Annotated in this window: 50 protein-coding genes and 1 tRNA gene (2 of these 51 running past the window's edge); 26 read left to right on the plus strand and 25 right to left on the minus strand. The window is 34.2% G+C overall.

Going from position 1 to position 57,671, the window contains the following annotated elements; all coding sequences use genetic code 11:
* The 7 genes from LG651_RS05305 to LG651_RS05335 all read right to left on the minus strand — a co-directional run.
* On the minus strand, window positions 1-1,002 hold the 5' portion of the coding sequence (locus LG651_RS05305; protein WP_226695116.1) for a sodium:solute symporter family transporter. 333 nt of this gene lie to the left of the window's left edge; only the first 1,002 of its 1,335 coding nucleotides appear in the window; its start codon is at window positions 1,000-1,002; its stop codon lies off the left edge, out of view.
* A 6-nt stretch (window positions 1,003-1,008) separates the two neighbouring features.
* Window positions 1,009-2,451: a SusD/RagB family nutrient-binding outer membrane lipoprotein gene (locus tag LG651_RS05310; RefSeq protein WP_226695117.1), complete on the minus strand. Its 1,443-nt coding sequence runs from the start codon at window positions 2,449-2,451 to the stop codon at window positions 1,009-1,011.
* Window positions 2,452-2,461: 10 nt separating this feature from the next.
* Window positions 2,462-5,656 (minus strand): SusC/RagA family TonB-linked outer membrane protein, encoded by a 3,195-nt coding sequence (locus LG651_RS05315; RefSeq protein WP_226695118.1) that lies wholly within the window; start codon window positions 5,654-5,656, stop codon window positions 2,462-2,464.
* Between the two features lie 78 nt (window positions 5,657-5,734).
* Complete coding sequence (locus LG651_RS05320) at window positions 5,735-6,415, minus strand: DUF2064 domain-containing protein (protein ID WP_226695119.1); 681 nt, start codon at window positions 6,413-6,415, stop codon at window positions 5,735-5,737.
* Between the two features lie 5 nt (window positions 6,416-6,420).
* Window positions 6,421-7,473, minus strand: coding sequence for an arsenosugar biosynthesis radical SAM (seleno)protein ArsS (gene arsS / locus LG651_RS05325; protein WP_226695120.1), 1,053 nt, complete (start codon window positions 7,471-7,473; stop codon window positions 6,421-6,423).
* A 52-nt stretch (window positions 7,474-7,525) separates the two neighbouring features.
* The gene (locus tag LG651_RS05330) at window positions 7,526-7,861 is read right to left on the minus strand and encodes an arsenosugar biosynthesis-associated peroxidase-like protein (RefSeq protein ID WP_044631025.1); all 336 of its coding nucleotides are present in this window, start codon (window positions 7,859-7,861) and stop codon (window positions 7,526-7,528) included.
* A gap of 136 nt (window positions 7,862-7,997) precedes the next feature.
* Entirely contained in the window at window positions 7,998-9,140 is a 1,143-nt protein-coding gene (locus LG651_RS05335; RefSeq protein ID WP_226695600.1) for an acyl-CoA dehydrogenase, read from the minus strand.
* A gap of 300 nt (window positions 9,141-9,440) precedes the next feature.
* Here LG651_RS05335 and LG651_RS05340 point away from each other — a divergent pair, with 300 nt between their 5' ends.
* The 8 genes from LG651_RS05340 to LG651_RS05375 all read left to right on the plus strand — a co-directional run bounded on the left by LG651_RS05340 (window position 9,441) and on the right by LG651_RS05375 (window position 16,391).
* The gene (locus LG651_RS05340; protein WP_226695121.1) at window positions 9,441-10,667 is read left to right on the plus strand and encodes a Glu/Leu/Phe/Val dehydrogenase dimerization domain-containing protein; all 1,227 of its coding nucleotides are present in this window, start codon (window positions 9,441-9,443) and stop codon (window positions 10,665-10,667) included.
* A 10-nt stretch (window positions 10,668-10,677) separates the two neighbouring features.
* Window positions 10,678-12,150, plus strand: a complete 1,473-nt coding sequence (nhaB, locus tag LG651_RS05345) for a sodium/proton antiporter NhaB (protein ID WP_226695122.1) — start codon at window positions 10,678-10,680, stop codon at window positions 12,148-12,150.
* A 45-nt stretch (window positions 12,151-12,195) separates the two neighbouring features.
* Window positions 12,196-12,888, plus strand: coding sequence for a MotA/TolQ/ExbB proton channel family protein (locus tag LG651_RS05350; RefSeq protein ID WP_226695123.1), 693 nt, complete (start codon window positions 12,196-12,198; stop codon window positions 12,886-12,888).
* A gap of 1 nt (window position 12,889) precedes the next feature.
* Window positions 12,890-13,282, plus strand: a complete 393-nt coding sequence (locus tag LG651_RS05355) for an ExbD/TolR family protein (protein ID WP_226695124.1) — start codon at window positions 12,890-12,892, stop codon at window positions 13,280-13,282.
* A 27-nt stretch (window positions 13,283-13,309) separates the two neighbouring features.
* Window positions 13,310-14,161, plus strand: a complete 852-nt coding sequence (locus tag LG651_RS05360; protein WP_226695125.1) for an energy transducer TonB — start codon at window positions 13,310-13,312, stop codon at window positions 14,159-14,161.
* 4 nt (window positions 14,162-14,165) lie between these two features.
* The gene (locus LG651_RS05365) at window positions 14,166-15,383 is read left to right on the plus strand and encodes a bifunctional folylpolyglutamate synthase/dihydrofolate synthase (RefSeq protein WP_226695126.1); all 1,218 of its coding nucleotides are present in this window, start codon (window positions 14,166-14,168) and stop codon (window positions 15,381-15,383) included.
* 64 nt (window positions 15,384-15,447) lie between these two features.
* A tRNA-Val gene (locus LG651_RS05370) sits at window positions 15,448-15,522 on the plus strand.
* Window positions 15,523-15,617: 95 nt separating this feature from the next.
* Window positions 15,618-16,391 carry a LuxR C-terminal-related transcriptional regulator gene (locus LG651_RS05375; RefSeq protein WP_226695127.1) on the plus strand — a complete coding sequence of 258 codons (774 nt, stop codon included), beginning with the start codon at window positions 15,618-15,620 and terminating at the stop codon, window positions 16,389-16,391.
* 140 nt (window positions 16,392-16,531) lie between these two features.
* On the opposite strand, the gene LG651_RS05380 is transcribed toward LG651_RS05375, so the two are convergent.
* Window positions 16,532-17,797 (minus strand): UDP-N-acetylmuramoyl-tripeptide--D-alanyl-D-alanine ligase, encoded by a 1,266-nt coding sequence (locus LG651_RS05380; protein ID WP_226695128.1) that lies wholly within the window; start codon window positions 17,795-17,797, stop codon window positions 16,532-16,534.
* A gap of 84 nt (window positions 17,798-17,881) precedes the next feature.
* A complete protein-coding gene (gene gldJ / locus LG651_RS05385) occupies window positions 17,882-19,549 on the minus strand; it encodes a gliding motility lipoprotein GldJ (RefSeq protein ID WP_226695129.1) in 1,668 nt (555 codons plus the stop codon).
* Between the two features lie 262 nt (window positions 19,550-19,811).
* Here gldJ and porU point away from each other — a divergent pair, with 262 nt between their 5' ends.
* The 11 genes from porU (at window position 19,812) to LG651_RS05440 (ending at window position 33,798) form a co-directional block, all read left to right on the plus strand.
* Window positions 19,812-23,675 carry a type IX secretion system sortase PorU gene (gene porU, locus LG651_RS05390; protein WP_226695130.1) on the plus strand — a complete coding sequence of 1,288 codons (3,864 nt, stop codon included), beginning with the start codon at window positions 19,812-19,814 and terminating at the stop codon, window positions 23,673-23,675.
* Window positions 23,676-23,709: 34 nt separating this feature from the next.
* Entirely contained in the window at window positions 23,710-24,957 is a 1,248-nt protein-coding gene (gene porV, locus LG651_RS05395) for a type IX secretion system outer membrane channel protein PorV (protein WP_226695131.1), read from the plus strand.
* Window positions 24,958-25,041: 84 nt separating this feature from the next.
* Complete coding sequence (gene cdd / locus LG651_RS05400) at window positions 25,042-25,524, plus strand: cytidine deaminase (protein WP_226695132.1); 483 nt, start codon at window positions 25,042-25,044, stop codon at window positions 25,522-25,524.
* A gap of 120 nt (window positions 25,525-25,644) precedes the next feature.
* A complete protein-coding gene (pdhA, locus tag LG651_RS05405; RefSeq protein ID WP_226695133.1) occupies window positions 25,645-26,643 on the plus strand; it encodes a pyruvate dehydrogenase (acetyl-transferring) E1 component subunit alpha in 999 nt (332 codons plus the stop codon).
* 3 nt (window positions 26,644-26,646) lie between these two features.
* A complete protein-coding gene (locus LG651_RS05410; RefSeq protein WP_226695134.1) occupies window positions 26,647-28,260 on the plus strand; it encodes a pyruvate dehydrogenase complex dihydrolipoamide acetyltransferase in 1,614 nt (537 codons plus the stop codon).
* A 93-nt stretch (window positions 28,261-28,353) separates the two neighbouring features.
* Window positions 28,354-29,289 (plus strand): M28 family metallopeptidase, encoded by a 936-nt coding sequence (locus LG651_RS05415; RefSeq protein WP_226695135.1) that lies wholly within the window; start codon window positions 28,354-28,356, stop codon window positions 29,287-29,289.
* Window positions 29,282-29,965: an SDR family NAD(P)-dependent oxidoreductase gene (locus LG651_RS05420; protein WP_226695136.1), complete on the plus strand. Its 684-nt coding sequence runs from the start codon at window positions 29,282-29,284 to the stop codon at window positions 29,963-29,965. The genes LG651_RS05415 and LG651_RS05420 overlap by 8 nt, the downstream gene beginning before the upstream one ends.
* 3 nt (window positions 29,966-29,968) lie before the next feature.
* Entirely contained in the window at window positions 29,969-30,607 is a 639-nt protein-coding gene (locus LG651_RS05425; protein ID WP_226695137.1) for an HAD family hydrolase, read from the plus strand.
* Between the two features lie 6 nt (window positions 30,608-30,613).
* Window positions 30,614-31,216 (plus strand): SprT-like domain-containing protein, encoded by a 603-nt coding sequence (locus LG651_RS05430; RefSeq protein WP_226695138.1) that lies wholly within the window; start codon window positions 30,614-30,616, stop codon window positions 31,214-31,216.
* A gap of 26 nt (window positions 31,217-31,242) precedes the next feature.
* The gene (locus LG651_RS05435; RefSeq protein WP_226695139.1) at window positions 31,243-32,322 is read left to right on the plus strand and encodes a mannose-1-phosphate guanylyltransferase; all 1,080 of its coding nucleotides are present in this window, start codon (window positions 31,243-31,245) and stop codon (window positions 32,320-32,322) included.
* A gap of 6 nt (window positions 32,323-32,328) precedes the next feature.
* The gene (locus LG651_RS05440; RefSeq protein WP_226695140.1) at window positions 32,329-33,798 is read left to right on the plus strand and encodes a DUF389 domain-containing protein; all 1,470 of its coding nucleotides are present in this window, start codon (window positions 32,329-32,331) and stop codon (window positions 33,796-33,798) included.
* 8 nt (window positions 33,799-33,806) lie between these two features.
* Here the strand turns inward: LG651_RS05440 and LG651_RS05445 are convergent, their stop codons facing one another.
* Window positions 33,807-34,574: an ABC transporter ATP-binding protein gene (locus LG651_RS05445; protein ID WP_226695141.1), complete on the minus strand. Its 768-nt coding sequence runs from the start codon at window positions 34,572-34,574 to the stop codon at window positions 33,807-33,809.
* Window positions 34,574-35,311, minus strand: coding sequence for an MlaE family ABC transporter permease (locus tag LG651_RS05450; protein WP_226695142.1), 738 nt, complete (start codon window positions 35,309-35,311; stop codon window positions 34,574-34,576). The genes LG651_RS05445 and LG651_RS05450 overlap by 1 nt, the downstream gene beginning before the upstream one ends.
* Before the next feature lie 104 nt (window positions 35,312-35,415).
* Between LG651_RS05450 and pafA the strand changes: the two genes are divergently transcribed.
* Both pafA and LG651_RS05460 read left to right on the plus strand, forming a co-directional pair.
* Entirely contained in the window at window positions 35,416-37,053 is a 1,638-nt protein-coding gene (gene pafA / locus LG651_RS05455; RefSeq protein WP_226695143.1) for an alkaline phosphatase PafA, read from the plus strand.
* Window positions 37,053-37,859 carry a DNA/RNA non-specific endonuclease gene (locus tag LG651_RS05460; RefSeq protein WP_226695144.1) on the plus strand — a complete coding sequence of 269 codons (807 nt, stop codon included), beginning with the start codon at window positions 37,053-37,055 and terminating at the stop codon, window positions 37,857-37,859. Before pafA ends, LG651_RS05460 begins: the two co-directional genes overlap by 1 nt.
* A 186-nt stretch (window positions 37,860-38,045) precedes the next feature.
* Here the strand turns inward: LG651_RS05460 and LG651_RS05465 are convergent, their stop codons facing one another.
* The 5 genes from LG651_RS05465 to gcvP form a co-directional block, all read right to left on the minus strand.
* Window positions 38,046-38,255 (minus strand): hypothetical protein, encoded by a 210-nt coding sequence (locus LG651_RS05465; protein ID WP_226695145.1) that lies wholly within the window; start codon window positions 38,253-38,255, stop codon window positions 38,046-38,048.
* Complete coding sequence (locus tag LG651_RS05470; protein WP_226695146.1) at window positions 38,256-39,104, minus strand: glycosyltransferase family 2 protein; 849 nt, start codon at window positions 39,102-39,104, stop codon at window positions 38,256-38,258.
* Window positions 39,105-39,120: 16 nt separating this feature from the next.
* The gene (locus tag LG651_RS05475) at window positions 39,121-39,642 is read right to left on the minus strand and encodes a class I SAM-dependent methyltransferase (protein WP_226695147.1); all 522 of its coding nucleotides are present in this window, start codon (window positions 39,640-39,642) and stop codon (window positions 39,121-39,123) included.
* A 26-nt stretch (window positions 39,643-39,668) separates the two neighbouring features.
* Window positions 39,669-40,727 carry a 3-oxoacyl-ACP synthase III family protein gene (locus LG651_RS05480; RefSeq protein WP_226695148.1) on the minus strand — a complete coding sequence of 353 codons (1,059 nt, stop codon included), beginning with the start codon at window positions 40,725-40,727 and terminating at the stop codon, window positions 39,669-39,671.
* Between the two features lie 101 nt (window positions 40,728-40,828).
* Window positions 40,829-43,678 carry an aminomethyl-transferring glycine dehydrogenase gene (gcvP, locus tag LG651_RS05485; protein WP_226695149.1) on the minus strand — a complete coding sequence of 950 codons (2,850 nt, stop codon included), beginning with the start codon at window positions 43,676-43,678 and terminating at the stop codon, window positions 40,829-40,831.
* 119 nt (window positions 43,679-43,797) lie between these two features.
* Between gcvP and LG651_RS05490 the strand changes: the two genes are divergently transcribed.
* On the plus strand, window positions 43,798-44,631 hold the full coding sequence (locus tag LG651_RS05490) for a hypothetical protein (RefSeq protein WP_226695150.1): 834 nt from the start codon (window positions 43,798-43,800) through the stop codon (window positions 44,629-44,631).
* On the opposite strand, the gene LG651_RS05495 is transcribed toward LG651_RS05490, so the two are convergent.
* From LG651_RS05495 to LG651_RS05530, 8 genes are all read right to left on the minus strand, one after another.
* Entirely contained in the window at window positions 44,617-44,871 is a 255-nt protein-coding gene (locus LG651_RS05495; RefSeq protein ID WP_226695151.1) for a hypothetical protein, read from the minus strand. The two genes, LG651_RS05490 and LG651_RS05495, sit on opposite strands and share 15 nt — an antisense overlap.
* Before the next feature lie 3 nt (window positions 44,872-44,874).
* Window positions 44,875-45,429, minus strand: coding sequence for a sigma-70 family RNA polymerase sigma factor (locus LG651_RS05500; RefSeq protein WP_226695152.1), 555 nt, complete (start codon window positions 45,427-45,429; stop codon window positions 44,875-44,877).
* Window positions 45,430-45,852: 423 nt separating this feature from the next.
* Window positions 45,853-46,221, minus strand: a complete 369-nt coding sequence (locus LG651_RS05505) for a hypothetical protein (protein ID WP_226695153.1) — start codon at window positions 46,219-46,221, stop codon at window positions 45,853-45,855.
* A 4-nt stretch (window positions 46,222-46,225) separates the two neighbouring features.
* A complete protein-coding gene (locus LG651_RS05510) occupies window positions 46,226-46,573 on the minus strand; it encodes a hypothetical protein (protein WP_226695154.1) in 348 nt (115 codons plus the stop codon).
* Between the two features lie 51 nt (window positions 46,574-46,624).
* Entirely contained in the window at window positions 46,625-47,128 is a 504-nt protein-coding gene (locus LG651_RS05515) for a GbsR/MarR family transcriptional regulator (protein WP_044631060.1), read from the minus strand.
* 96 nt (window positions 47,129-47,224) lie between these two features.
* Window positions 47,225-49,267 (minus strand): M3 family metallopeptidase, encoded by a 2,043-nt coding sequence (locus LG651_RS05520; protein ID WP_226695155.1) that lies wholly within the window; start codon window positions 49,265-49,267, stop codon window positions 47,225-47,227.
* A 152-nt stretch (window positions 49,268-49,419) separates the two neighbouring features.
* Entirely contained in the window at window positions 49,420-49,899 is a 480-nt protein-coding gene (purE, locus tag LG651_RS05525; RefSeq protein WP_226695156.1) for a 5-(carboxyamino)imidazole ribonucleotide mutase, read from the minus strand.
* Window positions 49,900-49,944: 45 nt separating this feature from the next.
* Window positions 49,945-51,102, minus strand: a complete 1,158-nt coding sequence (locus LG651_RS05530) for a 5-(carboxyamino)imidazole ribonucleotide synthase (protein WP_226695157.1) — start codon at window positions 51,100-51,102, stop codon at window positions 49,945-49,947.
* A 135-nt stretch (window positions 51,103-51,237) separates the two neighbouring features.
* Here LG651_RS05530 and LG651_RS05535 point away from each other — a divergent pair, with 135 nt between their 5' ends.
* The 3 genes from LG651_RS05535 (at window position 51,238) to LG651_RS05545 (ending at window position 55,870) form a co-directional block, all read left to right on the plus strand.
* On the plus strand, window positions 51,238-52,347 hold the full coding sequence (locus LG651_RS05535) for an adenylate kinase (RefSeq protein WP_226695158.1): 1,110 nt from the start codon (window positions 51,238-51,240) through the stop codon (window positions 52,345-52,347).
* 79 nt (window positions 52,348-52,426) lie between these two features.
* On the plus strand, window positions 52,427-53,425 hold the full coding sequence (gene obgE / locus LG651_RS05540) for a GTPase ObgE (protein ID WP_226695159.1): 999 nt from the start codon (window positions 52,427-52,429) through the stop codon (window positions 53,423-53,425).
* 144 nt (window positions 53,426-53,569) lie between these two features.
* Window positions 53,570-55,870, plus strand: coding sequence for a S9 family peptidase (locus tag LG651_RS05545; RefSeq protein WP_226695160.1), 2,301 nt, complete (start codon window positions 53,570-53,572; stop codon window positions 55,868-55,870).
* Window positions 55,871-55,987: 117 nt separating this feature from the next.
* On the opposite strand, the gene LG651_RS05550 is transcribed toward LG651_RS05545, so the two are convergent.
* A complete protein-coding gene (locus LG651_RS05550) occupies window positions 55,988-57,088 on the minus strand; it encodes an alpha/beta hydrolase family protein (protein ID WP_226695161.1) in 1,101 nt (366 codons plus the stop codon).
* 113 nt (window positions 57,089-57,201) lie between these two features.
* On the opposite strand from LG651_RS05550, the gene LG651_RS05555 reads away from it, so the two are divergent.
* Window positions 57,202-57,671: the 5' portion of a DUF4136 domain-containing protein gene (locus tag LG651_RS05555; RefSeq protein ID WP_226695162.1), read on the plus strand. Its footprint extends 52 nt past the window's final position; only the first 470 of its 522 coding nucleotides appear in the window; it begins with the start codon at window positions 57,202-57,204; its stop codon lies beyond the right edge, outside the window.

Raw genomic sequence — 57,671 nt, forward strand, 5'->3', positions numbered from 1 at the left:
TAAGCTGTTTTTTGCACCCAAATCTAAAACCAAGAGTTTAGAAAAGGATGAGAATGTAGAGTCTAAGGTTGATGCGGCCGAGGTAATCATTATAAAATTAATAACGAGTAATACTAATACTCCAAAAAATTTCCCAACCTGCACTGCAGCTTGCCCGCTTAAACCTTGTTGCTGCGCAAAAACACCTATTATGCTAAACAAAATAATACATAATGCGCCTAACACACTGGCCCATAAAAAACTTTTTCGAGTCACTTTTGGGGAGCTTATAAATGCACGATCGGTTAAGACTGGATCATGAAACGGATAGCTAAACGACTGAATTATAGCTGCAAAAAGTAAATTTAGTCCTAAGTCGAAACTCCAAGTGCCAGATTGTACTACATTGGAAACGTTAAAGTCTTCCACCGAAAAAATATTCCAAAGAATAACGCAGAGTAAAATGCTAAATAACACCATTTGAATGACATCGGTAAAAATAGAACTGCTTAATCCGCCCTTTACAGCGTACGATAAAGTTAAAAAGGTAAAAATAACTATGGCCCAATAATAATTGGAGCTTCCTGTTTCGCCAAAATAACTTCCAATAACCATGGTATTACTCCAAACTTCATTAAACAACCTAAAGGCTATTAAAAGCGAAAAAATAGTCATGGCACTTTTGCCAAATTTAGATGTTAAAAAATGATGGATGCTTTCGTATTTACCATCGACTCTAATTTTATAAAGCACCACTCCAGCAACTGCAAAAGACAGGTAGTATCCAGCATACGCAACGCCACCAACTAAACCGTAACTTAGTCCAAGGTTGGCTGCAATGGTTATACTTTTTGCAAAAATCCAGGAAATAATAAGGCTGCCCGTTAACATTAAGGTGTTTGGGGCTTTGTTTTTATGTGTTGCCTTAAAAAATTCATCTGTAGTTTTTGCTAAAGGCGATAAAAAAAAGAAAATAAGACTAGATGAAATTACCAGTAGCCATTGCCAATTAATTACACTCATATATTTTTAATTATTCCACCAAACTGGCACATTAATACTATTGTCGTTAGTTGCAGATGCGGCTTCTGCATAATTTTCAGAATTTAAAGCTTCTTCTTCAGCAGGATACGGCATTCTTACCGGAATAAGGTTGTTGTTTAAACTTGCAGAAATAGTTTTTAATTCTGGGAAACCTGTGCGTCTATATTCTATCCAACCTTCGTAACCGTTAATTACATTTGCTATCCATTTTTGAGTAATAATTTGTTCTAATGGACTAGAATCAATGGCATTGTAAGCTGCGGTTCCGGTAAGGTAAGTTGCCGGTAATTCGGTGTTCCAGTATTCAAAAGCTAAAGCAACACCAGTTTCGTAAAGCGTTTGAGCATCTGCAGAAATGAGTTCTTTTTCGGCAGCCTCGGCTAAAGCAAAGTGTACTTCCCATGCAGTAATAAAATTAGCATCAAGTGTTGAGGTGTCTTCTCTAAAAGCGGTGCTTGCTAAGGAGTAATCGGCTAAAGCAATAGAGGTTGAAGAAGCATCAATACCGTTTAAAAGTCCGTTGAAAGCATTGGAATCTGAATTCGAAAAAGGTCTAAATAAACTGCTTAATCTAGGGTCGTTAAGGTTGTTTAAAATGTCTTCCATGGTTTCAGATAATACAAAATTATTAAAATCACCAACTCTAAGTTGTGCCAACCTAAAGCTATTTGGATCGGTGTTTGTAAAGTTGAAAATAGCATTTTCGGCGTTTGTAATGATGTAATTAGCTTCATCAAAAATCGTTTGTAATTCTGCTGAAACATCTGTTTTTCCGGAAATACGAACCAGGTGTTTTATTTTTAGGGCATTTGCAAACTTTATCCAAGATTGAAGATTGCCGTTAAACAAAATATCGCCTTCCAGTGGAATAACATCGCTGTAAGCTTCAATAGCAGCAATGCCTTTGTTTAAATTATCTAAGATGCCGTTTTCGTTTAGGTAGATTGCTTCTTGCGTATCGTAGGCTGGGGTTACAGTGCCTTCAACGCCATTAAAAGCTTCAAAATAGGGCACATCGCCAAATAAATCGGTTAATCCTGCGGCCATATAAGCTTTTAATATAAGTGCAGGACCTTCGTAAACTGCATAGGTTTCTATGGCTCTCGATTGGTTTAAAATAATTTCGTTATCTCTTAAATTAGTGTAAAACACAGGCCATGGATTACCACCTAGTTGAGGTGATTTTAAATCGTGGCGATCAAAAAGATTAAAATCTAAAGCCGTTCTGTGTTGTGCTAACAAATCTCCGGCTACAAAACCTTCGTAGCTCATGTTTTCACCAAAGTTGTAAATTACTTGTCGTAATAGTAAACTTGGTTGAACTGTGCTTGGGGCGTTTGGGTTGGTGTTAATTTCCTCAAAGTTTTTAGTGCAACTGGTAATTACCAAAACACAAAACACGGAAAATATATATTGTAAAATTTTCATTGTTGATAATTTAAAAGTTAAATCCGGCTTTAAAACCAATACTTCTTGTAGTTGCATAACTCATATCTTCTACACCATTTACAAAGCCGTTACCTTGTACAGCAAGTTGCTCGGGATCGAAATGTGGGTTTTCGGTTATTGCAAAAAGGTTGTTGCCCACTAAGCTTAGTTTTATATCCATACCATCTTTTAGCCCAAAAAAGCCATTGTTTAAGTTAAACGTATAACCAACGGCAAATTGCCTCAATTTTAAAAATGAAGCGTCGTAAACATTGTTTTCTTCATGGTTACGATCGTAAAACTGGCGGTAATAACTTTCGGCGGTAATAGCAACTGTATTTGGTTCGCCAGTGTTTATATTTACACCTTCTGCTATAATGCCTTCTGTTGGCCTGTAGCTGGTTTCGGCAAGTTGACCGCCAACATTACCAAGAGCGCTTGTTCGCGATACTATTTCGCCACCTTGTCTCCAATCGAATAGAAAATTAAGGTTCCAATTTTTATAGGTGAAATTGTTATTCCAACCAAGTGTGAAATCAGGATTATAGTTGCCTAATTTCTTTAGGTTGTTATCGGCAATGTAATTACCGTTATCGTCTAGAACAAAATCGCCATCGTCGTTACGTTGGTAGCCTGTGCCGTAAAAATCGCCAATACGTCCGCCTTCTTCAACTTGAAACCAAACGGTTTGGTTTGCACTGTCGTAAATTCTACTGTATGCTAGGGTTAGTCTACCATCCGCTTGCGGTAAATCTTGAATTACAGATCGGTTCGATGCAAAATTTAGAGTGCTATTCCAACTAAAATTATCGTTTTGAATGGGTGAGAAGCCCAGAATAATTTCAACACCTTGTGTGTTTACTTTTCCGCCGTTAACCACTTGCTGATTGTAACCAGACGAGATAGCAATAGGTAATGAAATAATCTGGTCGGTAGTTGTGGCATTGTAATAGGTAAAATCGAATCGTAACTTATTATTTAAAAATCGTAAATCGGTACCTAATTCGTACGACGTAATTTGTTCCGGTTTTAAGTTAGAATTTGCAATAAAATCTTGGTTGCTAAATGTTGGTTGACTATCGAAAGGGGTTTGCGATACAAAGGCACTAGAGGTTTGGTATGCGCTAGTGTCGTTACCAACTTGAGCAATACTGGCTCTAAATTTAGCGAAAGAAATAGCTTCTGGAAACTCAAAAATATTCGATAAAATTAAACCTGAGGAAATAGAAGGATAGAAAAAGGAGCTATTATCGGCCGAAAATGGTGTTGCCAATGCACTCGACCAATCGTTTCGTGCTGTAATATCTAAAAATAGAAAATCTTTATATCCTAATTTTGCAATTCCGTAAAGCGAGTTTATTCGTTTTTCGCTTTTAAATTGAAAGACCTCAATAGGTGAAGCTGCGTTATTTAAGTTGAAAATTCCGGGTTGTGCTAAACTTACCGTTTGCGATTGTTTGTTAGATGCGGTTTGATTTAAACGATTACCACCAAAATAAACATCGACCGAAACATCACTAAAATTATTTTTATAGTTGAGTAAAAAATCGGTGTTTACTTCCCTAAACATGACATCGTGTTCGGCATAAGCACCATTTTGAAAACGATTACTACTATAGGCACGACGTAATGTTCTGGTTTCACTGCTATAATCTAAACCAGAACGAACGGTGAGGCTTAATTTTGGTGTGATATTTTGTTTTAAAGCTAGGTTACCAAAAACTCTATCGCGATTAAAAGCGTTGGTGTTTTCGTTAAGGATAAAATACGGATTATCGAAAAATGTATAGTTAAACGAATATTGTTGAACATCTTCCAGCCCCGGTTGCCAGTAATTTTTAAGGTTGTTAATATTTAACGATCGTGGTCCCCAAGCCACTAAAGAGTAATTGGCATTTTCGCTACCATAGCCATTCGATGGTCTGTTGTCGCTACTAGAATTAATATAACTTATTGCGGCGTTAACCTCGGTTTTTTCGGTTGGTTTAAAGTTGAGCTTTGTGTTAATAGTTTGTCTATCTAAATTAACACCAGGAATAATAGCTTCACTTCTTAAATCGGTGAAAGACAGTCTGTAATTGCCTGTTTCGAATCCATTAGCAATAGATAGATTATTTATAGTTGTAATTCCTGTTTGATAAAAATCTTTTAAATTATCGGGGTTAGAAACAAAGGGTGTTGCTGTAATATCTAAACCAGAATATAATGCGGTATCGCCACCACGCACAACCGAGCCGTTTGCAAGTTGCACAGGACTATCGAATTGCGGAATAAGCAAGCCGCTGTCTAAACGTGGTCCCCAAGAATAGGTAATGTTGTCGTTAATACCACCACCAAGACCATCAACATATTCAAATTGTCCAGAGTTTCCTTGTCCGTAACTATTTTGAAAATCGGGTAGTTTAAAAGCGGTGTCAACAAAAATGGACGTGTTGTAGCTAATGCCAAGTCCTTTAGCATTGCTTCCGTTTTTGGTTTCAATAACAATGACACCATTTGATGCTCTTGTGCCATAAAGCGCCGCAGCACTTGGTCCTTTTAATACGGTAACCGATGAAATATCGTCTGGATTTACCTCCATGGCGCCATTTCCAAAGTCAATTTCTTGAAAACCAGCGGCAGCTTCGTTAGTAAAGTTAAAAACAGTTTCGTTATTAATAGGGACGCCATCGACCACAAAAAGCGGATTGTTGTTTGAAAACGATGCCTCGCCTCGTATAGTAATTTTAGACGACGAACCCACGCCGGTTGCCCCTTGAGTAACGGTTACGCCAGCAAGTTTACCTTGTAAATTATCAAGAAAATTTACCGTTTTTACTGTGGTTAGTTTTTTAGAACTTATGGCTTGTACAGCGTAACCTAATTCTTTGGTGTCGCGCTCTAAACCTAAAGCAGTAACAACAACTTCGTCGAGAGCCGAAGAATCTTCTAAAAAAGATATATTAATTGTTGTTTGTTCGCCAACAATAACCGTTTCAGTTTTATATCCTAAAAACGAAAAAATAAGTTGGTCTTGTTTGTTAGAAACGATGATGCTGTACGTGCCATCATCATTAGTTGTTGTTCCTTTTCCGCTAGAACTTATAATATTCGCGAACGGAACTGGTTCTTTAGTGTTGGCATCTGTAACTATGCCAGAAACAGTAATTTGTGCATTGCCAAAAATACACAGCATCGTAATAATGCAAGTGTAAAAGTACTTCATATGTTGTTTCCACAAATGTGGATTATTGTTATTTTTTTAATTTGAATTTATGTGGTTTTTAATTGTTTTAGAAATCGTTTAGTTGGAAAGAATAATAGGAGAACCTTTGTTAAACAGTTTGCTTACACCGAATAAACTGTGGTGCATTTTGTTTGGTGAGAAGATATGTTTTGTAAGCGTTAAGAGCTTAGAAAATAATCGTTTTAAAGATTTTGGTAATGGTCTAGATGATTTTAAGGCAAGTATAATATCTTCTGAAGAATCAATATCAGATAATGGCTCTAAAAGTGAAAACTCCAGATTTCTCGATGTTAAATCACCAATAAAATTTTGCTTTAGTGTTTTAGTTTCCCAAGGTAAAGCCGCAAAGGATTCTTTGTTAAAATCGTTTTTATTAAAACTCATTAAATAAAAGCCACCATCTGTTGAGGGGCCTAAAACACAAGATTTATTTTGAAGACGACTTGAAGCTGTTTTAAGAATTCTGGTATTTATATGCGGAATATCGCTGCCAATGGTGATAATATTTTGAAAGCCTTTTTCAAAAACTGAAGCAATAGCATTCGAAAAGCGCTCTCCAAAACTTAAACCGTTTTGTAAACTTTCTGGAAAATGAAAATATGGCAGCCCGGTTTTTTGTACAGTTTTAAGTGTTTTGGCCTCAATAATATTAAAAAACTCCGCAGAAGTTATCACTTTATTGTGTAATATCTTTTTTGCAGAGTTAGTAAAAATTAATATGGCCGTTCCTTGTTTCATCTATATTAAGCTACGCTTCCTTGGCAACTGCTTCCTGCTCCAGCAGTACAACCGTAACAGTGTTGCGAAATTACAATATTTCTTCCTTCTAGTAGTTCTTCGTTATATTCTGATATATGTTTGACTTTACTATTTACTGGCAACGCTAACATTTGATTAAAATCGCAATCGTACAAATAACCATCCCAACTTATGGAAAGAGTATTAGTGCACATAACATTTGCAACAGCAGAAGGGTTGTAAGCTTCGACGAGTTGATACATGTATTCTTCGTAATTTTCGGAAGCAATAAGAAAGTCTAAAAATCGAGCTATTGGTAAATTGGTTATGGCAAACAAGTTATGAAATTGAATGCTAAAGTCTTCCATTAAAGCCTTTTTAAAATCTTTTTCCATTGAAGCTTGGTCGCCAGGTAAAAATGCACCCGACGGATTGTAAACCAAATCTAATCGTAAATCGCTACCAGGCATACCATAACCTACGGCATTAAGTTCTTGCAATGCTTTAATAGATTTGTCGAAAACGCCATTACCGCGTTGTTTGTCGGTTTTTCCACGAGTCCAGTGCGGCATAGAACTTACAACATGAACATTATGCTTCTTAAAAAACTCGGGTAAATCGTAATATTTTTTGTTAGCTCTTATTATGGTTAAGTTAGAACGCACAATAAAATCTTTAATTCCGGCTTTGGCAGCTTCTTCTACAAACCATCTAAAATCAGGATTCATTTCTGGGGCACCTCCTGTTAAATCTAAAGTATGCGCACCTGTATTTTTAATAACGTTTAGGCATTGCTGCATAGTTTCGCGCGTCATTATTTCCTTTCGGTCTGGACCAGCATCAACGTGGCAATGGTCGCAAACTTGGTTGCACATATAGCCAACATTAATTTGTAATATTTCTAGTTTTTTTGCTTTTAAAGGAAACTGATTGGTTTCGGCAATCTTTTTTTTAAATGTAGGTAGTTCACCACTTTTAAAAATGCCATTGGATAAAATTTCTAACTGCCTGTTGCTTTTTGCTAAGTCGCTTTCTCGTTTTTTTAAGGATTTTAACATCTTTTGTTTTTAAATACAATAGTTACGATAAATCGTTAGGGGCGGTTTTATTTTATCCGTCTAACTTATTTACCTTATTCATCATTTGTACACCATGAACAAGGGTTGCGCCACTTTTTATGGCAGCACCAACATGTATGGCTTCCATCATTTCTTCTTTGGTTACCCCGCGTTGTAAACCGTCTTTTGTGTAAGCATCAATACAATACGGGCATTGTTCGGTATGTGCAACAGCTAAAGCGATAAGCGATTTTTCGCGAGCTGTTAAAGCGCCTTCTTCGAATACTTTTCCGTAGTACTCGAAAAATTTGTTGCCAAGTTCCTCGCTCCAATCGGTAATTTTTCCAAATTTTCTTAAATCTGCAGGGTCGTAATAAGTTTTTGACATTTTCGAAATATTTTTTACTAAATATAAAAATGTATATGACAATAGGTCGTAATGTTTAAAAATTCTTAACAAAAAAGGTTCGATTTTATATCGAACCTTTTTTATTTTATTGTTGTTTAAGTATTTATGAGTTGAGTTAATTTCGTAATAAACTTCTGGAGATTACAATTTTTTGAATTTCGCTAGTGCCTTCGTAAATCTGGGTGATTTTAGCATCGCGCATTAATCGTTCTACATGGTATTCTTTTACAAAACCATTACCACCATGAATTTGCACAGCTTCAACTGTATGTTCCATAGCCACTTTGCTGGCGTATAATTTAGCCATGGCACTCGAGGTGTCGTAGTTTTCACCTTGGTCTTTATCGAAAGCCGATTTCATAACTAACATTCTTGCGGCTTCAATATCGGTATACATATCGGCCAATTTAAAAGCAATGGCTTGATGATTGCTTATTTCGGTGCCAAAAGCTTTACGTTCCTTGCTGTATTTTAATGCTAATTCGTAAGCCCCAGAAGCTATGCCTAAAGCTTGAGCCGCAATACCAATGCGCCCTCCAGATAATGTTTTCATGGCAAATTTAAATCCGAAACCATCATCTCCAATCCTATTTTCTTTAGGGACTTTTACATCGTTAAACTGTAGTGTGTGTGTATCGCTTCCGCGAATTCCTAGCTTGTCTTCTTTTGGACCAACATGGAAGCCTTCCATGCTTTTTTCAACAATAAACACATTAATTCCTTTGTGGCCTTTGTCTTTATCGGTTTGGGCAATAACTAAATAAATATCGGCTCTTCCGCCATTTGTAATCCAGTTTTTAGTGCCGTTTATTACGTAATGGTCACCATGATCTATGGCGGTTGTTTTTTGCGAAGTCGCATCGCTTCCAGCTTCTGGCTCGCTTAAACAAAAGGCGCCAACAAACTCTCCTGTAGCTAGTTTGGTTAAGTATTTTTGTTTTTGTGCCTCGGTGCCATAAGCTTCTAACCCGTAACAAACCAACGAGTTGTTTACCGAAACAATTACAGAAGCAGAAGCATCTATTTTAGATAATTCTTCCATAATTAATACGTACGAAATGGTGTCCATACCACTTCCGCCATATTTTGGGTCTACCATGATGCCCAAAAAACCTAGGTTGCCCATTTTTTTTACTAATTCGGTTGGGAACTCTTGTTTGTTGTCTCGTTCTATAACTCCTGGTAGTAACTCGGTTTGTGCAAAATCGCGAGCAGCATCGCGAATTAATTTATGTTCTTCGGTAAGTTCAAAATTCATTTTTCTTAATAATTCGTTTAGTTTAGTAAGGATTTTTTTCAAATATAGTTTTTTGGTGTGAATTTATCAATTGGAATGTTGTTTTAAATAGATTTTTAGCGAAGTGGAAAAACTGCGGATTTTTAAAAATTCACCTCTCTTAAAAATAACACAAAATTAATCTTAAAGATTTTTAGTTTTTTATATTTGTTACCTTACAATAAAATGGTTTTGTTATGACGCAACTTTAGCTATAATTTATTTTCACTTTAGTCTTCCCCGAATGTAAATTTTAGTTTAAACTAAGTCATAATTTTAACAATGAAAGCATTACTTAAAAAGTACGAGAATAAAGAACCTGAAATCGTTTTTAACTGGAAAGACGCCGAAACCGAAGCCGAAGGATGGGTGGTGATAAACTCTTTACGAGGTGGAGCAGCTGGTGGAGGAACGCGCATGCGGTTGGGGCTAGATGTTAATGAAGTTTTATCGTTAGCAAAAACCATGGAAATTAAATTTACGGTTTCAGGTCCTTCAATTGGAGGCGCAAAATCGGGCATAAATTTTAATCCGCAAGACCCAAGAAAAAAAGGTGTTTTAGAGCGCTGGTATAAAGTGGTGTCGCCATTGCTAAAAAGTTATTATGGAACAGGTGGCGATTTAAATGTAGATGAAATTCACGAAGTTATTCCAATAACCGAAGAAAGTGGTGTTTGGCATCCGCAAGAAGGTGTTTTTAACGGCCATTTTAAACCTACCGAAGCCGATAAAATTAATCGAATTGGTCAATTACGTCATGGTGTTATAAAAGTTATTGAAAATCCAGAATTCTCTCCAAATGTAACTAGAAAGTATACGGTAGCCGATATGATAACTGGTTATGGCGTTGCAGAAGCTGTAAAACAGTATTATAATATTTATGGCGGAAGTATATCTGGTAAACGAGCTGTAGTTCAGGGGTTTGGAAATGTGGGTTCGTCAGCGGCTTTTTATTTGTCGCAGATGGGAGCTAAAATTGTTGGTATTATTGATGTAGTTGGTGGTTTAATAAACGAAGATGGATTTTCCTTTGAAGAAATTACAAATCTATTTTTAAATAAATCGGGAAATACATTAAATGCTGAAAATTTAATACCTTTCGACGAAATTAATGAGAAAATTTGGGGATTAAATACTGAAATTTTTGCACCTTGTGCAGCATCTCGATTAATTACAAAAAAGCAAATAGATACAATGATAAATAGTGGGTTAGAAGTAGTTTCTTGTGGAGCAAATGTGCCGTTTGCCGATAAGGAAATTTTCTTTGGCCCTATTATGGAATATACCGACGATCGCGTAAGTTTAATTCCGGACTTTATTTCAAATTGCGGTATGGCTAGAGTTTTTGCCTATTTTATGGAGCGAAAAGTGCAAATGACCGACGAGGCTATTTTTAGCGATACTTCAAAAATTATTAATTCAGCTTTACAGAATATTCACAATAAAAATAAATTAAAATCAAAAATAAGTGCAACAGCTTTCGAAATTGCACTAAACCAACTTATTTAAATTTTTCACTATGTTAAAATATTTTTTAGGAAGTAGTCCAAAGTGGTTTAAGTTAACCATGATTAGTTTTTTAATTTTCAATGTATTTTCGTTTTATGTTTTGGGTAAAACGGTAACCTCTTGGTTATTCATTGCCGAGTTTATATTTACTTTGGCAATGGCGTTAAAATGTTATCCGTTGCAATCAGGTGGTTTATTAGCTATCGAGGTGGTAGCCCTTGGTTTAACCACGCCTCATAATGCTTATCATGAAGTGGATCAAAACCTTGAAGTTGTTTTACTTTTAGTGTTTATGGTAGCTGGTATTTACTTTATGAAACCGTTATTGATGTTTATTTTTAGTAAAGTTTTTACTAAAATAAAGTCAAAATTAGTATTGTCGCTATTATTTGTGTTTTTATCGGCTATACTTTCAGCCTTTTTAGATGCTTTAACTGTTACAGCTGTTTTAATTAGCGTAGCGGTTGGTTTTTATGCAGTTTATCATAAAATACATTCTGGAGAATCCGATTTCGATAAAAGTGGAGTAAAAGATAAAAAAGAGTTGAGCGGCGAAACCTTAGAGCAATTCCGTAGTTTTTTACGTAGTTTAATAATGCATGGTGTTGTTGGTACTGCTCTTGGAGGTGTGTGTACGCTTGTTGGCGAACCGCAAAACTTACTGATTGGTGAACGTATGGGATGGGATTTTATTCAGTTTTTCCTTCAAATGGCTCCAATAACAATCCCAGTGTTATTTGCAGGGTTATTAACCACCGTAGTTTTAGAGCTTACAGGAACCTTTGGGTTTGGTGCAAAATTACCTCCAGTAGTTGGAGATATTATTGAAAATTATACGAATGAGCAAGACGCTAATAGATCAGATAAACAAAAATATGCATTAATAGTTCAAGGGGTTGCGGCAGTATTGTTAATTATTGGATTAGCCTTACATATTGCGCCAGTAGGTTTTATTGGATTAGCATTAATTATTTTTCAAACGGCGTTTATTGGTATTATTGACGAGCATCAATTGGGACATGCGTTCGAAGAAGCATTACCATTTACAGGCTTACTAGTGGTTTTCTTTGTAATCGTAGCCATGATTCATGACCAACACTTGTTTAGTCCAATAATACATTGGGCTTTAGAGCAGGATCCGGCATCGCAACCAGGTTTATTTTACATTGCTAACGGTGTTTTATCGGCAATAAGTGATAACGTATTTGTTGCTACCGTTTATATTGGGGAAGTACAAGAAGCATTTAAAAGTGGAGCTATAGATAGAGCACATTTCGAGAAATTAGCTATTGCAATAAATACAGGTACAAATTTACCTAGTGTAGCAACGCCAAATGGACAAGCAGCGTTTTTATTTTTATTAACATCGGCTTTAGCGCCATTAATTAATTTATCGTATGGTAAAATGGTAAAAATGGCTTTGCCTTATACTATTGTTTTAGGCGGATTAGGATATTTAATGGTAAAATTTGTTCTAGTATAATTTTATTAATAATTTTCCGTTACCAAATTAAGTAATTTATAACCTATGATTATACAAGAAGTTCAAGAAGGTGCAGAAGCACTAACAGATGGTGAATCGGTAGAGAAAACCCTCTCGATTATAGAATTAATAAGTAGTGGAGGCGTTGGTGGCCAAATAATTATAGCTATTTTGTTTTTACTTTTAGTAGCGGCAATTTATATTTATTTTGAACGCATTTTCGCAATAAAGGCGGCATCAAATGTCGATGCTAATTTTATGAATCAAATTAAAGACCATGTAAGTAATGGTAAAATTGATTCTGCTCAAATGCTCTGTGCACAAGTAAACACTCCAGTTTCCCGTTTAATCGCAAAAGGAATTTCTAGAATCGGTAAACCCTTGGCCGATATTAATACGGCCATCGAAAATGCGGGAAGATTAGAGATTTACGGTCTCGAAAAGAATGTGAGTATCTTAGCAACCATTTCTGGTGCAGCTCCAATGATTGGGTTTTTAGGTACAGTAACGGGTATGATTCTTGCCATTTTTGAATTGGCTAACGCTGGAGGAACCATAGAAATGGACGTGCTTGCAGGTGGTTTGTATACAGCCATGACAACTACGGTTGCAGGTTTAATTGTGGGTATTGTAGCCTACATGGCTTACAACCATTTAGTGGTTAGAACAGATAAGGTTGTTTATCAAATGGAGGCAAATTCTTTAGAGTTTTTAGACCTGTTAAACGAACCAACATAGTATGAATTTTAGAAGTAGAAATAAAGTAACACCAGAATTCAATATGTCTTCTATGACAGATATTGTATTCTTGTTACTTATCTTTTTTATGATTGCTTCAACTTTGGTTACCACAAATGCTATTGATATCGTATTACCAAAAGCCAGTGGTAAAACAGAAAATAAACGATCTGTTGCTGTAAGTATTAAAAAAGATTTAACATACTACATAGATCAAAAACGTGTAGGCGAGAGCGTTCTTGAAAATCAGTTGTTATCTATATTGTCCAGTCAAGAACAACCAACAATTGTATTAAGAGCTGAAAAATCGGTACCTGTTGAAAATGTGGTTAAGGTGATGGATATTGCGAATCGAAATAAATTTAAAGTTATTTTAGCCGTACAACCTAATTAATGGGTTTTAAATACGATAGATAAAAGTATGAAGTACTTTAGAACAAAACATGAACGCAATTCTGCAAAATTAACAGCTTTAATTACTGTTATTTTGTTGTTATTATTGTTTGTTGTTGGTACTACTTATGAAGATCCGCCAGAAGAATATGGTGTAGCTGTAAATTTTGGAACAAGTAATTTTGGTAGTGGTACAGTACAGCCAAAAGAACCTATTAAATCGGTACCAAAAGAAATAAATGAGCCGCCACAACCCGATGTTTCAAAATCTGAACCAGCAGCAGCACCTTCGGAAGTTAAAGAAAATGTTTTAACGGCAGATAATGCTGAAGAAATTGCAATTAAAAAGCAAAAAGAAGCTCAGGCAAAAGCAAAGGCCGAGGCCGAAGCAAAAGCTAAAGCTGAGGCAGACCGTATAGCTAAAGAAAAGCGCGAGCAGGAAGAAAAGAAGAGAAAACTTGATGCTTTAATTGGAGGCGTTAGTAAATCGGAAGGAACCAGTTCTGGTAGTGAAGGGGACGATAACAAAGTTGGGGATAAAGGCCAGTTAGATGGTAACCCTTATGCTCCTAGTTATTTTGGCGGACAAGGTACTGGAAGCGGAGGTGTTGGGTATGGATTAAATGGACGCGGAAGAGCAACGTTTAAAACTCAAAAACAAGATTGTAATGAGTCGGGTAGAGTTGTTGTTAAAATAATAGTTAACCAAAATGGTAATGTAATTTCTGCTGAGCCTGGAGTAAAAGGAACTACAAATACGGCAGCTTGTTTATTAAAACCAGCCAAAGAAATTGCGCTATCTCACAAATGGCCTTCGGATTCTAAAGCACCAGCAAAACAAATAGGCTTTGTTACTGTAAACTTTAAATTAGGACAGTAATTACATGACGTATCAAGAAACCCTTAATTGGATGTTTGCGCAACTACCAATGTATCAAAAACAAGGGAAAACTGCTTTTAAAAAAGATTTAGGTAATACCATAAAACTAGCTAAACATTTAAATAATCCGCAAACAAGGTTTAAATCTATTCATGTCGCCGGAACCAATGGTAAAGGGTCTACAAGCCATATGTTGGCATCTATTTTACAAGAAGCAGGGTATAAAGTTGGATTGTACACTTCGCCTCATTTAAAGGATTTTCGCGAACGTATTAAAATTAATGGGCAAGTTGTTAGTAAACAATTTGTAATGGGCTTCATTAGGCGAAATAAGGCCTTTTTCGAAGCGCATAGACTTTCCTTTTTTGAAATGACGGTTGGTATGGCTTTCGACTATTTTGCGAAACAAAAAGTTGATATTGCGGTGGTTGAAGTTGGTATGGGCGGTCGATTAGATTCTACAAATATTATAACCCCAGAAGTTTCTGTAATTACCAATATTGGTCTCGATCACACCCAGTTTTTAGGAACTACCTTAAAAGAAATTGCAGGAGAAAAAGGCGGAATAATTAAGCCTAAAGTGCCAGTAGTTATTGGAGAAACACAAAGAGAAACGACTCCTGTTTTTAAGTTGTTGGGAGATAATAATAACGCCTCAATTGTGTTTGCCGATGCGGGTGAAACTAAAACTTTTGAATCTGACTTAAAAGGAAGTTATCAAGAAAAGAATAAAAAAACCGTAATTTCTACCGTGAAAGTCTTGCAAACTTTAGGGTATAAAATCATAGAAGAAAATATAAAATCAGGTTTTTTAAATACCATAAAAAATACGGGCTTGCTAGGGCGTTGGCAAATACTTCAAGAAAAGCCCAAGGTTATTTGCGATACAGGACACAACAAGGAAGGTTTAACTTATGTAATGAGCCAGCTAAAAAAGGAAGCGTTTAATAAGTTGCATATTGTTATTGGCGTTGTAAATGATAAAGATTTAACTCCAATTTTACCATTACTGCCAAAAAAAGCCACCTATTATTTTTGTAAACCAGAAATTTCTCGTGGTTTAAATGAAAAAGTTTTACAACAAATTTTTAATGATAACGATTTACAAGGAGAAATATATAGTTCTGTAAACGAGGCTTATAAAACAGCGCTAAAAGTGGCAGCAGAAAAGGATTTAATTTTTATTGGGGGTAGTACTTTTGTTGTGGCAGAAATAATTTAAAAATTTTATCAAAAAAGTTTTTGCAATATTAAAAACTAGTTTATATTTGCACACCTAATTACAAGGGCGCGTAGCTCAGTTGGTTCAGAGCACTTGGTTTACACCCAAGGGGTCAGGGGTTCGAATCCCTTCGCGCCCACAAAAAGCTTCCAGAGATGGAAGCTTTTTTTATGTTGTAATATTTCTTTTATAATTTAGTTGGGTTTTCTTAATTTAGTATAAATTATTGTTACTATGCCGACAAGTTTTATAAAAGCATCTTATAAAGAAATCTTTCAATCGTACGATAACAGACCATCTGTAGAGAAGCATATTGATAAGTTGATAGAGTTAGACCCTTACTTACCTTACAATTCAACCTTTTTTTGCATAACCAATACGCAGGAGCTTACTTTTGAATATGTGAGTAAAAATTTAACGGCTTGTTTAGGGCTGGATAGAGAAACACTTAAAGCGGGAGGTATGAATATGTTTTGGAAACGCATGCACCCAGACGATTTGGAACAGTGGTTAAGTGCATTAAATCATTTAATGGAGTTTACGCTTTCTGAAATAGCCACTGAAGATCGCGAGAAAATGAGTTACACTTGGAATTATAGATTAAAAAATGCTAAAGGTGAATATGTAAATATTATACAAAATACAACACCTTTAGAGTTTGATGCCTTTAATAAACCTATTATTGGCCTTGCGCATTACACTGTTTTAGATAGTAAAATTTACATGGAAATTTGTGCCTCTGCAAAAATGCTAAATGCAAATAATGAATACGAAACAAAATACTTTAGTAATTTTTCTAAAAAACTACTATCTGATGGAGTAAGTAATAGAGAACGTGATGTAATTAGGTTATTAATGTTAAAACACACCAGCAAGGAAATTGCTGCTAAACTCGGTATTAGCCATAATACTGTCGATACTCATAGAAGGAATATTATGAAAAAACTTAATGTTTCATCCACTGGAGAACTTATAGGTTTGTTAAAGGGAAATAAATATTTTATTTAAAATAATTGCATTAATACTCAAATTGAGTATTGTGTAGTTAAAATGTTTGATAGATATTTGTTTTGCTATTAATTATAGTTCTTAGGGAGAATTTTTTTTGAAGGGCCTGCTTAATTTTTTAATTAAGCAGGCTTTCATTTTTATAGTAAGTCTAAAATACGTTCTAAAGCCATTCCACGAGAGCCTTTAATAAGTATTGTAGATGCATTTAAGCTGCTCATGTTAAATGTATCTTTAAAATTGCTAAAAGATTTAAATTTTGAGGAGCTAGTTTGAGTGCGATAAAAGTTTTCTCCAATAAAAATAACCGTATCTATGTTTAGAGTAGAAGTTAAGTTTACAATATTTTGATGCTCAATTTCAGCTTCATGTCCGAGTTCAAACATATCGCCTAGAATAGCTATGGTATGTCCTTGTTGCTTTTCAAAATTAAGTAAGGCTGCTTGCATGCTACTGGGGTTTGCATTATAGGCGTCTAAAATTATTTTATGATTTCCCTTTTGTATAATTTGCGAGCGGTTATTTGATGGAACATAGTTTTCAATAGCTTGTTTTATGTTGCTGTTTGGTACATTAAAAAACTTACCAACGGCAATTGCTGCGGCAATATTATTGAAATTATAATCTCCTATTAATTTGCTGTTTATTTCAAGACTTTCGAAAGAGCAAGAAACAAAGGGTTCGGCTTCGATAAATTCAATTTTTACATCGGCATTATTTTTTCCAAAAGTTTTGGTCTGTGCCGTTTGGGTTTTTTCAACTTGAATAGAGTCATTGGAATTAACGAAAACAGTTTTATTATGTTTAATTAAATAATCATACATTTCGCTTTTTCCTTTTATAACGCCATCAACACCGCCAAAACCTTCTAAATGAGCCTTACCAAAGTTGGTTATGTAGCCATAGTCGGGTTGCGCAATATGGCATAAAAATTCTATTTCTTTTTGGTGATTGGCACCCATTTCTACAATGCCAATTTCTGTATTTTCTTTTATGGATAATAAGGTAAGGGGCACACCAATATGGTTATTTAAATTACCTAAGGTGGCGCTGGTGTGGTATTTTTGCTTTAACACAGCATTTATTAACTCTTTTGTGGTTGTTTTTCCGTTGCTTCCTGTTAAGGCTATTATAGGAGTCTTTAAATAGTTTCTGTGATATGTGGCAAGGGCTTGAAGCGTTTGTAATGTATTGTTTACTAAAATGTATTTATCGGAAATTTTATATTCCGCCTCATCTATAATTGCAAATTTTGCACCTAAATTTATGGCTTTGCTTGCATATATATTACCATTAAAATTGTCGCCTTTTAGGGCGAAAAACATATCGTTTACCTCTATTTTGCGAGTGTCTGTATTTGCAGAATTACAAGTTAAAAATAATTTATGAAGTTTATCTATTTCCAAATTTGTTAATCTTTTGTTGAATTAAAAGTATAAAAAAAGTCCTAACAAATTGTTAGGACTTTAAGTTTTTATTAAAACTAAAAATTAGTTTTTAGTTTTTTGTTTGCCTTTACTTTTGGAACCTACACGAGACATCGCACATCTAAATCCAATGTAGTCTGTAGCCATATCTTGCGGAAAGAAACGACGTTGAGCAGGATCTAACCAATACTCTCTGTCTTTCCAAGATCCACCTTTGTATACTCTAACTTCATCATTAATTAAAGAGTTACGTGTATTGGCTTCATCGTTTTCTCTAATTAATTCGCCATTTTCAATACGTGTTTTGTGTTGAGGTGCGTTGTACATTTCGCTCGTTTTTCCTTCATCTTCAAAATTACCAAATTCTCTAGAAGATCTTCTGTCACCATCTCTAAAGTTAATTTCATTACTTTTATCGAAGTTAGTACGTAAATAAGTTTCGTTTTCGTCTACTGGTACTTGTAAAATTTCACCAGGTAAGTTTCTAGCAATTATTTTACCGTTCGAAAGTGTATCGTAAATAATATCATCTGTTGTAATTACTTTCACTGTGCCATCTTCGTTTAAAGCATTTTTAGTATAAACGTTTCCACGATAGTAGTTAAAGTCATTAAATTCGTCATCTACAATAGGTCTGTAAACATCGGCAACCCATTCGGCAACGTTTCCGGCCATATCATATAATCCAAAATCGTTTGGTTCGTAGGACTTAACAGCATTTGTAATATCGGCGCCATCATCAGACCAACCTGCAATTCCGCCGTAATCACCTTTACCTTGTTTAAAGTTTGCCATTTGGTCACCACGCACTTTACGTTTTCCTGAGCGAGTGTATTGGCCATCCCAAGGATATTTTTTACGACCACGGTACATATTATAACTTCTTAATTCACTTAATCCAAGAGCAGCGTATTCCCATTCGGTTTCGGTTGGTAGTCTGTACTTTGGTGAAAATAAGCCTGTTTCGCGAGTAGCGTAAATGTTAGATTCGTTACCATCTAAATCGGTACGAACATAACGTTTGTTTTTGCGTTCGTCGTTAATTATTTCTTCGTTACCACCATAAGTCATGGTAGGAGCATTAATATAAGTATCTGTACTAAACGTTTGATCCGAATTAACATCGGTTATTTTGGCATCGCGCTTTAAAAAACCAGCTTTTTCTAGGTTGTATTCGTTAACACGGTCTGAGCGCCAGTTAGCGAACTCAACGGCTTGAATCCAGCTTACACCAACTACTGGATACTCGCCATAACCTGGGTGGCGTAAGTAGTTTTCTGTCATTACCTCGTTAAATCCTAAACGGTTTCTCCAAACTAATGTATCTGGTAAGGCACCTTCGTAAATGGCTTTAAAGTGATCTTCAGATGGTGGATAAACGCGTTTAATCCAGTCTAGGTATTCCATATACATAGCATTGGTAACTTCGGTTTCGTCCATGTAAAACGATTGAACGTGTTGCTGATTTGGACTATTATTCCAATCATGCATAACGTCGTCTTGTACTTGACCTTTTGTAAATGTACCACCTTCAATAAACACTAAACCTGGTGCGGTTTCTTGTTCTTTAAAATCTGAATTGTATTGAAAACCGCCATTTTTGTCGTTAATAGCCCATCCGGTAGCGCGTGAACTATTTTTTGAACTAGAAGACTTTTTACAACTCGTTGCAAGTATAGCAATTGCCATAACTACTATAATCCTGAATGCCATTACTTTTTTCATATTCATACGTTTAAGTAAGCTAATAATATTTTTGGTGCTGCAATATAGTAATTTAACCTAACAAAGCAAGCTATTTTATGCATTTTATCCAAAAAATTATGTATTTCACCTTGTTTTTTATACACTACAACGATGATTTTGCTGTTTTATGTCGTTGTTTTCTGTTGTATAAACGACGGTTTTACTAATTTATTATTGTATTTTTGAACTTGTTTAATAATTGTTGCTAACTTAATACTAATGTATTTGTTAAAGCGTTTATTTGTTAATGAAAAAGATAGTTTTTATCGTGTTGCTCCTTTTAACAGGAGTTATTTATAGTCAACAAAAAAAGTATACAATAACTTGGGGTGAAAATAAAACACTTACAGGCGATAGTTTTGTAAAAGAATTTCCTGGTTTTAATGAGGCTAATTTTTCGTTTAGTTTTAGTGATGGTTTGTTTTTTGTTGATCAATGGGAGACGAGTACATTAATAAACGAAGCGTCGGTTTCAGTAAATCAAGTGATTTATGCGCCAATTTCTAAAACTCAATTAAAGGATCTTGACGAAAACTTAATTCCAACCGAATTAAACTTTACATTAAATAATGCTAATGCTAGAACTAAGCGGTATGCTTATTTTCAAATTTCACCAATAATTAAAGATGGTAAAGGCGGCTTTAAAAAAGTAGTCTCATTTCAGTTAAATTATGGTTTAGGAACAACAGGTAGATCTACCTTTAACAAAAGTTTTAGCGACTTTAAAGGCTTGTCTAATTCGGTGCTTAATTCGGGGGAATGGTATAAGTTTTATGTTGATACCACTGGAGTTTTTAAGTTATCTCGTAGTTTTTTACAGCGTTTAGGGGTTAATGTAAATAGTGTAGATCCTCGAACTATTAAGCTTTATGGTTATGGCGGAGCTATGGTGCCTTACGCAAACGCTACAGAATATCCTACCGATGTACCGGAGAACGCCATTAAGTTTGTAGGAGAAGAGGATGGAAGCTTCGACAGTAACGATTATATTTTGTTTTATGCGCAAGGGCCTAATGGCTATAATAGCGAAAGCCAAACAAATATTAATTGTTATAACGATAAAACATATTATTATATTAATGTTAGTTCGGGTAATGGTAAGCGCATTTCACAAATGCCGCAACCAACCGAAAGCCCAAATTTAATTATTGATACGTTTGAAGATTACCAATACCACGAAACAGACGATTATAACTTAGTTTCGGTGGGTAGGCGTTGGTTTGGAGACAGGTTTGATATTGAAACAACTAAAACCTTCGAGTTTGAATTTCCGGATTTAGTAACAACAACGCCTGTACAGTTTTCGGTAAAAGTTGCTTCGGTATCTTCAAGCAACAGTAGTATGGAAGTGTTATTAAATGGAAGTTCTATAACTAATTTGTCGCTTTCGCAAATATCGTCTCCTATTTTGGCAAGTGGTGCTTCATATAATAGTAGTTTTACTGTTAATTCTTCAACCATTGCTGTAACCTTAAATTACGACAATGGTGGTAATCCCAGTGCTGTAGGTTATCTTGATTATATTTCAATTAAGGCTTTGCGAAATCTTGTATTTAATGGTAAACAATTTCAGTTTGAAAATAGTGCGGTTGTTTCAAATTCAGGAGTCGGGCAATATAATATATCCAATACAAGTCAATTATCAGAAATTTGGGAAGTAACAGATTTATATAACGTAACCACAGTAAATAATTCAGAAAACAGCTCAGATTTTAGTTTTCTTTCAACGCTTGGTAGTTTAAAAACATTTGTGGCTGTTGCGCCTCAAGATTATTATGAACCAAGTTTTGATTCTGATACTCGTGTATTAAATCAAAATTTAAAAGGCACCATATTTAATAATTCCTCTGGTGTTTTTCAAGATATAGATTATGTAATAATTGCGCCCCTAAATATGTTAAGTCAGGCCCAACGTTTGGCAACTATAAACGAAACGCAATATGGTTTAAACGTTAAGGTGGTTAATTTAAATGAAATTTACACCGAGTTTAGTACAGGTAATCCTGATGTTGGAGCTATTAGAAATTTTGTAAAATATGTTTATAATAATTCTAGCACAACAGAGAACAGACTAAAATATTTATGCTTATTTGGTGATAGTTCATACGATTATAAAGATCGAGTTTCTAACAATACCAATATAGTGCCGTCGTGGCATGCTTATAATAGTTTTAGTTTAACAAATTCGTTTATTTCTGATGACTTTTATGGTTTAATGGATGAAAATGAGGGTAATTTGGCAACAAGCGATAAGTTAGATATTGCTGTTGGACGTATTCTAGCCGATACCCCACAAAGAGCCACAGAGTTGGTTGATAAAATTGAAGGTTATTATAATGCAGACTCTTTTGGAAGCTGGCGAAATAATTACGTTGTTATTTCTGATGATGTAGATGAAGACTGGGAAGGTTTATTACAGGAAACTACCGATAATATCGGTAACTTAGTTTCCGAGGAAAAACCATTTATCAATGTAACTAAAATTCATTCAGATGCTTTTCAGCAAGAAACATCAGCTGGAGGTGAGCGATATCCAAAAGTAACTACCGAAATAGCAAATGCCATTGAAAATGGAGCTTTGGTGGTAAATTATTTTGGGCATGGGGGTGAAGATGGGCTTGCTAGCGAACTATTGTTACAAAAACCAGATATTAACAACCTCCGCAATACCAATAAATATAATTGCTTCGTTACTGTAACCTGTGAATTTACCCGATTCGATAATCCACATCGCGAAACGGCTGGAGAGTTTATTTATTGGAATGCCGATGCGGGCGCCATTGGCTTAATTACAACTACACGTCAAATATTTGTGAGTTTTGCCATAAATTTTAATAATACCTTGGGACAATATTTGTTTTCCTATAATGATGATGACAGTTATGGTGACTATGAATACCCTTCAATTGCAGAAGCTTTGCGTTTAGCAAAAATCGATCCGGCTGTAACTAGTGCAAGTCAAAAACGACTTATATTTTTTATAGGTGATCCTGCAATGAAATTGGCCTTTCCTAAACCTAACATTCGATTAACAACAATTAACGATGTTCCTATTACTCAAACAACCGATACTTTAAAAGCCTTAAGCTATGTAAAACTAGCAGGAGAAGTAACCGACTTGTCTGGTAACTTATTAACAAATTATAATGGTACACTAGCAACAACTATTTTCGATAAGGGGATAGAGCGAGAAACCTTAGCAAACGATGGTACTACATTAAATGGTACTTTGGTTAAACTAGATTTTACAACGCTCGGCGAAATTATTTTTCGAGGACAAGCAGCTGTAACTAATGGAGCATTCGAATTCGATTTTATTGTGCCAAAAGATGTTGGTATTCCTGTAGGTTATGGTAAAATTAGTTTTTATGCCAAAAATGAAGGGTTAACCGAAGATCAAACGGGAGCTAGTGTAAACACAGTTCTTATTGGTGGTTTAAATGAAAATGCGCCAGAAGATAATACTGGACCTTTAATAAGTTTGTTTATGAATGACGATAGTTTTGTTTCTGGAGGCATAACAAACGAGAGTCCTACATTATTAGTTAAGTTAGAAGATTTAAACGGAATTAACACGGCTAGCGGTGTTGGGCATGATATAAAAGCTGTTTTAGATGGCGATGAAACCAATCCTTATATATTAAATAGTTATTATCAAACCGATGTAAACGATTATACCAAAGGCGAAATAGCTTATGCTTTTAGAGATTTAGAACCAGGTTTGCATACCTTAACTATTACAGCTTGGGATGTTTATAATAATTCGTCAACTGCCGAGATTCAGTTTATTGTCTACGACGAGAATGAGCAGTTGGTCGTAAATAATGTTCTAAATTATCCAAATCCGTTCGTAAATTACACAGAATTTTGGTTTAACCACAATAGTTCGCAGGCTTTAGACGTTTCAATACAAATATTTACCGTTTCGGGTAAACTTGTGCGTACATTAAATGGTCAAACCACCAGTACGTTATCCCGAGATATAGTTTGGGATGGTCGCGACGATTTTGGCGATAAAATTGGTAAAGGCGTGTATATTTATAAATTAAAAGTGCACTCAAACTTATTAAATAAAACAGTTGAAAAATTTGAAAAACTTGTTATACTCTAATAAAAACATATATTTGTTAACTAAACCTACATTTATGAAGAATCAAATACTACTTTTCTTATCGGTTGTCTTTGTGGTTAATACGAATAGTTTTGCCCAAGAAACTACAGAGATAGTACTCGATCAAAACGATACTCGAGTAATTACTACGGGTATTCCTTTTGTTCTCATTGCATCCGATGCGCGTGCGGCCAGTTTAGGAGATATGGGGGTTGCTACCAGCGTTGATGCTTTTTCTCAAGCATGGAACCCATCAAAATATGCATTTTCAGAGACCCAATCGGGTGTTGGTGTTAGCTATACACCTTATTTAAGTAAGCTTGTTAATGATATTTTCTTAGGGAATTTAACCTATTTTAATCGTATTGATGAAAGAAGTGCTTTTTCGGCCAGTTTAAAGTATTTCTCTTTAGGTGATATTGAATTTGTAAACGACGAGTTTTCCGAAGCACTAGTACAAAGACCTAACGAGTTTTCTATCGATGCAGGTTATGGGTTACGATTGTCCGACCAGTTTGCTATGTCAGTAGCTATGCGTTTTTTGGTTTCAGATTTACGATTGGATGATGGTAGTGGAAACACCGATGGAGCAAGTACTTTTGGTGTTGATATTTCTGGGTATTATCGTGGTGAAGAAGAAGCTTATAATAGTTTTAATGGACGTTGGCGCGGTGGTTTCGCTATTCAAAATATTGGACCAAAATTTAAATATACCGAAGGCGGTGAAGAAAACTTCCAGCCAACAACCTTGCGTTTAGGAGGTGGGTTCGATTTTATTTTCGATGATTATAACAAAATTGCAGTAACAGCCGAAGTAACAAAGCTTTTAGTGCCAACACCTCCACAATTAGGGACAGAATATGTTTTTGAAGATGTAAACGGTAATGGAACTTACGAAGAAGATGAAGATAACTTAATTAGTGAAACCGATAATGTTATTTACGCAGGTCAATCCGACGATGTAGGGTTTTTATCAGGGATTTTTCAATCTTTCGGCGATGCACCAGGTGGTTTTAGTGAAGAGTTAAACGAGTTTACTTGGGCCTTAAGTGCTGAGTATCAATATCAAGATTCTTTTGCCTTTAGAGCCGGTTATTTTAATGAAGCAGAAGATAAGGGAGCGCGTAAGTTTTTGGCGTTAGGAGCTGGTTTTAAAGCTAATATTGTAAATATCGACCTGTCTTATTTATTTTCGGCATCGAAAGTGCAAAGTCCATTAGAGGGTACGTTGCGTTTTTCGCTAAGCTTCAATATTGGCGAAGGTGCTTATGTAGAGTATTAGTATAAATCAACATAAAATGAAATAAAAACTATTGTCGCTGGCAGTAGTTTTTTTATTTGAGCAAGATTATAAGTACATTTGAGTATGAAGGAAATATCAATAGAATCTAAATTATACGTTTTCGATAATTTAGAAGCGCTTCCAGATCAGGCCTATAATTTAATGCTAAAAGCTGTCGAAGCAAGAAAAAAAGCCTATGCACCATACTCTCAATTTCATGTTGGCACTGCTTTACTGTTAGATAATGGAGAAATTGTTTTAGGGAATAATCAAGAGAATGCCTCTTATCCATCTGGTTTATGTGCCGAACGTACTGCAATTTATTATGCCGGCGCACAATTTCCAGAAGCCAAAATACTTCAAATGGCAATTTCTGCGAGTTCAATAAAAAAAGAAACCAAGGAGCCAATTCCTCCGTGCGGAGCTTGTAGGCAAACTATTGCTGAATATGAAATAAAACAAAAAAAACCTATAGAAATATATTTTATGGGGCATTCCGGTAAGGTTGTAAAATCTAATTCTTTAGAAAATTTATTGCCTTTAATGTTTAATAAAGAAGTATTATAACAAAATGAATTAAAAAATTACGATTTTCGGTTTTTTCATTAATAACTAAAGTGTTACTTTTGTTACTCGCTTGTTAAAGTTTAAAATTCAAGCAGTATTTTACTTTATAAATTAAATTAAATGCAAAAAGTCACAAAAGAGGTTTACCTTAAATGGTATGAAGACATGTTATTCTGGAGAAAGTTTGAAGATAAACTTGCTGCAGTATATATTCAACAAAAAGTTAGAGGATTTCTTCACTTGTATAATGGTCAAGAGGCAGTATTAGCAGGAGCTTTACACGCCATGGATTTAACCAAAGACAAGATGATAACAGCGTACCGTAATCACGTACAACCTATAGGTATGGGAGTAGATCCCAAGCGTGTAATGGCCGAGTTATACGGTAAAGCTACAGGAACTTCTAAAGGAATGGGTGGTTCTATGCACATCTTTTCTAAAGAGCACCGCTTTTATGGTGGTCATGGTATTGTTGGAGGTCAAATTCCTTTAGGTGCTGGTATTGCATTTGGTGATAAATATCATGGGGTAGATGGTGTAACACTTTGTTGCTTTGGTGATGGTGCTGCACGTCAAGGTTCTTTACACGAAAGTTTCAATTTAGCAATGCTTTGGAATTTACCAGTAGTATTTGTTTGCGAAAACAACGGTTATGCTATGGGAACTTCTGTTGAAAGAACTGCTAACCACGAAGAAATTTGGAAATTAGGATTAGGCTACGAAATGCCTTGCGGACCAGTTGATGGTATGGATCCTGTAAAAGTGGCCGAAGCGTTTGATGAAGCTATTACTCGCGCAAGAACAGGTGGTGGACCAACTTTCTTAGAATTAAAAACGTATCGTTACAGAGGGCACTCAATGTCTGATGCACAACACTACAGAACTAAAGAAGAAGTAGAAGAATACAAAAAAATAGATCCTATTACACAAGTAAAAGATATTTTACTTAAAAAGAAATATGCTACCGAAGAGGACATCAAAGTAATAGATAAACGTGTAAAAGAACGCGTTTTAGAATGTGAGAAATTTGCTGAAGAATCTCCATTCCCAGAAGTACAACAATTATATGATGTTGTTTACGAACAAGAAGATTATCCATTTATAAAACATAAACTATAAATAATGGCTATAGTAGTAAATATGCCGCGTTTAAGCGACACTATGGAAGAAGGAACCGTGGCAACATGGTTAAAAAAAGTTGGTGATAAGGTTGAAGAAGGAGATATTTTAGCAGAAATTGAAACCGATAAAGCCACAATGGAGTTCGAATCTTTTAACGAAGGAACATTACTTCATATAGGTGTGCAAGAAGGTGAAACTACAAAAGTAGATGAGCTTTTAGCAATTATAGGTGATGAAGGTGAAGATATTTCTGGACTATTAAATGGAGGTAGTGCTCCTGCTGAGGCTCCTGCAGAAGAGTCGTCAAGTAATTCAGAAGAAGCACCAGCAGCTGAAGCTCCTGCTCAAGAATTACCTGAAGGTGTAATAGTTGTAACTATGCCACGTTTAAGTGATACAATGGAAGAAGGTACTGTTGCTACTTGGTTGAAAAAAGTTGGCGATACAGTTGAAGAAGGAGATATTTTAGCAGAGATTGAAACAGATAAAGCAACCATGGAATTTGAGTCATTTCAATCTGGTACTTTATTAGAAATAGGTTTACAAGAAGGAGAATCGGCAAAAGTAGATTCTTTATTAGCAATAATTGGTCCTGCAGGAACAGATGTTTCTGGAGTAGCATCAGGTTTTTCTGCGCCAGCAGCAAAAACTGAGACAGCACCAAAGGCCGAAGCTCCAAAAGCTGCAGCACCAGCTCCAGCAAAAGCGGAGTCTAAACCGAGTGCGCCAAAACCAACCCCTGTAACAGAAAACGGTCGTGTGTTTGTTTCGCCTTTAGCCAAGAAATTAGCTGAGGAAAAAGGAATTAACCTAACTAAAGTTCAAGGTACTGGTGAAAACGGACGTATTGTTAAACGCGATATAGAAAATTACGAACCTGCAGCTGCAGTAGCAGAAAGCACTGCTGTTGCTAGTTTTGCTGTTGCCGGAGAAGAAAAAACAGAAGAAGTTAAAAACTCTTCAATGCGTAAAGCTATTGCTAAGTCGTTAGGTAAATCTAAATTTACTGCACCACACTTCTACTTAAATATAGAAGTAGATATGGATAACGCTATTGCTTCTCGTAAAACAATAAACGCTATTCCAGATACAAAAGTATCGTTTAACGATATGGTGGTAAAAGCTTGTGCTATGGCGCTTGTAAAACACCCGCAAGTAAATACTACTTGGGATGATAATGCAACTAAATTCCATAGTCATATTCATGTTGGTGTTGCTGTAGCTGTAGACGACGGTTTAGTTGTACCAGTTATTAAGCACACAAATGCGTTAAGCTTAACTCAAATTGGTTCTTCGGTTCGTGATTTAGCAGGTAAAGCAAGAAACAAAAAAATTAAACCAGATGAAATGTCTGGAAGTACATTTACAGTTTCTAACTTAGGGATGTTTGGTATTCAGAGTTTTACATCTATTATCAATCAGCCTAACTCAGCAATTTTATCGGTTGGAGCAATTGTACAAAAACCAGTTGTAAAAGATGGTCAAATAGTTGTGGGTAATACCATGATGTTAACCTTAGCATGTGACCACAGAACGGTTGATGGTGCAGTAGGAGCTCAATTTTTACAAACTTTAAAAACATTTATTGAGAACCCAGTAACTATGATAGCGTAGTTATTAAGTACTTTTTAATTTATAAAATAAAAAACCTGGATCAATTAATTTGATTCAGGTTTTTTTATCTTTAAACAAAGAATATTTTAAAAAATGAAACAAATATTATCTGTATTTAGTTTACTCACTATACTATGTTGTTCAACTTCTAAAGCATTTCAAGTAAAAGAACAAGCCGTTAAAGCAAGTTTAACATATTTAGCTTCCAATGAGTTAAACGGAAGGCAAACCGGAACAAAGGGTATTGAAAAGGCGGCGATTTACATAGAATCTATTTTTAAAGACTATAAAGTATCTCCTTATTTCGAAACCTATCGAGATAGCTTTCAGCTAAAAGATATTACAGGTTATAATATAGTTGGGTATTTAGAAGGAAACGACCCTAAATTAAAAGATGAATTTGTAATTCTAGGCGCACATTACGATCACATTGGAACTGCAAAAACTGTAGATGGCGATAGTATTGCTAACGGAGCAAACGATGATGCTTCAGGAACTGTGGCAGTTTTGGAATGGGCAAAATATTTCGCAAAATCAAAAAACAATAAACGCAGTATTTTATTTACGCTTTATTCAGCTGAAGAAATGGGTTTAAAAGGCTCAGCTCATTTAGCCAAAGTTTTAAAAGAACAAAATTTAAACTTGTACACCATGATAAATTTTGAAATGATTGGTGTGCCACGAACTTTTGGTAATAAATTAAGTTATGTAACAGGCTATAAAAAATCGAATATTGCGGATAAATTGAACGCTTATGCTGGAGAATCGCTAGTCGGATTTTTGCCGCAGGCTAAAAAGTTTAACTTATTTAAACGTTCAGATAATTTTCCATTTTTCAATGAGTTTAATGTGCCTGCGCACGCTATTTCGACATTTGATTTTACAAATTTTGATTATTATCATCATGTTGACGATGAAGCTGAAAATATGGACTTTACCCACATGACCAACTTTATAAATAAAATGATTCCTGCACTCGAAGGCATGATTAATACATCTTCAAAAGAAATAAAACTAAACGATGAGTAAAAACATAATTATAACAGGAACGAGTAGAGGTATTGGTTTCGAATTAGTCAAGCAATTCGCAAAAGCAGGACACCATGTTTTAGCGCTTTCGCGGAATGAAAAAACCGTTCAAGATTTAAAACTGCAAAATGTAACTGCTTTTTCATTCGATTTATCCGATGTTGAAGCTTATAAAAAAGTAGAAGATTTTATTACAAAAAACTGGCAACAAGTAGATGTTTTAATAAATAACGCGGGAGCTTTGATTAATAAACCATTTTCAGAATTAACAATGAAAGATTATGAAACGGTTTACAAAACCAATGTATTTGGTGTTGCCGAATTAACTCGCATAGTTTTACCGTTTATGAAAATTAATAGCCATGTGGTTACTATAAGTTCTATGGGCGGTGTACAAGGCAGTTTAAAATTCCCTGGTTTAGCTGCTTACAGTTCAAGTAAAGGTGCTGTTATTACTTTAACCGAGTTGCTTGCTGAAGAATATAAAGATTCTGGTATAGCATTTAATGTACTTGCTTTGGGAGCGGTACAAACCGAAATGTTAGAAGAGGCATTTCCAGGTTACCAAGCGCCAACAACAGCTCAAGAAATGGCAGATTATATTTTCAATTTTGCACTTAAAGGACAAAAATACTATAACGGAAAACTGTTGCAGGTTTCAAATTCTACACCTTGATTTATGAGCAAATACAAATGCATAATTTTCGATTGCGATGGTATTTTAGTCGATAGTGAAATTGTTAGCAATCAAGTTTTAGTTGATATGGCTAACGAACATGGTGCAAACATTGATTTAGAATATGCTTTTAAACATTTTAAAGGCAGTTTTATTGAAGCTTGTACCGAAAAAATAGAAACATTAGCAACAAAACCACTTATAAATAATTTTATAGATGAGTATAGAAAACGAAGTTTTGAAGCCTTTAAACAAAGCATGAAACCAGTAAATGGTATTAAAGAAGTTTTAGAAAATTTAAAATTGCCTTTTTGTGTGGCATCTAGCGGGCCAGAAGATAAAATAAAACTCAATTTAGGTTTAACGGGCTTATTACCATTTTTTGAAGATCGTATTTTTAGTTGTTACGCTATTAATAAATGGAAACCCGATCCGTCTGTGTTTTTATGGGCAGCAGAAACTATGGGGTTTAAACCTAGCGAATGTTTAGTTATAGAAGATAGCTTATCTGGTGTAACTGCTGCAATAAATGGCGGTTTTGATGTGTTTGGTTATACCGAGCGCGATTATAAAAACGCTTTGCCAACCAAGGCCACAAAAACCTTTGGTAATATGGCAGAATTACTAAGCTTAATTTCATAGAATTAATTGCAGTCTAAATTAATACATTATATACCAGAGAAGGCTTTATCAAAAGTTTTAAAGTTATTAGATCATGATAATTTAGTGATTAAAGTAAAAGGCGAACGTAAAACCAAACATGGTGATTATAGGGCTTTACCTAACGGAAAGCATCAAATTACAATAAATGCTAACTTAAATAAATATAGGTTTTTAATCACTTTAATTCATGAAATTGCTCATTTTGAAGCCTTTCAAAATTACGGCAGACAAATAAAACCACATGGATTGGAGTGGAAACGCACATTTCAGCATTTAATGTTGCCTTTTTTAAACCCAGAAATTTTTCCAAATCATTTACTTCCGCTTTTAGCAAATCATTTTAAAAATCCAAAAGCATCAAGCGATACCGATGTTAAATTAGCTTTATCATTAAAACAATACGATGCGCCAAATAATAAAACTTATATATTTGAAGTTGCGCCAAATACCATTTTCAAAATTTATAATGGTAAAATGTTTAAAATGCTTAAAAAACGAGTTAAACGTTACGAATGTGTTGAGATTGAAACAGGAAAATTGTATCTTTTCAATCCAAATGCAGAAGTAGAAGTAATAAAGAATAAATAAACATAAAATAACTAAAATACTTTAAAATGAACAAAAATTATTATGCCATCCTAATGGCAGGTGGAGTTGGCTCTAGGTTTTGGCCGGTGAGCACTCAGGATTTTCCAAAACAATTTCACGATATGTTGGGTACAGGCGATACTTTAATTCAAAAAACATTTCAAAGACTTTCACATTTAATTCCAAAAGAAAACATATACATTTTAACCAACGAGCGTTATAACGATTTGGTTTTAGAGCAACTTCCAGAGGTTACACAAAAGCAAGTGGTTTTAGAACCTGCAATGCGTAATACGGCGCCATGTATTTTATATGCTTCATTAAAAATTCAAAAGGAAAATCCAGATGCGGTTATGATTGTTGCACCAAGCGACCATTGGATTGAAGATGAAGCAACATTCTCGAAAAACGTAGAACAAGCATTCGAATTTTGTGCCGATAACGATGCCTTAATGACCTTAGGTATTCAACCAACTTTTCCTAATACTGGTTATGGTTATATAGAGTTCGATAAAGGCGCATCAAACGATATAAAATCAGTAAATCAGTTTAGAGAAAAACCAGATTATGAAACGGCAAAATCGTTTATAGACCAAGGAAACTTCTTATGGAATGCTGGGATATTTATGTGGAGTGCTAAAAGTGTGGTGAAAGCTTTTGAAAGTAATCAACCAGAATTGTACAAACATTTTGAAGCAGGAATATCGGCATATAATACCGAAGCCGAAGAGGCTTTTATAAAAGAAAATTACCCATTAGCAGAAAACATTTCTGTAGATTATGCCATCATGGAAAAATCAAAAAATGTTTATGTTATTGCGGCCGAATTCGATTGGAACGATCTTGGTACTTGGGGTAGTTTATATGACAAATTGGGAGCTAACGATAATGGTAATGCAGTAGTTAATGCTAGAACTTTAGTTGAGGATGCATCGGGAAATATGATTAGAACTAAAAACAATAAAATTGTAGTTGTAGATGGTTTAAATGATTATATTGTGGTAGATAAAGAAGATGTGTTATTAATTTATCCAAAATCAAAAGAACAGGATATTAAAAAAGTTCTTCAAAAAGTAAAAGATAAATTTGGAGAACAATACGGTTAGTATTTTATGAGCGAAGAAAGTAAATTTAATTTCACTGAAGATGAAGTGAAACCTGAAAAAAATGTTGAGCAATCTAAAGAAGCTGTAAAAAAAGATGCGCAAGGTTTATTTAAAAGTATAAAAACTTTTTTTAGTGAGTTATTAGATTTTCGAGATGATACCGACAGAGATGCTACAATTGCAGCTATAAAAGGAGATATTCCATTTAAAGGAGCAACAGCTTGGATTTTAATTTGTTCCATTTTTGTAGCCTCTATTGGTTTAAATGCAAACTCAACAGCTGTGGTTATTGGTGCGATGTTAATTTCACCATTAATGGGGCCAATTTTAGGTGTCGGACTTTCTATTGCTATAAACGATATTGATACATTAAGACGCTCGTTAATAAATTTAGCTATTATGATAGTTTTAAGTTTATTAACGGCGTTTTTGTTTTTTAGGTTTTTTCCTTTAAGTGAAGATACTTCGGAATTGTTAGGGCGTGTTAAACCAGATATTCGTGATGTTTTAATTGCTTTTTTTGGTGGTTCGGCTTTAATTATTGCACGAACCAAAAAAGGTACTATTGCTTCAGTTATTTTTGGTGTCGCTATTGCCACAGCTTTAATGCCGCCATTATGTACAGCAGGGTATGGTTTAGCAAAAGCAAATTGGGAATATTTTGGGCAAGCCATGTATTTATTTACTATTAATACTATTTTTATAGCTCTTGCAACCTTTTTAGTTTTAAAAATATTGCGCTTCCCAATGTTGCGATACGCAAATTCTAAAAAACGTAAACGTATATCCCAGTTAGCATCAATTACTGCAATTGTTGTAATGATTCCGGCTTCGTTTACATTCTGGAGCGTGTATAAAGAAAGTACTTTTAATAGAGATGCTATTCGCTTTATAGAGACAGAACTTACCGCTTTGGATTACGGTGAGTATATCAAGAAAAATACAACGTATAAATATGGTGGAGACACCGATGGTTTAATAGAATTAAATTCTTTTGGTCTTGAAGAAATACCAGAAAGCACTATTAACTTGTTGAAAAAAAGGATAGAAGATTATCCTGCTTTGGTTGAAGAAAATACGCAGTTAATATTTAATCAAAATAAAAACTCAACTGTAGATCAATTTAATTACATGAAACAATTAAGGTTTCGAGATTCGTTAGATTTATTATCCTATCAGGATAGAATTAAATATTTACAAGATAGGGTTATAACTTTGGAGCGTTACGAGAAAAACGACATTCCTTTTGAAGCTATAACTAAAGAAGTTGAAATAAATTATGAAAATATTGAAGAGATTTCGTTTTCTAACGTTATTAATTCAAACTTTAAGAAAATAGATACACTTCCTGTGTTTTCTGTTAAATGGACTAGTAATTCTAGCGAAAGTTCAAGAAAAACCGATACTGAAAAATTAGAAAAATGGCTTAAATTAAAGCTTAAATCTAATAAAATTGAAGTAAAACGGGTAAATTAATTTAATACTTAAACGTTATCTTCTAGGTACATTCGTCGAACTTTTTTAAATAAGTTAGACGAGTAAACAAAATCTGTGACAGATGTATTATCGGTTTTAAAAATAGTATGCTTTGAGCCTTCCCATTCTTTTAAACCAAGTTTTAAAAACACAATTTTTTCACCAATTTCCATTACCGAGTTCATATCATGCGAATTAATTACAGTTGTTATTTGATATTCTTCGGTAATTTCTTGTATTAAATTATCAATAACAATTGAGGTTCGCGGGTCTAAGCCGGAGTTTGGTTCGTCGCAAAATAAATACTTTGGTTTATTAACAATAGCACGTGCAATTGCCACACGTTTTTGCATACCTCCAGAGGCTTCACTAGGCATTTTATTATGCGCATCCTCTAAATTTACACGTTTAAGAACAAAATCTACACGATCTTCCATTTCGCTTTTACTTTGTTTTGTAAACATTTTTAAAGGAAACATAACATTTTCGGCAATCGTCATAGAATCAAATAACGCACTTCCTTGAAAAACCATACCTATCTCTGCACGAATATTACGCTTTTCATCTTCAGATAGCTTCGAAAAAATTTTGCCATCATAAGCAATGCTTCCTTGTTCGTAATCAAATAGGCCTAATAAGCATTTTAAAAAAACGGTTTTACCAGAACCACTTTGCCCGATAATCAGGTTGGTTTTACCTTTTTCAAAAGTGGTCGTAATGCCTTTTAAAATATGAGCATTTCCAAACGATTTATGTAAATTTTTAACTTCTATCATTATCCTAACATCATATCGGTTAATAAATAATTTAGTAAAATAATAACAACCGAAGTCCAAACAAACGAGGTTGTACTTGCTTTACCAACTTCTAAAGCGCCACCTTTCATATAATAACCATAATAAGAGGGAATGGTAGCTAAAATAATAGCAAATACAAACGTTTTTATAAAAGCGTAAATAATATGAAAAGTTTCAAAATCGGTTTGTATACCGGTTACATAATCTGCTAGAGTAGAATAACCTCCATAAACACAAGCAGCCATACCACCCAGAATACCTAAAAACATAGCTATAGATATAACAAACGGGTAAAGTAAAAGTGCAATAAATTTTGGGAAAACTAAGTAGTTTAAGGAGTTTATGCCCATAACTTCTAACGCATCAATTTGTTCTGTTACACGCATGGTTCCAATGCTTGAGGTTATAAACGAGCCCACTTTACCAGCCATAATTATAGATATAAATGTTGGTGCAAATTCTAATATAACAGACTGTCTTGTAGCAAAACCTACGAGGTACTTGGGTATTAACGGGCTGTCAATATTTAAAGCGGTTTGTATGGTAACAACGCCACCAACAAAAAAGGCTATAAAAGATACTATACCCAACGATCCAATTATTAAATCATCTATATCTTTTAGAATAAGTTGTTTCATAACACTCCACTTAGTGGGTTTACGAAACATTTCGGCAGTCATTAAAAAATAAGCTCCTATATTTTTTAGGTAGGTCATATAAATATATATTATTGCTAAATTAAAAAAACTTAAGCGTATTTAACCTTAAATTTAAATTAAGATGTTATAAATATGTATTTTTGAAGCATAAATTTTTTATCATGATTAGAAAAATAATTATCCCTGTTTTAACCGTAATTGTTTGTTTTTCCGCGAAAGCGCAAACTATAAATACAAACGAAAACCCAAAATTAGTTGTTGGTATAGTAGTAGACCAAATGCGATACGATTATTTAACACGTTTTTATAACAAATTTGGAGAAGATGGTTTTAAACGCATGATAAATGAAGGATTCAATTGTAAGAATCATCATTTTAATTACATACCTACAAAAACAGGTCCAGGTCATGCTTCGGTTTTTACAGGAACTACACCTAAATATCATGGTATTATAGCAAACGATTGGTACGATAAATACGAGAAAAAAATGGTGTATTGTGCTGAAGATGATTCGGTGCAATCTGTAGGAACAGAATCTAGCGACGGCCAAATGTCGCCTCGAAGAATGCAAACCACTACTTTTGCGGATGAAAATCGCTTGTTTACTCAAAATCTTGGAAAAACCATTGGTATTTCTATTAAAGACAGAGGTGCAATTTTACCTGCAGGACATACAGCAAATGCAGCATATTGGTTTAGAGGTAAAAGTGAGGGTAAGTTTATTTCAAGTACCTATTATATGAATGAATTGCCTAATTGGGTAACATCATTTAACAAATCAAAAACTGTAAAATCGTATTTAAAAGACTGGAATACGCTACAAAATATTGAAACATATACAGAAAGTGGAGCCGATTTAAATGAGTTTGAAGGTGGTTTTAGAGGTAAAGAAACAGCAACATTTCCATACGATTTAAAAAAACTTAGTAAAATAAACGGCGGTTTCGATATTTTAAAAGCTACACCATATGGTAATAGCCTTGTAATAGATTTTGCCATAGCAGCATTAAAAGGTGAAGCGTTAGGCAAAGATAATATTACAGATGTGTTAACCGTTAGTTTTTCTAGTACCGATTATGTGGGACATAATTTTGGTGTAAACTCTAAAGAGGTTGAAGATACTTATATTCGTTTAGATAAAGATTTAGAGCGCTTTTTTAAGGTATTAGATGCCGAAGTTGGTAAAGGAGAATATACCGTGTTTTTAACCGCAGATCACGGCGCTGTAGATGTGCCTTCTTACTTACGAAAAATGCAAATTCCTGCGGGATATTTAAATAATAAAGAAACCAAAGCTAAATTTGCAGCCTTTCTAATGGATACTTTTGGAGTTGATAATTTAATTGAAAACATTAGTAACGATCAAATATTTTTAAATCACGAAGCTGTAAAAGCAACAAATAAAACTTTATCCGAAGTTGAAGCGATTATTGTAGATGAGCTTATAAACTATAAAAACGTTTACAAAGTATACGCCGCATCTACCATGCATAATAACGATTTCACATCTGGTATGGAAGAGTTATTACAAAAGGGTTATAGTCAAAAACGATCTGGGGATGTTTTAATAATTGCAAACCCAAATTATATTTCTTATAGTAAAACAGGGTCTACGCATGGTAGCGGATTTAAATATGATACCCATGTACCATTATTGTTGTTTGGAAAAGGAATAAAACATGGCGAAACATTGCAAAAAACAGTAATTCCAGATATAGCCCCAACTATTTCTGCTTTATTAGGTATAAGTTTTCCTAACGGTACAACGGGAGCGCCGTTGGAATTTGTGCTAGATTAATGAATAAAAGAACTATATATTCTGCAATAGCCATTGTTTTAGTTCTTTGTGTTTATGGTTACGAGCATTTTTTAAAAGAAGAAGATAAAGCTGAAACTATTTTTGAAGGTACTAAAGCAAAGCAAAATACAAACGAGTATTTTCTGCCAACAAGTACAACGGGTCAAATAGTGCATCATAACGGATATTCATTATCGTATAGTGAAACTCATGAACAAGCAGAATGGGTGGCGTACGAATTAAAAAAGGAGCATTTAGCCAATACTAATTTTAAGCGTCCTTATTTCGAAATTGATGAAGCTGTAAAAACTACAGCTGCACATTGGAGAAATTATAAAAATTCAGGTTACGATCGCGGGCATCTTTGTCCTGCAGGCGATAGAAAGTATAGTAAAACGGCTCACGACGAAACATTTTTAACTAGTAATATAAGTCCGCAAGAGCACGAATTTAATGCTGGAATTTGGAATACCTTAGAGCAAAAAGTACGCTATTGGGCTAGTAAATATAATGGTCTTTTTGTTGTTACAGGAGGAGTTTTACGTGGTAACATGAAAACCATTGGAAGCGAAAACGTATCGGTGCCTAATAAGTTTTTTAAAGTATTAATTGATAATAATACAGGTAATACTAAAATGATTGCTTTTTTATTACCACATGAAAATTCGCAAAAGCCATTATATGAGTTTGTTGTTTCTGTTGATGACATTGAAGCCTTAACGGGAATAGATTTTTTTCCAGAATTAGAAGATGATATTGAAAACAAACTTGAAGCTTCAAGTAGTTATAAGGGTTGGAGTTTTTAGGTTTGTTAGTTGTTAGTTGTTAGTTGTTAGTTGTTAGTTGTTAGTTGTTAGTTGTTAGTTGTTAGTTGTTAGTTGTTAGTTGTTAGTTGTTAGTTGTTAGTTGTTAGTTGGTGTCCTGCTGAGCGCAGTCGAAGCATAACATCTAAATTACAACGATTTAACTTTACAGAAATAGTATTTAACTACTTAATGCTTTTGGTTTGCAATGTAGTAAGCCCGTCCTTTAATATTACAACACCCTTTATGTTTTGCGCTATTTACAACTAAATCATCAGGAACCATACAACCTTTAATAGTCATAGATTTTTTAAATGCCATAACCTTAGGTTCGGGTTTTAACTTGCTTAAAAAGTAAATTCCAAGGCCAATTAAAACTATAAGTGTAAAATATTTCATTTATTTTAATTTGTTTAGCATACCTTTCCAGCGTAAGTTTCTAATAAATTTTCCTTCTTCGTTATTTACTAAAAACTCAGGTTTCTCTTTTGTTGCTTTAAAATATCCAGATAAATAATCTAAAAATAACCTCAAACTACGTTTTTTGTAAGCTAATTTTAAAGCCGATATAAAGGTAATAAAAAAACCATAACGCATTTTATACATCGCTTCACCTTGTAGGTATTTTGATGCTTTATTGTAACTAACGCCAGTTGGCTTTAAATGTTTTACATGAAGTGTTTCATCGGTTAAAATTTCCCAACCGTAGTATTTAGCCAAAAGCTCATCTACTGTATCCCAACCCATAGAAGGTTTTAGTTTACCAATATCTAAAAAGCATTGTTTTCGGTATGCTTTTAAAGCCCCACGAATATGGTCTTTTCGGGTTAGGTTTTCTAAAACCCAATGATTGTTTTTTTCAATGTAACAAAAACCGGCAGCCATTCCTAATTTAGAATTATTTGAAAAATGATTAGCGATAGATTCTAAGTAGTTTTCTGGAAAAATGAGGTCGGCATCAAACTTACATAGCACATCATAATCATCATTTATAACATTAAAACCTTTGTAAAATGCGTTAATAATTTTGCTTCCTGGTAAGTGTTTATTGGACGATTTCGAGTTGATTAACGTAATCCAATTGTGTTTTTGGCAATAATTTTCAATAATACGCTGCGAATCGTCGGTAGAATTATCATTAACCACAACCAATTGTTTTGGTCTAAGGGTTTGTTTAACCAAAGATTCTAGGGTTAAACCTATAACATCTTGTTCGTTATGCGCGGGAATTATTATTGAAAAGTTCAAAGTTTAAATTTTAAAGTTAAACTCTTTCGGCGTAAATAATATAATATCTTGGAGTAAACCATCTTAAAAAGGGGCGAATACCAATTTTTTTTGTTGGATTGGTCCATTTTTTTGAGTCTATAATTTTCCAACCGGTTTTTTCTAAAAGCCAATCGAATTGCCAATCTTCAAACTCATGGTAATGTCTGTCCCATTTATCTGTTTTACTTCTGTATGCTGAAGAAAACCATAGTTTTAATGGAACGCTTGCTACTAATTTATTGGTTTTTATAGATTTTAAAACGGTAAAAGGAGAAAGTAAATGTTCGAAAATTTCGAAAGCAGTAATAACTTCGGCTTCAGAGTTTTGAATTGATGAGGTGTCAATATCTAAATCTTCTCCTTTCGTGTTTTCAACATTATAACCTTGATTTTTCATAATTTTAGAAAACGGATTTTCCACCCCTAAATCTAGAATAGATTCTTTGGTGTCAATATGTTTTTCTAAAAATTCTAAAGTATGTTTAAAACGTTTATTAGGAAATGTTTTTTCGTACATTTTTTTATTTCCGCGTAAGCGATAAATTAATATTTGTAAACAATAGCGTTTATGTGCATGCCTGCACCTACGCTTGCAAATATAATAACATCTCCAGCATTTAATTCATGGTTTTCCAATTGATTTCGTTTAACTAAATCTAGCAATGTAGGTATAGTTGCTACAGAGCTATTTCCTAATTTATGAATACTCATTGGCATAACATGTTCTGGAGCTTCTAAATTGTAAAGTTTATAGAAACGCTCTAAAATGGCTTCATCCATTTTTTCGTTAGCTTGATGTATAAATATTTTTTTCACTTCGGAGATAGAAACCCCACTGTTATCTAAACAGGTTTTCATGGCTTGTGGTACATTTGTTAGGGCGAACTCGTATATTTTTCGGCCGTCCATTTTTATGTAACGCGTGTCATTAACTGTCTCTTGCTTATTAGATTTACCAAAGTATAAATAGTAGGCTTCATCATATGTAAAACTAGCTGTTTCGTGCGCTAAAATACCACCATCATTATCTGTTGCTTCAACAATAGTTGCACCCGCACCATCAGAAAAAATCATGGCATCTCTATCGTGTTTATCTACAACTCTAGAAAGTGTTTCTGTACCAATTACTAAACAGCGTTTTGCCATACCCGATTTAATGTAGGCTTTGGCTTGTATAACACCTTCTACCCAGCCAGGGCAACCAAAAAGAATATCAATGGCAACACATTTTGGATTTTGTATGCGCAAACTGTGTTTTATTCTAGAGGCTAAAGAAGGTAGTAAATCGCTTTGAATGGTATTGTGTTTAACATCTCCAAAATTGTGAGCGACAATTATATAATCTATAGTTTCAGGATCTATTTTTGCGTCATCAATGGCACGTTCTGCGGCAAAAAAGCCCAAATCTGAAGAATTTAAATGTTCTTTAGCGTATCGCCTTTCACTAATACCAGTTATGGCTTTAAATTTTTTAACAATTACTTCATTAGGATGTTTAATTAAAGATCCGTCTGAGTTTAAAAATTCGTGATTATGAAAATTTTCGTTTTTCTCTATAGTACTTGGTATATAACTACCTGTACCTGTTATCTTGATATTCATAGAACTAAAAATGCCTTATTTATGTAGCCTTGCAATGTAAAGGCTTTTAGTAAAAAGGCATTTTTAATTTTATAATTTATTACGATGTTCAAAGGCTAATTTTAAGCCTCAATATAATCTTCAATTGGTGCGCATGAACATACTAAATTACGGTCGCCAAAGGCATCATCAACGCGACGCACACTTGGCCAAAACTTATTGTTTTTTACGTAGTTTAACGGGAATGCGGCCTTTTCTCTTGTGTATGGTAAATTCCACTCGTTGGCGGTAATCATTTCTAGAGTGTGAGGTGCATTTTTTAATACGTTGTTTGGCTCGTCTTTCGATACAGAATCGATTTCATTTTTAATTGAAATCATGGCATCACAAAAACGATCTAATTCTGCTTTACTCTCACTTTCAGTAGGTTCTATCATTAAAGTTCCTGCCACAGGGAAAGAAACAGTTGGTGCATGAAAACCGTAGTCCATTAAGCGTTTCGCAATATCCGAAACCTCAATGCCGTTAGCTTTAAAAGGACGACAATCAACAATCATTTCGTGAGCCGCTCTACCACGTTCGCCAGAATATAAAGTATCAAAACTCCCTTCTAAACGCTTTTTAATATAATTAGCATTTAGTATGGCAATTTTAGTAGATTCTGTTAAGCCTTCTGCTCCTAACATTTTAATATATCCATACGATATTAAACATACCAATGATGAGCCAAAAGGAGCAGCAGAAATTGCAGAAATAGCTTTTTTTCCTCCAGTTTTTACAACCGGGTTTCCAGGTAAAAACGGAACCAATTGTTTGGCTACACAAATAGGTCCAACACCGGGGCCACCACCACCGTGAGGAATAGCAAAAGTTTTATGTAAATTTAAATGACAAACATCGGCACCAATTTGCCCAGGGTTAGTTAAGCCAACTTGTGCGTTCATGTTAGCGCCATCCATATATACTTGTCCGCCGTTGTCGTGAATAATTTTAGTAATTTCTTTAATAGCCGATTCATAAACCCCGTGAGTAGACGGGTAAGTTACCATTAAACAAGATAAGTTATCTTTGTGTAATTCTGCTTTTTCACGTAAATCGTCAACATCAATATTTCCTTTTTCTGTAGATTTTGTTACAACAACCTTCATGCCTGCCATTACTGCGCTTGCAGGGTTTGTTCCATGAGCTGATGATGGAATTAGGCATATGTTTCTATGATGATCGCCACGCGATTCATGGTAAGCTTTTATAACCATTAAGCCCGCAAACTCACCTTGTGCACCAGAATTTGGCTGTAAAGATGTTGCTGCAAAACCTGTAATTTCGGTAAGTTGATCTTCTAGTTCTTTTAAAACAGTTAAATAACCTTTGGCTTGTTTGGCTGGTACAAATGGGTGAATGTTAGCCCATTTAAAAATACTTAAGGGTAGCATTTCCGAAGCAGCATTAAGCTTCATAGTACACGATCCTAAAGAAATCATGGATTGGTTTAAAGCTAAATCTTTGCGCTCTAAAAATTTAATGTATCGCATTAATTCCGTTTCGGAATGATAGGTGTTAAATACTTCCGATGTTAAAAATTCAGATTGGCGTTGCAGGTTTTCTGCAATATGATTTGCTTCTTCTAAATCTTTAATTTTAATTGTTTTTTTATCGGCAGCTTCAGCAAAAACAGAAATTAAATAATTTAAATCTCGAATAGAAGTCGTTTCGTTTATAGAAATGGTTACCGTATTTTTATTAGGGTAGTATAAATTGACTTTTTTGGCGGTAGCGATTTTTTTAATGCTTTTTGCCTTAGCTTTTATTTGAAGCGTATCAAAATACGATGTGTTTTCTTGTTCGTAACCTAAATCATTCAAAGCCTTTTCTAAAGCTACAGTTTTATTGTGTACACTATTTGCTATAAATTTTAAACCTTTAGGCCCGTGATAAACAGCATACATGCTTGCCATTACAGCTAGCAAAACTTGGGCAGTACAAATATTTGAAGTGGCTTTATCGCGTTTAATATGTTGCTCGCGAGTTTGCAAAGCCATACGTAAAGCGCGGTTGTCGTTAACATCTTTTGTAACTCCAATAATTCGTCCAGGAATATCACGTTTGTAAGCTTCTTTGGTTGCAAAATAAGCAGCGTGTGGACCGCCATATCCCATTGGTATTCCAAAACGTTGCGTGGTTCCAACAACCACATCGGCACCAAATTTACCAGGTGCTTCAAGTTTTACTAAACTTAATATATCGGCAGCAACGGCTACCTTAATGTTATTGCTGTTTGCTTCTTCTATAAAAGATTTTATATCGGTAACTTGACCATGTTTTCCAGGATATTGAAGTAGTGCCCCAAAGAATTCTTGAGAGAAATCAAATTCACTTTCTTTACCAATAACCAATTCTATACCAATTGGTAAGGCTCTTGTTTCTAGGAGTGATAAGGTTTGTGGTAAAACATCTTCAGAAATGAAAAACTTATTAATACCTGCTTTTTTTTGATCGCGTGCTCTAACGGCGAAAAGTAAACTCATGGCTTCCGCAGCAGCGGTACTTTCATCAAGTAAAGAGGCATTTGCTATTTCCATTCCGGTTAATTCAATAACCATGGTTTGAAAATTTAAAAGGGCCTCTAAACGGCCTTGAGCAATTTCGGCCTGATAAGGCGTGTAAGCTGTATACCAACCTGGGTTTTCTAGAATATTTCGTTGTATAACGGCAGGTAAAATAGTAGGGTGGTAGCCTAACCCAATATAAGTTTTGTATGCTTTATTTTTTTTAGAAAGTTCATGAATATGCAATAAGTATTCATGCTCTGTCATGGGTTCGTCTAAATCAAGATTGTTTTTTAGTCGAATATCATCTGGAATAGTTTCATAAATTAACTGGTCAAGCGAGTCAATTCCAATAGTTTCAAGCATTGATTGTTGGTCGTTTTCACGTGGACCAATATGACGAAGAGCGAAAGCATTTGTGTTCATTAAAACGAAATTGATATATTTTTCGCAAAAATAAACAATAAAATGCGTGTTTTGTTGCAAATAATGTAAAGTTTTCAACCAAATAAAAACCTTATTAACACTTTGGTTATTTTTGTAAGATGAAAGTATTAAAAAGACTTTTTAATTTTTATTTGCAAAGTAGTATTCATGTAGCTTTAGCGGTAGTTTCCTTGGCTTGTGTTACTTTTTTTAACTATAAAGTTTTAATAGACTTTAACATGTTGTTTTTTTTGTTTTTCTCTACTATTACTGGATATAATTTTGTGAAGTTTTATGGTATAGCAAAATTCCACCATCGTAGTTTGGCAACATGGTTAAAATACATTCAAATATTTTCGTTTTTCTGCTTTGTTTTTCTGTGCTTTTTTGCTTACCTATTACAAACTAAAACCTTATTGTATATTTTGGGGTTTGGTGTGGTTACTTTTTTATATGCTATTCCGTTTTTGCCTAAACATATTTTTGTTGATAGTAAGCAAAATTTAAGAAGTATTAGCGGATTAAAAATTTACTTAATCGCCTTAATTTGGAGTGGTGTTACGGTAGTTTTACCATTAATTGAAGCAGATTATGTTTTAAATGCCGATGTTGTTTTATCGCTTATGCAACGGTTTATTTTTATTGTAGTTTTAATGTTGCCGTTCGAGATTCGCGATTTGCGTTATGATAGTTTAAAACTATCGACAGTGCCACAAAAAATTGGTATTAAAACCACAAAATGGGTGGGTGTTTTTTTATTATTTGTGCTTTTTTTGATGGAGTTTTTTAAAGATGAAACCACACATTTAAAATTGCTTACTTTGGCCTTGGTTTGTTTTTTAACAGGAGGATTTGTTGTTGGCTCGAAAATTTATCAAGGAAAATATTACAGCGCATTTTGGGTAGAAGCAATTCCTATTTATTGGCTGTTATTGCTTTTAATGTTTAGATAATTCTTTTTTAAATTTCATTTCTAACGCTTCTCTTTCTTTTGGATTAAGGCATTCTGCGTTCGATGACTTGACTACTTTAGTGAGCTTTTTGTTTCTTTTGTAATATTTTTGAGTTACGTTACAATACATAAGACGAACGCTTAGTTTAAATTTTTCCCAAGAGCTTGCCTCGTCATACTGTGCTTTATCACAGATGTGTTTTGCTTCGTCACAGCTTATAAAAAATACACTTTTCTTCATGTTTTACAACCAATTTTTTTCTAAACAATCTGCCATTGCGGTTCTTGCTCTATGGATTATAACCCAAAGGTTAGACGCTGTTATATTCAATTCATTACAAATAACTTCTGTTTCGTAATTTAAAATGGTTTTCATTTTAAAAACGTCAGCTTGTTTTTGCGGTAGTTTGCTTAAACAGCTGTGAATAGCGTTACCAAGTTCTGCGTTTTGTAAAGTGTCTTCAGCGGTTTTGTCAAAAGGATCGGCAACGCGTTCTTCTAGCCAATCGCCTTCACTTTCGGCATCATCGTTGTAACCTATTCTAACTTCAGCTTTACCTTTATTAGAATTAATTTTTCTGTAATAATCTATAATTTTTCGTTTTAAAATAGAGATTAACCATGTGCGTTCACTGGCATCTCCTTTAAAGTTTTTCATAGATTTTAAACCAGCCAAAAAAGTTTCAGAAACTAAATCTTGAGCCATTTCTCGATCGTTTACTCTCGATATGGTATAATTAAATAAGTAATCGGAGTATAAATCGATCCACTTATTAGGGTTAATTTCATGTTTTGGCATCCTAGGGAGTTTTCTTTTTTCAAAAATAGAATAAAAAAATTAAAATTCTATCGTCTTTTAATTAATAGGCCTTTGTGTTTTTTTAATAAATAGTTAATGTATACATGGTAAGTGGCAACAAGCATTGGTACTACAATAAAAGAGATTATTAGTAGAATTAAATAGTCATGGTTTTTAAGCATATATGAAATACCCATTAATATAAAACTTATTAAAACTGCTAGCCAATAGTTAGAAAGATGCTTTTTAACCGAAGTAGGAAATTGGTCTGTTTTAAGTGAAAATATTAATGCAAAAATGAGTTGTATTGGGCCTAATAATATCTGAGCGTATAAACCATAGATATAATAGTAATATGCTAGGTAGGGAACTATTGTTATAAGGTAAAAGAAGCAGTTTATATAATACAAGGTTTTCATAGGTTTATTTTGTTTGGTTAGATTTTCGTCGGCCTCTAAAAAATAAAAATAGGTTTATAAATAGCATAACACCAAGGTAAATGGTGAAGCCTCCTATTTTTTTGCTTAATAACTCCATTAATGTTTGGCTGGTTATTGGAGTTTGACTGTAATAGTGAATTTGCATAATAAAAAGGGCGAAACCTATATTAATTAAGTAAAAGCCAGTTTCAAAAAGTTTATTGGTGGCCAAGGCAATGGTTTCTTTTCCTTTAAAAATATCAATCATAAAAATTTTGCCATTTTTAAAGAGCATTTTCGATACAAAAATTGTTAGTGCAATTACAATTGGTAAATAAATAACGTAACCGATTATTAGTTTTGATTGTTCCATGTTGTTAAATTTTAATGTTTGATTTGTTTAAATAAGTAATCCAGAAAATATTATTAAAATGAAGTGTTGCAAGAATTAGTAAAATAAGCCCGATGTTTTTGGTTAATGAATTTAAAAGTTCGACTCCATTTGATACGTTTTGCCAAAGTGAAATTGAAAATATGGTATAGCCTATGTTTACTAAATAATAGCCTATTAATAGTAAGTTGTTTACTTGTTTTGCGAATGTTGTGTTTTGAAGTATTTTAAATAGAAATACAGCTCCGTTTTTATAAAATACCCAACCTGTTTTTATAGTCACGACAGATATCGTTGGTAAAAAGATGCTATATGCGAGTATGTTATAATTCATTCTATTGTTTTTAAACTTTCAGTAAATATTGAAAGTTGTTTTTAAATTTTTTTATTTAAAAAGTTTAAGTAACGATTTTGTAAGCCAGTTTTGGTTTTGGTTCACTACTTTATTAATCATTAAATCCATTGTATCTGTTAGTTCGTGTAAAGCTTGGGTTTGTTTTATGAGCTCTTTGGTGTTTTCATTACCATCATCTTTAATCGATGATACTTCTTTTAATACTTTTATTACAGGTTTTATTTCTCGTCGACTACGTTCTTTTGCTACAATTCTGGCTAATTCTTGCACATCTTTTTCGGTTGAAAAATATTCTTTTCTTTCGCCAGGTATAATTTCTTTGGTAACAATTCCCCAATCCATAAGCTGTCTTAAATTCATGCTGGTGTTACCACGAGATATTTTAAGTTCTTCCATAATATCTTCCATAGATAATGGTTTTGTTGAAATAAATAACAACGCTTGTATTTGAGCCATGGCCTTATTAATTCCCCAAAGCGAACCTAAACTTCCCCAAGTGCTTATAAATTTTTCTTTGCCTTCTTTGTAATTCATGCGTCAAATATATAAAACATTTTAAACTTTCAAAAATTATTGAAAGTTTATTTCAATTTTAATGTCGATGTTTTTGGGCATCGACATTAAATGAATTTATTTTTCAATTAATCCTGCACGCTTTAATAAAGCTTCAGGCTGAGGTTCTTTTCCGCGAAAGCGTTTGTATAAAACCATAGGATCTTCTGTACCGCCTTGCGACAACACATTGTCTTTAAATTTTGTAGCCACCGTTTTACTAAATATACCTTCTTCTTTAAAATATTCAAAGGCATCGGCATCTAAAACTTCGGCCCATTTATAGCTGTAATATCCAGACGAATAACCGCCTTGAAAAATATGAGAGAACGATGTGCTCATGCAGTTTTCGGCAACATCTGGGTACAATTGTGTATTTTTAAAAGCTTCTAATTCATGTGCTTTAACTGAATTTATGGTTTCTGGCGATTCAATAGCATGCCAACTCATGTCTAATAAACCAAAACTTATTTGGCGTAAGGTTTGCATGCCTTCGTTAAATGCTGCCGAAGCTTTTATTTTTTCAACTAAATCCATTGGTATAACTTCGCCTGTTTCATAGTGCGTTGCAAAAAGTTCTAAAGCTTCTTTTTCGTAACACCAATTTTCAAAAACTTGGCTTGGTAATTCAACAAAATCCCAAAATACGCTTGTTCCCGATAAACTTGGATAAGTGGTGTTAGCCAGCATGCCATGTAAGGCGTGACCAAATTCGTGAAAAAGTGTAGTTACTTCGTTAAAAGTTAACAGCGACGGTTTGCTTTTTGTGGGTTTTGTAAAGTTGCATACTATAGATATGTGTGGTCGATCGTTTTTATCGTCCTTTATATATTGAGGCTTGTAAACGGTCATCCACGCGCCACCACGTTTTCCTGCTCTTGGGAAAAAATCTGCATAAAAAATGGAAATGTAATTGCCTTTGCTATCTGTTACTTTGTAGGTTAAGACGTCGTTGTGGTATTTATCGATGTCGTTTATTTCTTCAAATTGAAGCCCGAATAGTTTATTGGCAATTGTAAATACACCATTAATTACGTTTTCTAGCTTAAAGTATGGCTTAAGTTTCTCGTCATCTAAATCAAACAATTTTTGTTTTAGTTTTTCTGAGTAATACGATGCATCCCATTTTTGTAATTGGTCTATGCCGTCTAATGCTTTCGCAAATTCACTGAGTTTGTCAAACTCTTTTTTGGCTGCAGGCTTTGCTTTTGCTAATAAATCGTTTAAAAATGTGGTTACGGTTTCTGGGTTTTTCGCCATACGCTCTTCTAATACAAAATGAGCATGAGTTTTATAACCTAGTAAATTAGCACGTTTATGGCGCAGTTTAACAATTTTTAAAACGATATCTTGATTGTCTAATTCATCATTATTAAAGCCTTTTGATGCAAATGCTAGCGAGAGTTTTTTTCGTAATTCGCGGTTTTTTGCATAGGTCATAAATGGTACATAGCTTGGATATTGCAAAGTAATAATCCAACCGTCTTTACCTTTTTGTTCTGCCGTATCTTTAGCATCTTCTATGGCGCTTTCTGGTAGGCCATCTAAATCGGCTTCGTTGGTAATGTGCAGTTCGTATTTATTGGTTTCGGCTAGAACATTTTCGCCAAATTTTAGGCTTAGTTGACTTAATTCTTTATCTATTTCGCGAAGTTCTTGTTTTTTATCTTCTGGTAAATTAGCACCATTTCGTGAAAAGCCTTTATATTTTTTATCTAATAGCGTTTGTTGTTCGGTAGTTAAATTTAGGTCGTTTTTAGTATCGTAAACCGCTTTTACTCGTTTAAATAAGGCTTCATTTAATGTTACATCGTTACTGAATTCTGATAGTAATGGCGATACTTCTTGAGCTATTTTTTGTATTTCTTCGTTGGTTTCGGCAGAATTTAAATTAAAAAAAATGCTTGAAATTCTGCTTAGTTGCTCACCAGAAAAATCTAAAGCTTCAATAGTATTTTTAAAATTTGGAGTTTCAGGATTATTCGCGATTTCATCTATCTCGACTTTAGCATCGATTATTCCTTTTTTAAACGCTTCGAGGTAGAAACTCGTTTCAATTTTAGCGAAAGGTGCGGTGTTATATTTAGTGAGGAATTTACGATTTAATAGATTTTCTGCCATTTTGTTTAAAATATGTTAAAAAAATGATTTTATTATGAGTGCACAGTATTTTTTTTGTATAATTGTGCACAGCAATTTAAAGAGTGACTAACTCTTGAGAATTATTGTTAATAGCTAAGCAAAGCCTTGAAGAAATTCAAGGCTTTTTTTATTTACAGGTCTTTGGCAGACTCGTGTACTTTTAGTTTTAGTCCTTCTTTGTAAGCTACAACCTTATCTAACACACACTTATCGTGCGAACCAATAATTTGTGCCGCTAAAATACCTGCATTTTTTGCTCCGTTTAAGGCAACAGTAGCAACTGGCACGCCTCCTGGCATTTGTAAAATTGATAAAACTGAATCCCAACCATCAATAGAATTACTGCTTTTTACAGGAACGCCAATTACAGGAAGTGGCGATAAAGAAGCTACCATACCTGGTAAATGTGCAGCGCCACCAGCACCGGCAACTATAACGTTAATTCCTCTGGTGTGTGCATTTTTACTGTAATCGAATAATTTTTCGGGTGTGCGATGCGCCGAAACAATATCTACTTCAACTTCAATATCAAATCCTTTTAAAATATCTATTGCATCTTGCATAACAGGAAGGTCGCTTTTGCTTCCCATAATTACGCCTACTTTACTCATGTTTTTTTGTGTTTAGTATTAAATTTTAAACTTCAGAATTAAAATTTATTCACTTATTACTTTAATTTTCTTTTTTACTTCTTCGGCAATTTTACGGGCCTCATTTAAATCTTCATCAACTATGGTTACATGTCCCATTTTTCTAAACGGGCGTGTTTGTTTTTTGCCATAAACATGTGGTGTAACGCCGTCCATTTTCATAATAGCTTCAATGTTTTCGTATATAACATTGCCGGTGTAACCTTCGGCGCCAACTAAGTTTACCATAACGCCTCCAACTTTACTGTCTGTTCTTCCTAAAGGTAAATTTAAAATAGCGCGGATATGTTGCTCGAACTGCGAGGTGTAACTAGCTTCAATAGTTTGGTGCCCTGAATTATGAGGTCGTGGTGCTACTTCGTTTATTAAAATTTGGTCGTCTTCGGTTTGAAACATTTCAACCGCTAATAACCCAACATGATTAAAAGCCTCCGATACTTTTAGAGCAACTTCGGTTGCTTTTTTGGCAACAGCTTCATCAATTCTAGCCGGACAAATAACATATTCTACTTGGTTGGCTTCAGGGTGAAATTCCATTTCAACAACAGGGAATGTTTTTATCTCGCCAGAACTATTTCTTGCAACAATTACTGCCAATTCATTTTTAAAAGGTATTAGCTGTTCGGCTATGCATTCGCCAGTTGGTAAGCCTTGTAAATCTTCAATTTTTCTTACCATTTTTACACCATTACCGTCATAACCAAACTGTGCTGCTTTCCAAACAAAAGGCAAAGTTAAACCTCCGTTGTTAATAGCGTCTTCAATTTCAGATAAGTAAGCAAATCGCGTAAATGGAGCCGTTGGTAAATTGTTGTCTATATAAAACAATTTTTGTTTGGCTTTGTTTTGTATGGTGCGCAAAGTTTTCGCGGCTGGATAAACTTTTATGCCTTCTTTTTCTAAGGCTTCTAGAGCATCAACATTTACATTTTCAATTTCAATGGTAAGCACGTCAACTTGTTTTCCAAAGTTATAAACGGCGTCGTAATCCATTAAATTTCCTAAATGAAACTCGTCGCAAGCAATTTTGCTTGGAGCATCGTTGCTCGCCTCTAAAACACAGGTGTAAATGTCAAATTTTCGGGTGTTGTAAAGCAGCATTTTTCCTAGTTGTCCGCCGCCTAAAATTCCTAATTTAAAATCTGAAGAAAAGTAATTTGTCATGTGTAAATGCTAAAAACTCGTTTTTTGATACGCAAAAATACATTTAAAATATTTAATTAGTAATTAAAACAGCGACCAAAAAAGGTGGTAAAAGTTAATCTATTAACTATATTTGCCACTTTAAAACCATTTTGTGTGATAAAGCTACACGACAAATATTTTAAACCTTTTATTTCTGCAGCCCAAATAGATAAGGCTATGCAAAAACTAGCCGATGATATTTTAAAGGATGTTGGCGACGAAATACCAGTTTTTGTAGGCATTTTGAACGGGTCGTTTATGGTGGTTAGCGATTTTGTAAAGAAGTATAAAAATCCATGCGAGGTTACATTTATAAAATTAGCTTCGTATGAAGGTGTTAAATCTACCGAAGATATTCAGCGTTTAATTGGTTTAACTCAAGACTTAACAGGAAGAACTGTTGTTGTACTTGAAGATATTATTGATACTGGAAATACCCTTGCCGAAGTGCATCGTATTTTTAAAAACGAAAAGGTAAAATCGCTAAAAATTGCGACTTTATTTTATAAACCAGAAGCTTACAAAAAAGATTTTAAACTACATTACGTGGGTATGGAAATTCCTAACAAATTTATAGTAGGCTATGGCTTAGACTATGATGGTTTAGGAAGAAATTTACCCGAAGTATATCAAATAAAAGACACACAACACATGACAAATTTAGTGCTATTTGGTCCTCCAGGAGCAGGCAAAGGAACACAAGCTAACTTTTTAAAAGAGAAATATAATTTAGTGCATATTTCTACCGGAGATGTTTTTAGATATAATATTAAAAACGAAACGGCTTTAGGAATGTTAGCAAAATCTTATATGGATAAAGGTGAATTAGTTCCAGACCAAGTAACTATTGATATGTTAAATGCCGAAGTTGAAAAAAATGCCGATGCTAATGGTTTTATTTTCGACGGATTTCCAAGAACTAATGCTCAAGCTGAAGCGTTAGATAATTTAATGGATACTAAAGATTCTCAAATTAATGCGATGATTGCGCTTGAGGTTGATGATGAAATTTTAGTAGAGCGTTTACTTAAACGTGGAGAAACCAGTGGAAGAGCAGATGATGCCGATGAAGCTATTATAAGAAACCGAATTAAAGAATATTACCAAAAAACGGCAATTTTAAAAGATTTTTATTCTGCACAAGATAAATATTATGGCGTTGATGGAGTAGGAAGCATTGAAGATATTACAGTGCGTTTAAGCAGTGTAATTGACAGCTTGTAGAAGGTGTTTATTCGTTTAGTTGTTTAGCCGAAACATGCGCAACTAAACAACTCCACAACAAACAAATAAACAAAACAAAATGACTGAAGGAAATTTCGTTGACTACGTAAAAATGTATGTAAGTTCAGGTAATGGCGGTAAAGGTTCCGCACATTTACACCGCGAAAAATACATTGCAAAAGGCGGACCTGATGGTGGTGATGGTGGTCGTGGTGGTCATGTTATTGTGCGTGGTAGAGCAAACCTTTGGACATTATTACACTTAAAATTTAAAAAACACACCAGAGCAGGACACGGCGAACATGGTAGCAGTGGCCGCAGCTTTGGTGCCGATGGCGAAGATGTTTACATCGATGTACCTCTTGGAACCGTAATTAGAGATACGGAAACCAACGAAATACTTTTTGAAATTACCGAAGATGGCGAAGAAAAAATACTAGCTCGAGGCGGTAAAGGTGGTTTAGGAAACTGGCATTTTAAAAGTGCTACAAATCAAACACCGCGTTATGCGCAACCAGGTTTACCCATGGAAGAAAAGTACGTTACCATGGAGCTTAAAGTACTTGCCGATGTTGGTTTAGTTGGTTTCCCAAATGCTGGTAAATCTACATTATTGTCGGTGTTAACTGCGGCAAAACCTAAAATTGCAGATTATGAGTTTACTACTTTAAAACCTAATTTAGGTATTGTAAAATATCGCGATTTTCAAACCTTTGTTATGGCAGATATTCCTGGTATTATTGAAGGTGCTGCAGAAGGTAAAGGTTTAGGTCATTACTTTTTACGTCATATTGAACGTAATTCTATCTTGTTGTTTTTAATTCCATCGGATGCTCCAGATATTAGAAAACAATATGATATTCTGCTCGATGAACTTAAGCGTTACAATCCAGAAATGCTTGATAAAGAACGCATGATTGCCATATCGAAAAGTGATATGTTAGATGATGAGTTAAAAGCAGAATTGAAAACTGAATTGGATATCGAATTGCCAATTCCATATATGTTTATTTCTTCGGTGGCTCAAAAAGGAATTACAGAGCTAAAAGATACGCTATGGAGAATGTTAAACGCTTAGTTAACAGTTTTTTGGATGTCGTTATTTTCCTTAAAATTTAGGATTATTTAGTAGCAATATCGAATAAAACTCTTACTTTATGTAACAAAGTAAGATGCTTTTATACTTATCGATATCTATTGTTAACTAAATCCAGAATATTTAATGAAATCAAATCGTCAATTACTCGTTGTTTTTACACTTTTACTTTGTACTTTTTTTGCAAAAGCACAAGACATAACAGGCTCTTGGAAGGGCACTTTAAAAGTTCAAGGTATGGAAATGCCCTTAATTTTTAATATTTCTCAAGAGAATAATGTCTTAAAATCTACTATGGATAGTCCGTCTCAAGGAGCATCAGGAATCCCAATGGACGAGACTACTTTTACAGACAATACCTTAACTATATTATTTAAACAAGCTGGAATAAAATACACAGCATCACTAGAAGGCGAAACATTTAACGGTACGTTTAATCAAGGTGGAAATGCTTTGCCACTAACCTTAACAAAAACGGTAATTACGTTACCTGGAAATCCCGATTTGGTGTCTTCAGAAGCCGAATTAAAAGCGCTTTCTAGTTTGTCGAAAGGGCAATATAAATATAGTGTTGAAGATTATTTTTCAAATCCAAAAGGGTATACATTTCGGTTTTCTCCTAACGGAAAATATCTGTCTTATCGAGAACGCGATGAAAATGGAAAACAACATGTGTACGTAAAAAATATTGAAACGGGCGAGGCTAATCGAGTTATTGTAGAGTCAGAAGAATTAATTCGAGGTTATGGTTGGTTAAATCACGAACGTTTGTATTATGTAATGGATAAAGGTGGCGACGAAAATAATCACATTTATGCTATAAATTTAGATGGAACTAACGATAAAGATTTAACACCTTTCGATGGGGTGAAAGCCAATTTTTCGGAACTTTTAAAGGAAGATAAGGATCATATAATTGTGGAATTAAATAAAAATAATCCACAGGTTTTCGAACCTTATAAACTAAATGTAGTTACTGGAGAAATAACACAGCTTTTTACAAATGATGATATTAATAATCCTATTTCTGGATATGAATTCGATAAAGACGGGAATTTAAGAGGCTACACCAAAATGAAAGATGGTGTATTTAACGATTTGTATTATGAAGATGGAGAAGGTGGATTTAAATTTATGAAGCAATTAAGCTGGAAAGATAAATTTGGTATTATTGCCTTCGATTACTCAACCGAGTATGCTCATGATGCCTACGTGGTTTCAAATTTAGAATCCGATAAATCTGAAATTCTCTTGTGTGATCTAAAAAGAATGAAAGTAATTGAAAAGGTGTTTTCTAATCCTAATTACGATGTAAGTAGCATGGGGTTGTCTAAAAAAAATAACTATGCGATCGATTATTTTTCATATGAAGGCGAAAAAAATGTATTAATACCTGTTAGCGATACTTATAAAAAAATTGACGCCAAGGTAAACGAAGTTTTACCAAACATGCAATATTACGTTTTAGATAAAACCGAAGACGAAACTAAGTTTATGCTTTACGTAACAAGCGATAAGCTTTATGGTGTTTATTATGCGTACGATTTGCAAAAAGATGAGTTAAAAGAAATTTATAATACCATGCCACAACTTAACCCCGTTGATATGGCCGAAATGCGACCTATAAGTTTTACAAGTCGCGATGGTGTTACAATTCATGGTTATATTACTTTACCAAAAGCGGCATTAAATGGGGAAAAGGTACCTGTAATTGTAAATCCTCATGGAGGACCTCAAGGTGTTCGCGATTCTTGGGGGTTTAATCCAGAAACCCAATTGTTTGCTAGTCGAGGATATGCAACTTTACAAGTTAACTTTAGAATTTCGGGTGGTTATGGGCGTGCTTTTCTAGAATCTGGGTTTAAACAAATTGGTCGTAAAGCTATGGACGATGTTGAAGATGGCTTAAAATATGTTATCGATAAAGGTTGGGTAGATGGTGATAAAGCCGCAATTTATGGCGCTAGCCATGGTGGTTATGCTGTTTTAAGAGGCTTAACTAAAACCCCAGATTTGTATGCTTGTGGCGTAGATTATGTTGGGGTTTCAAATCTTTTTACATTCATGAAATCTATACCACCTTACTGGAAACCTTACTTAAAAATTATTAAAGAAATTTGGTATGATGAGGATGTAGCCGAAGAAAAACTTATTATGGAAGAAGTTTCTCCTGTTAATCACATCGATAAAATTAAAAAACCATTATTTGTTGTTCAAGGTGCTAACGACCCTAGAGTTAATATTGATGAATCCGACCAAATTGTTAGTGGTTTACGAGCCAGAAATGTCGATGTACCTTATATGGTAAAATACGATGAAGGTCATGGATTTGGAAAAGAAGAAAACACAATTGAATTGTATAAAGCAATGTTAGGGTTTTATGCGAAGCATTTAAATGAAGAACAAAGAGAACCTATTAAAGATTAATTATTGAGAAATAATTTGGTATATAAAAATGTCATCTCGAACATTGTCCTAAAGTATAAATGGTCTTAAGAGGAAGTTTTTATTTTTAGTAAATATCAATGTTTGAGACGGCTTTTTTTATTGCGTATTTTTTAAAATCCAATCTTTAATAATATTTAAGGCTTCTGGCGAAAAAGTTTCATCAATACTACTGTACTCATTAATCATGCCTGTTTCGCAAGTTTGAAATAAGTGATTTAAGTCTGCTAATTCTAGTAACGTAACATTTTTATTATCGGTTAATTTTAAGGCATTGCCTATACTTTCCAAATTTAATTTAGGCAAAACCTGTACGTCTTTACTGCCGTTCAAAGCTAAAACAGGACAGGTAGTTTTTTCAAGGTAATCTTTAGGTTCGGTTCTAATAAAAGTTAAAAGCCAAGGTGAGTTTAAAACCTTAAACTGTTGCTCAATCATTACCGGTGTAATAGCGTTAGCAATGGGCGACATTGGGTTTTTAAACTTATAATCGTTTAAAGTATCTGTTATTTTTGTTTTTATAATGTCGTTATCATTTTCATTTTGAATAATACTGTAAATAAGGCTAGAGAGTTTCTCGTTTTCGTTAATAAACATTTCTGGTGTTCCAGATAATTCAGCTATTTTTCGCGATTGCGATTTTAAAATTTCAGCGCCGTTTACACCAGGTCCAGCAAGTAATACGCAAAAGGCAAGAGTTTTGTTTTTTGATGCTACTATGGGGGCAATTAATCCGCCTTCGCTATGTCCAATTAAACCTATTTTGGTAGTGTCAATATCGGTTCTCGTTTTTAAATACTTTATGGTTGCTTCAACATCTGTAGCAAAATCGAAAGTAGTTGCAGTACTAAAATCGCCTTCAGATTCTGCAATGCCTCTATCATCATATCGTAAAACAGCAACGCCATGTTTAGATAAAAAATCGGCTAAAACCCAAAACGGGCGATGGTTAAATTGTGTGACTTCTTCATTTCTATTTTGAGGTCCTGACCCCGAAATTAAAATGGCAACGGGTGCTTTTTTTGTGTTTTTGGGCAAGGTTAAAGTACCTGCAAGTTTAATGCTATCGGCTTCGGTATTGATAAAATAAAGAGCTTCAGAAGTGTAGTTAAAAGGAGGTTTAGGGTCTTGAGGTCTTTCGTTTTGCCCATGTAAAAACGTAACAATTAATGTGGCAAACAAAGTAAAAAGTCGTTTCATGTGCTTAATATGTGGTGTTATGCTTCAAGATACTATAAGTTTCACAAATATTTAGCATAAAAACTTAAATAGAAAGTACGTTTTTCTGTTAATTTTAAATAAAAATTAAAGTTATGAGATTTTTACTAGTCTTTTTAGTAGCCATTTCAACCTTATCATGCGCAACCGTTAAGGTAGATTATGATTACGATAGTGCTGCCAATTTTAATAATTATAAAACCTATAATTATTATGCCGATATGAAAACAGGTTTTAGCGAATTAGATACAAATCGTTTACTCAATGCTATTGATAGCACTATGACTACAAAAGGATTTTACTTAGCAGATAGTCCAGATTTTTTTATTGATATAAAAAGTGAAGCTTTTCAAGCAGCACCCAGACAAACTGTTGGTTTAGGCGTTGGCGGTAGTGGCGGACATGTAGGTGGAGGCATATCTATAGGAATTCCTGTTGGAGATTCTAGCTTTAACCGTATTATAACTATCGATTTTGTTGACGAGAATAAAAAACAACTCTTTTGGCAAGCCGTTGCTGAAACATCATTAAAATTAAATAGCACACCCGAGCAGCGTGAAGCTAA

It is taken from the genome of Neotamlana sargassicola (genome assembly GCF_020523965.1).
In the GTDB taxonomy this organism is placed as follows: domain Bacteria; phylum Bacteroidota; class Bacteroidia; order Flavobacteriales; family Flavobacteriaceae; genus Neotamlana; species Neotamlana sargassicola.

What these genes read in the sequence shown, in the direction of transcription:
- LG651_RS05450 (WP_226695142.1), bottom strand. Translation starts at nt 35,311, where the DNA reads ATGACCTACCTAAAAAATATAGGAGCTTATTTTTTAATGACTGCCGAA.
- LG651_RS05490 (WP_226695150.1), top strand. Translation starts at nt 43,798, where the DNA reads ATGAAAGTATTAAAAAGACTTTTTAATTTTTATTTGCAAAGTAGTATT.
- obgE (WP_226695159.1), top strand. Translation starts at nt 52,427, where the DNA reads ATGACTGAAGGAAATTTCGTTGACTACGTAAAAATGTATGTAAGTTCA.
- LG651_RS05440 (WP_226695140.1), top strand. Translation starts at nt 32,329, where the DNA reads ATGAGCGAAGAAAGTAAATTTAATTTCACTGAAGATGAAGTGAAACCT.
- LG651_RS05495 (WP_226695151.1), bottom strand. Translation starts at nt 44,871, where the DNA reads ATGAAGAAAAGTGTATTTTTTATAAGCTGTGACGAAGCAAAACACATC.
- LG651_RS05410 (WP_226695134.1), top strand. Translation starts at nt 26,647, where the DNA reads ATGGCTATAGTAGTAAATATGCCGCGTTTAAGCGACACTATGGAAGAA.
- pdhA (WP_226695133.1), top strand. Translation starts at nt 25,645, where the DNA reads ATGCAAAAAGTCACAAAAGAGGTTTACCTTAAATGGTATGAAGACATG.
- LG651_RS05375 (WP_226695127.1), top strand. Translation starts at nt 15,618, where the DNA reads ATGCCGACAAGTTTTATAAAAGCATCTTATAAAGAAATCTTTCAATCG.
- porU (WP_226695130.1), top strand. Translation starts at nt 19,812, where the DNA reads ATGAAAAAGATAGTTTTTATCGTGTTGCTCCTTTTAACAGGAGTTATT.
- cdd (WP_226695132.1), top strand. Translation starts at nt 25,042, where the DNA reads ATGAAGGAAATATCAATAGAATCTAAATTATACGTTTTCGATAATTTA.
- LG651_RS05420 (WP_226695136.1), top strand. Translation starts at nt 29,282, where the DNA reads ATGAGTAAAAACATAATTATAACAGGAACGAGTAGAGGTATTGGTTTC.
- LG651_RS05480 (WP_226695148.1), bottom strand. Translation starts at nt 40,727, where the DNA reads ATGAATATCAAGATAACAGGTACAGGTAGTTATATACCAAGTACTATA.
- nhaB (WP_226695122.1), top strand. Translation starts at nt 10,678, where the DNA reads ATGTTAAAATATTTTTTAGGAAGTAGTCCAAAGTGGTTTAAGTTAACC.
- LG651_RS05340 (WP_226695121.1), top strand. Translation starts at nt 9,441, where the DNA reads ATGAAAGCATTACTTAAAAAGTACGAGAATAAAGAACCTGAAATCGTT.
- LG651_RS05515 (WP_044631060.1), bottom strand. Translation starts at nt 47,128, where the DNA reads ATGAATTACAAAGAAGGCAAAGAAAAATTTATAAGCACTTGGGGAAGT.
- LG651_RS05350 (WP_226695123.1), top strand. Translation starts at nt 12,196, where the DNA reads ATGATTATACAAGAAGTTCAAGAAGGTGCAGAAGCACTAACAGATGGT.
- LG651_RS05425 (WP_226695137.1), top strand. Translation starts at nt 29,969, where the DNA reads ATGAGCAAATACAAATGCATAATTTTCGATTGCGATGGTATTTTAGTC.
- LG651_RS05355 (WP_226695124.1), top strand. Translation starts at nt 12,890, where the DNA reads ATGAATTTTAGAAGTAGAAATAAAGTAACACCAGAATTCAATATGTCT.
- LG651_RS05520 (WP_226695155.1), bottom strand. Translation starts at nt 49,267, where the DNA reads ATGGCAGAAAATCTATTAAATCGTAAATTCCTCACTAAATATAACACC.
- LG651_RS05530 (WP_226695157.1), bottom strand. Translation starts at nt 51,102, where the DNA reads ATGACAAATTACTTTTCTTCAGATTTTAAATTAGGAATTTTAGGCGGC.
- gldJ (WP_226695129.1), bottom strand. Translation starts at nt 19,549, where the DNA reads ATGAATATGAAAAAAGTAATGGCATTCAGGATTATAGTAGTTATGGCA.
- LG651_RS05320 (WP_226695119.1), bottom strand. Translation starts at nt 6,415, where the DNA reads ATGAAACAAGGAACGGCCATATTAATTTTTACTAACTCTGCAAAAAAG.
- arsS (WP_226695120.1), bottom strand. Translation starts at nt 7,473, where the DNA reads ATGTTAAAATCCTTAAAAAAACGAGAAAGCGACTTAGCAAAAAGCAAC.
- LG651_RS05315 (WP_226695118.1), bottom strand. Translation starts at nt 5,656, where the DNA reads ATGAAGTACTTTTACACTTGCATTATTACGATGCTGTGTATTTTTGGC.
- LG651_RS05365 (WP_226695126.1), top strand. Translation starts at nt 14,166, where the DNA reads ATGACGTATCAAGAAACCCTTAATTGGATGTTTGCGCAACTACCAATG.
- LG651_RS05415 (WP_226695135.1), top strand. Translation starts at nt 28,354, where the DNA reads ATGAAACAAATATTATCTGTATTTAGTTTACTCACTATACTATGTTGT.
- LG651_RS05335 (WP_226695600.1), bottom strand. Translation starts at nt 9,140, where the DNA reads ATGAATTTTGAACTTACCGAAGAACATAAATTAATTCGCGATGCTGCT.
- pafA (WP_226695143.1), top strand. Translation starts at nt 35,416, where the DNA reads ATGATTAGAAAAATAATTATCCCTGTTTTAACCGTAATTGTTTGTTTT.
- LG651_RS05465 (WP_226695145.1), bottom strand. Translation starts at nt 38,255, where the DNA reads ATGAAATATTTTACACTTATAGTTTTAATTGGCCTTGGAATTTACTTT.
- LG651_RS05500 (WP_226695152.1), bottom strand. Translation starts at nt 45,429, where the DNA reads ATGCCAAAACATGAAATTAACCCTAATAAGTGGATCGATTTATACTCC.
- LG651_RS05435 (WP_226695139.1), top strand. Translation starts at nt 31,243, where the DNA reads ATGAACAAAAATTATTATGCCATCCTAATGGCAGGTGGAGTTGGCTCT.
- gcvP (WP_226695149.1), bottom strand. Translation starts at nt 43,678, where the DNA reads ATGAACACAAATGCTTTCGCTCTTCGTCATATTGGTCCACGTGAAAAC.
- LG651_RS05330 (WP_044631025.1), bottom strand. Translation starts at nt 7,861, where the DNA reads ATGTCAAAAACTTATTACGACCCTGCAGATTTAAGAAAATTTGGAAAA.
- LG651_RS05360 (WP_226695125.1), top strand. Translation starts at nt 13,310, where the DNA reads ATGAAGTACTTTAGAACAAAACATGAACGCAATTCTGCAAAATTAACA.
- LG651_RS05445 (WP_226695141.1), bottom strand. Translation starts at nt 34,574, where the DNA reads ATGATAGAAGTTAAAAATTTACATAAATCGTTTGGAAATGCTCATATT.
- LG651_RS05310 (WP_226695117.1), bottom strand. Translation starts at nt 2,451, where the DNA reads ATGAAAATTTTACAATATATATTTTCCGTGTTTTGTGTTTTGGTAATT.
- LG651_RS05550 (WP_226695161.1), bottom strand. Translation starts at nt 57,088, where the DNA reads ATGAAACGACTTTTTACTTTGTTTGCCACATTAATTGTTACGTTTTTA.
- LG651_RS05545 (WP_226695160.1), top strand. Translation starts at nt 53,570, where the DNA reads ATGAAATCAAATCGTCAATTACTCGTTGTTTTTACACTTTTACTTTGT.
- LG651_RS05475 (WP_226695147.1), bottom strand. Translation starts at nt 39,642, where the DNA reads ATGTACGAAAAAACATTTCCTAATAAACGTTTTAAACATACTTTAGAA.
- LG651_RS05510 (WP_226695154.1), bottom strand. Translation starts at nt 46,573, where the DNA reads ATGAATTATAACATACTCGCATATAGCATCTTTTTACCAACGATATCT.
- porV (WP_226695131.1), top strand. Translation starts at nt 23,710, where the DNA reads ATGAAGAATCAAATACTACTTTTCTTATCGGTTGTCTTTGTGGTTAAT.
- purE (WP_226695156.1), bottom strand. Translation starts at nt 49,899, where the DNA reads ATGAGTAAAGTAGGCGTAATTATGGGAAGCAAAAGCGACCTTCCTGTT.
- LG651_RS05460 (WP_226695144.1), top strand. Translation starts at nt 37,053, where the DNA reads ATGAATAAAAGAACTATATATTCTGCAATAGCCATTGTTTTAGTTCTT.
- LG651_RS05505 (WP_226695153.1), bottom strand. Translation starts at nt 46,221, where the DNA reads ATGGAACAATCAAAACTAATAATCGGTTACGTTATTTATTTACCAATT.